Source organism: Collinsella sp. LCP19S3_C9, assembly GCF_052121575.1.
In the GTDB taxonomy this organism is placed as follows: Bacteria; Actinomycetota; Coriobacteriia; order Coriobacteriales; family Coriobacteriaceae; genus Collinsella.
In genome coordinates, this window is record NZ_JBQKDZ010000016.1 from 1 (window position 1) to 53,068 (window position 53,068).

The following is a 53,068-nucleotide window of genomic DNA, read 5'->3' on the forward strand; positions in this document are numbered from 1 at the left end:
GCGTAAAGAAAACGCGTAAGCGTTTTTAGCCCGCGGGCGAGGACGCCGGCAGGCGGCCGAAGCCGGTGCGGATTTGCGAAGCAAATACGCGGATTCTCCGCGCAAAGCCTCGACCCTATATAGATGCGATGCCGATCGGATGACAGCCGGCAACGCCCTGCACCAGCGTCATCCCCGCACCGCGGAGAATCGAACTCTATGCAGGGCGCGGGCGTAAAGAAAACGCGTAAGCGTTTTTAGCCCGCGGGCGAGGACGCCGGCAGGCGGCCGAAGCCGGTGCGGATTTGCGAAGCAAATACGCGGATTCTCCGCGCAAAGCCTCTACAAGGTGGAGTAGTCAATTTGGGACGGGGCTATTTTAGCTACCCCTATAAGCCAGTCGATATTAGTTCCGACCCCCAATAATTCGTCGACAGTCAAAGGGCAGCTAAAATAGCCCCGTCCCAAATTGACTACTCACGTTGACGCCTCAAGCGGAAGTTGCATCCCAGAATCTACGCTCAGAATGGGATGCATTTTCCGGATGGGTTGTTGGCGGAAAGTCCATCCCGGAATCGCCCCCCAGAGCGGGACGTGCTTTCCGCCAGCCGCCCCGTCCTACTCAACTCCAAAACCCATGCGCTCTCCATCTCAAAACTGGGTAGAAGAAGGCCAAAACGAAACAGTAGGAGGTCAACATGACGGCAGAAGATAAGGCAAAGAACGCCGGCAAGGTCGCGCTCGTTTTGGAGGGCGGCAGCTTCCGCGGGCAATTTACCGCGGGCGTGCTCGACGTCCTCATGGAGGCTGGCGTCGAGATTCCGGCAGTATATGGCGTATCGGCCGGCGCCCTCAACGGCGTGAACTACAAGTCGCACCAGATCGGCCGTGCCAACCGCATCAACCTGGCTTTCTGCAACGACAACCGCTTCATGGGTGCCGCATCGTTTGCGTCCACGGGCTCCATCGTGGGTTACGACTTCATCTTCAACGATGTCCAGGACCGCTTGGATCCCTTTGATAACGAGGCATTCGACGCGAGCCCCATCGAGATGTACGCCGTCGCGACGGACATGCTCTTTGGAACCGCTGCATACCTGCCGGTCAAAAGCGCCGTGCTCGACCTCGATGCCGTGCGCGCCTCGACGTCGCTGCCGCTGGTGACGCCGTCGGTCGAGATCGACGGGCACAAATACGTCGACGGCGGCGTAGCCGATTCGGTCCCCATCGAGCACGTGCTGAAGGAGGCCGGCTTCGATCGCGCGGTTGTCATTGTCACGCAGGACCGCTCGTACGAGAAAAAGCCCTACGAGTTTATGCCTGCCGCACGCGCCCGCTATGCCGACTACCCCTATCTGCTCGAGGCTATCGAGACGCGCCACGACCGCTATAACATCCAGCGCATGCATCTGTGGAAGTATGAGCGCGAGGGCCGCGCGCTGGTCGTTGCCCCGCAAAAGCCTGTCGAGGTCGGTCACGTCGAGCACGATCCGGCAAAGCTTCTCGACCTGTATATTCAGGGTCGTCAGGAGGCAAAGCGTCTGCTGAGTGATATCAAGGCATTTGTCGAGCGCTAGCGTCGCGACATCATTACCGATGGACGACATGTGCAGAAAGTCTGGTCAGAGCCAAAATACCTGTTGACTCGGGCGACGGGCGGGGTAATATGGACGGGTTACTTGCAGAGCCCCGTGAATCTCTGTAACAACACGTACTGTACATGGAGGAGTCTAAGTGATTTCGAAATCGACTCACTACGCCAAGCAGGGCGAGGTCCAGCGCAACTGGGTTCTCGTCGACGCCGATGGTGCTGTCCTGGGCCGTCTTGCCACCCAGATCGCAATGATCCTGCGCGGTAAGAACAAGCCCCAGTTCACGCCCAACAGCGACTGCGGCGACTTCGTTGTCGTCATCAACGCCGATAAGGTCCAGCTTACCGGTAACAAGGCCGACACGAAGACCTATTATCGCCACAGCGGCTACAACGGCGGCCTCAAGGCTGAGAGCTTCCACCAGGCTATGGAGAAGCACCCGGAGAAGGTCATCGAGCGCGCCGTTCGCGGCATGCTGCCCAAGACCACCCTCGGCCGTGCCCAGATGACCAAGCTTAAGGTCTACGCTGGTGCCGAGCATCCGCATGCTGCCCAGAACCCCACGAAGATTGAGCTGGAGGCTTAAAGATGGCTGAGAACACCGTTGTCTACCAGGGTACCGGCCGTCGTAAGAACGCCGTCGCCCGCGTCCGTCTCGTCCCCGGCACCGGCAAGGTGACCATCAACAAGCGTGACGCCGAGCAGTATTTCGGCCGTCATCAGCTCGTTGAGAACGCCCTTGCTCCCTTCAAGGTGACCGATACCGCCGGTCAGTTCGACGTTATCGCTCTGTGCGATGGCGGCGGCATCTCCGGTCAGTCCGGCGCTCTGCGCCTGGGCATCGCTCGCGCTCTTCTGAACGCTGGCGACTACCGTGCTGACCTCAAGAAGGCCGGTTTCCTTACGCGCGATGCTCGCGTGGTCGAGCGCAAGAAGTACGGCCTCAAGAAGGCCCGCCGCGCTCCCCAGTTCTCCAAGCGCTAAGGTTTTATCTCCTTACGAGATACAATGTACAAGCGGGGCCTGCCGATTGCTCGGCGGGTCCCGCTTTTCTTTTTCGACTAGGGTGGGCGAGTGCGTTTTGCCCACTTGGGAAGGAGCGATCCTATGCCCCAGAACATCTTCGGTACCGACGGCGTCCGTGGCGTCGCCAACGCCGACCTCTCGTGCGACCTCGCGTTTCGCCTTGGCCGTGCGGCGACCAAGTTCCTTGGTCCGGACATTTGCGTTGGCCGCGACACGCGTCTTTCGGGCACCATGCTCGAGAGCGCTCTGACCGCTGGCATTATGGCCGAGGGCGGTCGCCCGCACTGCTGCGGCGTTATCCCTACGCCGGCCGTGGCGCTGCTCACCGTCCAAAACGACCTCGACGGCGGCATCGTCATCTCCGCTTCGCACAATCCGCCGGAGTTTAACGGCATCAAGTTCTTTAGTCGCAAGGGCATGAAGCTTCCCGATGCCGTTGAAGAAGAGATCAGCGCCTGGGTCATGTCCGAGGAGGCCATGGCTGCCGACACGCTGCCGACCGGCGCCGGTGTGGGCCACATCATCAAGATGAAGGACGCTCGCAAGGCATACGTCGACCACGCTATCAGCACCCTCGGCGGCCTTAAGCTCGACGGCCTGGTCGTTGCCGTTGACTGCGGTCACGGTGCTTCCTGCCAGACCACGCCTGCCGCGCTTCAGCGTCTGGGCGCCACGGTACACGCCATCAATACCGACTACTGTGGCACCGACATCAATGTTGAGTGCGGCTCCACTCATCTTGAGCCCCTGCGCGAGCTCGTGCTGCGCACCCACGCCGACATCGGCCTGGCCCACGACGGTGACGCCGATCGCGTGCTGTTCGTGGACAGCGAGGGCAACGAGATCGATGGTGATTACATCCTGGCCATCTGCGGCTCTGACCTCGCCGCTCGCGGCAAGCTCGCCAACTCCGAGATCGTCTCGACCGTTATGTGCAACTTGGGCTTTTCCATCGCTATGAAGGAACAGGGCTTTGAGATGGTGCAGACCGCCGTGGGCGACCGCTACGTGCTGGAGCGCATGCTCGCGGACGGCGCCGTTATCGGCGGAGAGCAGTCCGGCCACATCATCTTCCTGGAGCACAACACCACCGGCGATGGCCTGGTGACGGCGCTGCAGCTGCTGGCCGTGCTCAAGCGCACTGGCCGCACCCTCACCGACCTTGCCGGCATCATGAAGAAGTACCCGCAGGTGCTCGTCAACGTGCATTCCGACAACAAGGCCGGTCTGGACGATTGCCAGCCCATTTGGGACGCTGTCGCTGCCGCCGAGAAGGAGCTTAACGGTCGCGGCCGCATTCTGGTGCGCCCGAGCGGTACCGAGCCGCTGGTTCGCGTGATGGCCGAGGCCGAGACGCACGAGCTGACTCAGCGCGTCGTTGACGACATCGTCGAGGTTGTCAAGCGCGAACTTCCCTAATGGTCAAAAACCAATGCCAAGTGGTAAACTACTAAAACTGGTTTTGATTATTGGTATGTCCAAGGGGGAGCATGTTCACTAAAGTCCTAAGGTCTTTTGGTATGCGTGGTCGAGTCCTTACGCTGGATGCTCCCATCTCGGGCGATGTCATTCCGCTTTCCGAGGTTAACGACCAGACGTTTGCCACTGGCCTTTTGGGCCAAGGCGTTGCCATTCGGCCTACGGGCACGCGCGTGATTGCACCAGCGAATGCCAAGATCGAGGCGATTTTTCCAACGGGACACGCCGTTGCGCTCAACACGGTCGATGGCTTGGATGTTTTAATCCACGTTGGACTCGATACCGTTCAGCTCGAGGGCAAACACTTTACCGTGCATGCACAGGTGGGCGATATCGTCCATAAGGGCGATGTGCTTATCGAGTTTGAACGCGAGGCAATCGAGGCCGAGGGCTACGATGTGACGGTTCCCATCTTGGTGTGCAACTCTGTTGAGTTCTCGAGCATCAAGGGCTCCGTCGGCGAGCATGTCGAGGAGATGGATCAGCTCATCGTCGCTCGCGAGCGCTAACTCGTTCGCTTGCCCTTTGGCCTACAATTCAAACACGTTTACGGAGGGCGCCCTTGAAAGAGGGCGCCCTTCGTGGCAAGATGAAAAATGTCCGAGGCTAAAAGGCTTCGGGTCACCGTGGACGGGCAGGGGCCTCGACGCGGCTAGACACGAGATACATACATTACGCGACCTCGCCCTGGTGGCCGCACACGTTGGTTGCGGCCGACGCAGGCCGCGGGCAAGTGCTTGTAAGGGGAGCCTTGCCTCTCTTCTACGAGAAAGGATGCGTAATGAAGATCATTAAAGCTAAAGACTACGAGGATATGAGCCGCAAGGCCGCCAATATCATCTCGGCGCAGGTTATCCTTAAGCCCGATTGCGTGCTCGGTCTTGCCACCGGCTCCACTCCGATTGGCGCCTACAAGCAGCTCGCCGATTGGTACAAGAAGGGCGATATTGACTTCTCCGAGGTCAGCACCTATAACCTGGACGAGTATCGCGGCCTTTCGCACGATGATCCCCAGAGCTATCACTACTTCATGCGCGAGAACTTCTTCGATCACATCAACGTCGATCTGAATAACACGCACGTGCCCGATGGCTCCAACCCCGATGCCGCCGCTGCCTGCTCCGAGTACGATAAGCTCGTCGCTGCCGCCGGTTACCCGGATCTGCAGCTGCTCGGCATTGGTAATAACGGTCATATTGGCTTCAACGAGCCCGATGACCACTTCTCCAAGGGTACGCACTGCGTCGACCTCACCGAGAGCACCATTCAGGCCAACAGCCGCCTGTTCGATAGCATCGACGACGTTCCCCGCCAGGCTTACACCATGGGTACCCAGACCATCATGTATGCCCGCATGATCCTGGTCGTCGCCAACGGCGAGGCCAAGGCTCAGGCTGTGCACGATATGTGCTATGGCCCGGTTACGCCCGAGTGCCCGGCTTCGATCCTGCAGCTGCACACCAACTGCGTCGTCGTTGCCGACGAGGCTGCCCTTTCGCTCTGCGAGTAGTACAATCCGAGCGATTTGTTATTACTTTGTTACAGGCTCCCGTTCTGCGGGGGCCTTTTTTATTATGCATATGCGGGATGGCGGCTAGCTTATAGACTCATGGGCCCCTATGCTGCGTCCGTCCGCAATATCTGCCAGCGGAATCAGAATGAGCGCGGGCTTTATGGTGTGCATAACATTAGCTTGCCAAAAGCTTGACGGTGGTGCCTCGTATAGTGTGATGCATTCTCTAGCATATTCTATTCAAATATGCTACTAATGAGTCGCAAACGGTAGCAGCGCGTAGGCGAGTTGCGCAACAAAATATTACAAGCCCCATTGCGTTACACTGCCAAATGAGTGGGACATGCTGGCAAGCGCATTGACCTGCGCAAAGACCGGTTGGTTGGGGGAAAAGTTTCAATCGGCGCTCGCTGAACAAAAACTTGCCAAATGCGAACCGAAAGACAACCTAAAACTCTGCGTCGTTCGATTTACGGGATGGCTTGGGCTGTCTTGCGATTACGGTGTCCATGTGGCCGAGGTAAGGAGCGAGCATGATGAACGGGCTGAACGATACGGATGATCTCGAATTGGCGCCATTGGGCACAGGTTATATGGTCCGACGTGATCGCCTGATGAGCGAGTTGATTGTCAAGGGCCGCAAGGCGGGCATTGTGTTGCTCTATGCACCAGATGGGTTTGGAAAAACATCGATATTGCTTCAGTACACTCAGGAAGTCAAAAGCGACCCGACGCGCGGTCTGGTGCGAATCATCGAGGCTGACCGCGCGATTGCCCGCGAGGTGTTTATGCAGCTCGAAGTGGTCACAGATGAACTTGAGGACAAACCGCGATCGTTGATTGCGATTGATAACGTCCCCAACCTCGATCAGCAAGATACCGAGGAGCTTATCGATCGAATTCGAGGCCTGCGCACTATGGGGATCGGGGTCTTTGTCACCTGCCGCCCCTCAAATCGCCAGTTGATTCGCGGGCTGGGTGACTCGGTCAAGATCAATGCGCAGATGCTCAAGGTGCATGCCTATGAGTATTCGGCTTGGGCATCGGCGTTCTCGATTAGCACGTCGCTCGATTTTTACCAGCTCACACAGGGTGTTCCCGAGTTGGTTTCGGCTATGCAGACGGGGCTGTACGGAGAGGGCGACGTTGCCAGCTTGCTCGAAAACGAGATTGTCAACGTATACGGTGCGGCACTTGCCGATATGGCATCAATCGATAACGGCGCCCTATTTAACGTGGCGTGCGTGATGGCCCTGATGGGCGAGGGCAAGATTGCGGAACTTGAGGCATGCGGTGTCAGGCTCTCCATGATCGATCAGTCCTATCTTGTTCGTGATTATCCGATTTTTGGTGTCGATCCGGTCGACCGAAGCTTTACGTGTATGGGCACCGAGGATAACGCGCGCCTGAGATTACGAAAAATGGTTGCGGAAATTCGTCCAGAGCTCGTTATGCGCGCGGCACGCATTCTGCTCAAGGCGGGCCGATGCGATGCTGCGATGGATTTGGCAGATGCCTTTTTGGATCGCGACGCCGTCCTTGAGCTTGCTGGACAGTATGGTGTCGATTTGGCTCTGACTGGGCATGGAGGGGATGTCTGTCGCGCGGTACTGAGGACGACGGATGCCGACAAGCCCGCGTTGGAGCCGACGCCCACCGAGGCACTTGGTGTCTATTTGGCGGCGGTAAGCGTTTCGAATACTAAACTGGCCCGGTATATGGCCTCGATTGTCGAACATGCGAGCGCACAGTCGGTCCGCGAGATTGATTTGGTTTCTTGGAAAGTCGCCCAGGTGCTTACGGTCGTCTGTTATGGAGATTGCGAGCTTGGGCTTCCAGCCAATCCTGCTCTTCCAAAAAATGAGGCATCTTGTGCTGCGCTCGATATGCTGTCGGCGCATATCGAGGTTAAGAGCCGGCTGACCGAACAGGCGAAAGACGGCGCAGCACTTTCGGGACTCAAGGCGAACAAGGTATATGATTGCGAACTCGATATTGCAGAGATTCTCATACGGGCAGATCGGATGTTGGCGGAGCTCTTTGATGGGTCCTTTATGGGAATCGATGAGCGTGACGACGAGATGTCTCGGACACGGGAGGCACTCGATGCTCGTGGGCTTAAGGCGCCGGCTGTCTGGGTGCGTATGGTGCTGGCGGCACGGCGTCTGCTTGCAGGCCTGCCAATGACTGACGATACGGCGTTTAATGAGCTCGATCGCTTTGCCGTGCGCGTGCGTGACAATCAAATCCAGCTGTTTGGCCTGCTACTTGAAGGCTGGCAGGCGCTCGCCGAGGGGCGCCCGGTCAACGCGAAGTTCCGCGCGGTCCAGGTACTCAAGCTTGCTGACGAGTCGATCGCATACATGCGCGACAACGCGTTGCTGTTGGAGCGTGCATCAAGCCTTCGCAATACGTCGATGGTGTCGGTACGAGAAGAGGCAGAGCTGCTCGACCTAAGTCGGACACAAGTCGGCGGCGCGGAGGCTTGGGTCGTAGCGCTGCATTTGGCGTCTGCGGGCCGTGACAGCGATCTTGCCGCCTGGATGTCTATGAATCGTTCTGGGATTCTGGAGCCAGCGTATCGGCTGTTTGCACGCCTTGCGATGCATTGCCTGGGCGAGCCTGCTGCCAAGATTCGAAAGAAGCTCCCGGTGCATGAGCTATCGCGATATTCGCTGCGCGACGATTTGGAGGGAGAGAGCGAGCGGCTGTTCCAGGTCGGCGAGGTCGAACCCGTCGACGCTATCGATCATATCGAGATTCGCATGTTTGGCGCGTTTCGTGCCGAGCGCGACGGATTTCCCATCACAGACAAGATGTGGCGTCGTAAGAAAGCGGCAACGCTTGCCGAGCGGCTAGCGTTGGGTATCGATTCGTTTGTCGATCGCGAGACCTTGGCTATGGAACTGTGGCCACATGCCGAGTACAGTAGCGCCCGTAACAACTTGTATTCGACTGTGTCACGCTTACGATCCGCTTTGGGACCCACGCCAGATGGCAAGTCGTGCGTCCTGATTCAAAACGACTGCCTTGGCCTCAACAGGGATTACGTTAAGACCGATGTGAAGCTATTTGAGCAGATAAGCCGCGAGATTTTGGGTAATCGCACAAGAGTGCGTGGGCCTCACCTGGTCGAGCTGTGTCTTAAGATCGAACAGCTCTATACCGGACCGCTGTATATCCCCAACGGTTGCAATCCGACGTACTTTTTGCGCATGCGCCGCATCATGCAGTCGAAGTTTATCGACTGCATGATTGTGGGAGCAAGCGCTGCCTTGGAAGAAAACGACCTGCAGTCGGCAATCTGGCTGGTAGAAGCGGGGCTACGTCAGGAGACCGCACGCGAGGACATGGTGCGATGCGCCATGCGCGTGTACGGTGCGGCGGGGAGACGCCGCGATATCGTCGAGCTCTATAGCGGGCATATCCATCATCTTAAGGAACAGGTCGCAGGCGTTCCCGAGCCCGAGACCAAGCGTCTCTACGAGCGTCTGGTCGAAAGCAGGGTCAACCGACCGTTCATTGAGCGATAAAAAACGGGCGCCCGCATCATTCGGACGCCCGCAGGCTTGCTCTGTGTGAACCGATCGGCCCTTAGACGAGCTTGATCTTCTCGATATCCTTGCGCGAGGACTCTCGATACAGCGAGAACTTGCGACCGATAACCTGAACGACGTCGGCGTGGCAGCGCTCGGCGAGTTCCTCGGCGGCCTCGCGGGCAGAAAGGCTGGAGCCGTCCAGCACGGAGCACTTAACGAGCTCGTGCTTTTCCAGGTAGGCGGCCGTCTGCTCGACGGTACCCTCGTTGACATCGGACTTACCGATGATGATGGCGGGGTTGAGGTGATGGGCCATGCTGCGAAGCTGCTTGACCTGGGCTCCTGTCAGTGCCATGGGATCTCGCTTTCTATGTATGGGGCGCCCCGCGATGGGGCCTTAATCTACGTGAGCTGTCCCACGATAGCGCAGGAACGGCGCGGTGTGGAGCGCGTTTGCCAGTTCGCAAAGAATGCGGATGCCGGGCGGGTAGACGATGCATACTTTAGATGGGCTACGGTCGGGGCGCAGAGACCGGCTCCCAGGCGATGAACGCCCATCGGACCTTGCGGATGTGGTCGAGCATGTAACGTCCCTGCGGCACGCCCTTGGATCCCGGCTCGCCGGCATGGGGGTTCTCAATCATATGTTGGGCGATATAGTCGCGCAGACGATCGATCTTATCCTCGTTGCCATGCTCGAGCATACGGGAGAAGTCCGCCACGCCGGCCTCGAGACTATCGAAGGTGTCACGACGGGGCGATTCAAAATACGCGACCTGCGGTAGTGCACCCATCTGAATAAGGATGTTAAAGGCGTACACAAAACCATTGCTACGGGTAACCGAGGCGCCGATGGCATTCATCACGTGCAGGTCATAGCGCGGGCTGGAGTTGGCGACCATCGTGACAGCACAACGCCGCCGAGCCGTACGGTCGAGCTTGACAAGCGCGCCTTTTAGGTCGTTCGTAGTAACCGAGCGACTCGCAAAGGCAACATCTACCGCTTTCGCGACCGGTCCAACCAAATCCCAGTCATCATCCCAAGCAAGCTCAAGCGGTGTAATGCGATCCTCGAGCCCATAGTACTCAATGCCAGCATCAAGGGTGCCCAACATAGCAGGGGAAAAATCAGCGGCAATCACGGGATGTCCAGCCTGAGCAAGCGGAATAGCAATCGACCCAGCCCCACACCCCATATCCAGCACGGATTCACCAGGCTTTAACGCCAACAGCTTCATAAAGTCCCGGGCATACGGAGCAGTCTCAAGCGGCCGAAAATGCCGAGCCCGCTTATCCCATTCAAAAGAATCATCAGCCCGCCGCCGACCAGCCTGCAAGCGCATCCATTCGCCATTCCAATCCGCAGAAAGAAGCTCAGAACGAGCATCCCCATCAACCACGGGCCATCCCTCCTCACAACAAAAAAGCGACTCCTCCCAAAAGAAGAGCCGCAACCAGCATATATCAGAAAAAGAACCGTTCCAACGCCAAACCGCCGCACCAGCCAAGTGGTGCAGGAGCGAAGCAACTGCAACCGGGATAGAACCCAACTGAGGTCCCGTTGTGCGGGAGCCCCGGTGAGGGCAAATATATAAGGTCGATCGCGAGTTCCGCACGAGCCGGAGAGCACGTAATGTGCTCTCCGTGCGAGTCAGGACTGTCCGAGCAGGCGACCTTATATATTTGTCCTCACCGGGGCTCCTCGCCAGTCCCCCTCAGCTAGTTCTTGAGCGAGTTCAGCGGCGCCGGGAAGCGTCCACCGCGGTGGGCAAGCACGGTGCCGGCGTTGGGGTTCACCGGCATGATGGGCGCACGGCCAAACAGGCCGCCATACTCGACGCAGTCGCCCACGCCCTTGCCGATGGCGGGGATCACGCGCACGGCCGTGGTCTTATTGTTGATGACGCCGATGGCCATCTCGTCGGCGATAATGCCGGCGATAGTCTCGACCGGGGTGTCGCCGGGAATGGCGATCATGTCCAGGCCAACGGAGCACACGCAGGTCATGGCCTCGAGCTTCTCGAGCGAAAGCGCGCCGGCCTCGACGGCGGCGATCATGCCGGCGTCCTCGGACACGGGGATAAAGGCGCCCGAGAGGCCGCCCACGCTGGAGCTGGCCATGACGCCGCCTTTCTTGACGGCATCGTTGAGCATGGCGAGCGCGCAGGTCGTGCCGGGGCCACCGCAGGTGCCCACGCCGATGATCTCGAGGATGCGCGCGACGGAGTCGCCGACGGCAGGCGTAGGCGCTAGCGACAGGTCGACAATGCCCTTCTCGACACCTAGGCGACGGGCGGCCTCGCGACTCATGAGCTCGCCGGCACGGGTGATCTTAAAGGCGGTCTGCTTAATCTTTTCGGCGACTTCCATCATCGATGCGGAATCGGGCAGCTTCTCCAGGGCTGCGGCCATAACGCCGGGGCCCGAGACGCCTACGTTGATGACGGCGTCGGCCTCGCCACCGCCGTGAACGGCGCCCGCCATAAACGGGGAGTCCTCGACCATGTTGGCAAAGCAGACAAACTTGGAAGCACCGACGGAATCCTCATCTGCCGTAAGCTTGGCGGCATCGATGATGGTCTGAGCCGCCATGAGCACGGCGTCCATGTTGATGCCGGCGCGCAGGCTGGCGACGTTGACGCTGGAGCAGACGCGGCTGGTGGTAGCGAGCGCCTGGGGGATGGACTGGATGACGCGGCGGTCGGCGTCGCCGATGCCCTTCTGGACGAGTGCGGAGAAGCCGCCCAGGTAATCGATGCCGAGCGTCTCGGCCGCGCGGTCGAGGGCATGCGCGATGGGGGTGAGGTCCTCATCCTTGCAGCACGCGGCGATCTGCGCCACCGGGGTGACGGAAACGCGCTTGTTGACAATGGGGATACCGTACTCGCGCTCGAGGTTCTCGGCGGTCTCGACCAGATGCTCAGCCGTGTGCGTCACGTGGTCGTAGATCTTCGTGCACATGCGGTCGAGGTTCTCGTCGCCGCAACCCATGAGCGAAACACCCATGGTGATGGTCCTGATGTCGAGGTTCTGCTCCTCAACCATGCCGCGGGTTTCCGCGATTTCTGCGGGCGTGATCGCCATCCTTGCACTCCTATCTGCCAAAACGAGCATAGTCTTGTCTATTCTAACGTGCCGCACGTGCCAAGTGGCGCATGCGGCACGTTTTGGTGCTCGGTTGTTTCCGTTGTGTTACTGCCCAAAGACCTCTTCGGCGATACGAGCGCTTTCGGCGGCGTCCTTGGCGTAGTAGTCCGCGCCGATCTGCTTGGCGTATTCGGGGGTGAGTACGGCGCCGCCTACGATGATCTTGACGCCCGGCATCTCGGCATGAAGCAGTTTGATGGTCTCCTCCATAGCGACGACCGTGGTGGTCATAAGCGCCGAGAGGCCGACGAGCTTGATGTCGCGCTCCCGTACGGTCTTGAGCACCTCCTGCGGGTCGACGTCGCGGCCTAGGTCAAAGACGGTATAGCCGTAGTTATCGAGCAGCATCTTGACGATGTTCTTACCGATGTCGTGGATGTCGCCTTTGACGGTGGCCACGCAGATTTTGCCCTTGTCGGCAATCTCGCCGGCGGGCATTAGGCGCTTGATGGTGTCAAAACCCACGCGCGCGGCCTCGGCCGAGGCCATGAGCTGCGGCAAGAAGAACTTTCCCTGGTCAAAGAGGACACCAACCTCGTCGAGGGCGGGGATAAAGTGGTTGTTGATGAGGTCCATGGCGTCGTGGTCTGCCAGCAGACGCTCGGTCTCGGCCGCAATCTCGCCTTTGCGGCCCGAGACGACCATGCGACGAATCGGGTCGTCGTTGCCGTCGGTGCCGGCGGTGCCAGCGGCGGGCACAGTGTCGGTCGATACTGTCTGAGCCGCCGCCGGGTTCGCGGCGATCTTGTACGGATCGGTCCAGCCGGCGTAGCGCTCGATGTATCCGGTCGAGCCCTCGTCCTCAACGCTCAAGACGCGATAGCTGTAGACGGTATCCATAAAGCGCTTGGAGCCCGGGTTCATGATGGGGGCGTCCAGACCCGCGCCGAAGGCGGCGGCCAAAAAGACCGAGCCCAGCAGCGGGCGGGCGGGCAGACCAAAGCTGATGTTCGACACGCCGAGCGCGCATTTGACGCCCAGACGCTCCTTACACAGGGACATGGCGCGCAGAATCTGTTCGGCTTGGCGTTGATTGGTCGAGGCGGTCATGACCAGACAGTCGATGAGGATGCGGTCCGGTCCGATGCCGTAGCGGGCGGCCTCGGCCACGATGCGCTCGGCGATGGCGAAGCGAGCCTCGGCGGTATCGGGAATGCCGCCTTCGTCGAGCGTGAGGCCGACGACGTTGGCACCGTAGTGGGCGACCAGCGGAAAGATCTCATCCATGATCTGCTGCTTGCCATTGACCGAGTTGATGATGGGCTTGCCGGCGTAGCGGCGCACGGCGGCCTCGACGGCTGCGGGGTCGGTGGAGTCGATCTGCAACGGCAGCAGCGTGGAACCCTGGAGCTGCTCGGTGGCCTGTTGGATGATCTTGACCTCGTCGATCTCGGGCAGGCCCACGTTGACGTCCAGGATGTCGGCGCCTTGCTCCTGCTGGCTGATGCCCTGGCTTACGACGTAGTCCAGGTCGCCGTCGCGCAGGGCCTGCTGCAGGCGCTTTTTTCCGGTGGGATTGATGCGCTCGCCGATGACGGCGATCTTGTGGCCGTCACAGGGAAGGTCAACCACGGTCTGGGCGCTTGTGACCGACATGCTGGGCTTGCGGCGGCGCGGACTGGGCGTGTGGTTGTCGATAAGCGTGCGCAGCGCTGCCATGTGCGCCGGCGTGGTGCCGCAGCAACCGCCCACGACGCTCACGCCGTCGGCGATCATGCCGGCGACGGCCTTGGCGTATTCGGGGGCCTGGATGTCAAAGACGGTGTTACCGTCGTCGTCCACGTGGGGGAGTCCTGCGTTGGCCTGCACCATAACGGGCTTGTCGGTAACGGTGAGCATGCGTGCGGCGAGCCCTCGGAGCTCGGCCGGTCCCTGGCTGCAGTTGATGCCCAGGACGTCGGCGCCGATGGCGTCGAGCGTGATAGCGGCAACCTCGGGACTCGTGCCCAGGAAGGTACGGCCGTCCTCCTCAAAGGTCATGGTGGCAAAGACGGGCAGCTCGGAGTTCTCGCGGCAGGCAAGGACCGCCGCCTTGATCTCGGCAAGGTCGGTCATGGTCTCGATAATAAAGAGGTCCACACCCGCGTCGACGCCAGCGCGCACTTCCTCGGCAAAGAGGTCATAGGCCTCGTCGAAGCTGAGGGTACCCAAGGGGCGAAGCAGCGCACCGATGGGGCCGATGTCGCCGGCGACGTAGTGGGCACCGGCCGCGCGGGCGCAGGCGACAGCGGCGGCAAAGACATCTGCCACGGTGGCGGCACCGTCGAGCTTGTGGGCGTTGGCGCCAAAGGTGTTGGCGGTGATCACATCGCAGCCGGCCTCGACATACTGACGCTGAATATCGGTAATGACCTGGGGCTCCTCAAAGTTGAGCAGCTCGGGCAGGGCGCCGGCCTTCATGCCGGCCGCCTGCAGCATGGTGCCCATGCCGCCGTCGAACAGCAGGTGCCCCGTGCCCTCGATGGCGGCGCGCAGGCGATCGTCCTTAATGTAAAGGTCGTCGATCGTGCGCGTCTTGTACGTGGCGCCCTTGCGGCGCGCAGCATCAACGGGCGCCGCCAGCGCGGCGCCGTCCAGATCATGAGTGATAAGCGGAGTAAACATCGGGGGCTCCTAATGGCTGGAATAGCAGGTGGTGTGGGCGGCGCGGAAGCGGCAGTGCTCGCGCATGCGGCAGATATTGCAGGTGGGGCGACTCTGGGCGTCGTGGACCTCGCCGTCAAACAGACCGATCACCGCGGTCACGCTCTTGGTGGGCATGAGCAGGCTGGTAGGTGTGACGGTAAGCCCGATGAGCCGCGTGGCGTTGAGTGCAGCCACGATTGAACGCTGAGCCGTAAGCGGGCAGTCGCCGTAGCCGGGACTGAAGCGCCAGTTACCGGCGAGTCCGTGTGCGGCGGCCGCAGCCTTGACCTGCTGGTCCATCTGCTCGACGGCAGCTTCCACATAGGCGGAGCACGCGGCATCGAGCACGGCTCCCTCTAGGGGCTGCTGGGCTCCCGTGGTGCGCAGACGACGCTCGGCGTCCATGCCGAGGGTGCATGCCATGAGCGCGGCAAAGCGGGCGTCTTTGAGATGTCGATAGATATCGCGACCGCGCAGCTCAACGCTGGTTCCAACCAGACGGATGCTGGGCTCTCCCTGCTCGTCCACGCCCATGGCATCGACGGCAAATACGCGGCGCACGCCACGGGGCTCAATGTCCAGTTCCAAACGTTCAACGACAAGCTCAATACGCTGCGACAGCTCGGGCTCAATCTGCTGGCCGCCGTAACCCAGATACCGCAGCATCTCGGCACGATCGGCGCGGGGATGGTGGGTATCATCGATACGGTAGAGCGCCGGCGACGCAAGGTCGGCCGGCACTTCACCAAAAGCTGTATCGATGTGCGGTTTTTCCATTACCCCAGGCGCTCCATAATGGTTGCGGCGATCGCAGGACGATTCATAGTGTACAGGTGCAGGCCGTCGGCGCCGTGCTCCTTAAGGTCGCAAAGCTGGCGGGCGGCATAATCTACACCGGCTGCCTGCAGGCTCTCGGGGTCGTTCTCGTATTTGGCGAGAATCTTGATGACGGGGGAGGGCAGCGACGCGCCGCACATAAAGACCATGCGGCTGATCTGTGACTTGCCCATAAACGGCATGATGCCTGCGGTAATGGGCACAGTGATACCGGCCTTGTCGGCAAGCTCGCGAAAACGGTAGAAGCACTCGTTATCAAAAAAGAGCTGCGTCACAAAGAAGCTCGCGCCGGCGTCCTGCTTTTGCTTGAGATATTCGACCGAGAGGTTGAGATTCTCACAGGCAATGTGGCCTTCGGGGTAGGCTGCGGCGCCCACGCAAAAGCCGGCGTCGACGAGCTCGGGGATGAGGTCGCGGGCGTAGGCGTAGTCCGAGGCGGGCTTGTCATCCTCGCTCGCGCCGGCGGGGAGATCGCCACGCAGGGCCAGCACATTTTCTACGCCGGCGGAGCGGTATTCGTCGATCTTGGCGGCGATATCGGCATGCGTGCGGCCAACGCAGGTGAGGTGCGCCACCGAGGGCGTATCGAATTCGCTCGTAATCATATGCGCGATGGGGGCGGTGGTGGCGCCGTTGCCCGAGCCGCCGGCCGAGCAGGTGACCGAGACAAAGCTCGGCGAAAGCTTGCACAGATTGCCAGCCACCTCGCGAGCCGTGTCGAGGGTAAGCTCGCCCTTGGGCGGGAACATCTCAAACGAAATGGGCGTGGTGCCCTGGGATGCTGCCTGCTTAAAAACCTCGTCGACGCGCATATCGTGCTCCTTTAGATACATTAGCGTGATGTGTTGTAAGGATTCTACAGTACCGCTGCGCTACGGTGGAGTTTTACTCGCTATTTGGAAATATCAATCGAAGATGTTTCGCTATCGGCATTCCCTATAACAGCGTAGCTAATTTGGAGCTTTTTACCCCATCAACCAGGTACGCAGGGTAGTCTTTTTGGGACGGGGCTTTTTTAGCTACCCAATCCGGCGCCTCCAAAGCTTGAGACCATATTTAAATAGGGCAGCTAAAAAAGCCCCGTCCCAAAAAGACTACCCGTAAACCATGCGGAGAGGTCTGCAATTTATACAGTTGATTGACTGTTGAGGGTGGCAACATCGCCGCGATGCGGTAACCTCATTGATTAGTTTCGCGACGGCAACATAACGGTAATGTCGCGGAAACACGGCGAGTCTAAGCTATGACTCGTTCGTTAGTAATCAACACCGCTTCTCACGCGGTGCCGATACGAAGGGAGTTCCGTATGGCCGAACTTACTGACCGCTTCGGGACCATGGTGTTCTCTGAGGAAGTCATGAAGGACTACCTCCCCAAGGACATTTGGAAGCGCCTTGCTGCAACCCTCGAGGACGGTGAGCCGCTCGACCTGGATGTGGCCAACGCCGTTGCCCATGCCATGAAGGTTTGGGCCATCTCCAAGGGCGCGACGCACTACGCGCACTGGTTCCAGCCGCTTTCGGGCATTACTTCCGAGAAGCACGACAGCTTCCTCGAACCCAACCACGACGGCACCGCTATTACCAAGTTTACGGGAAAGAACCTCATCCAGGGCGAGCCGGACGCCTCCAGCTTCCCCAACGGCGGCCTGCGTGCCACCTTCGAGGCCCGCGGCTATACCGCTTGGGATCCCACCAGCCCCGCCTTTATCAAGGACGATGTCCTGTGCATCCCCACGGCTTTCTGCTCCTACACGGGCGAGGCCCTGGACAAGAAGACCCCGCTGCTGCGCTCCATGACCGCGCTCTCGCGTGAGTCCAAGCGCGTATTGGCGCTGTTTGGTAAGACCCCCAAGAAGGTCGTTCCTTCCGTGGGCGATGAGCAGGAATACTTCCTGATCAAGAAGGACGCTTACCGCAAGCGCAGGGACCTGGTCATCACCGGCCGCACCCTCTTTGGTGCTGCTCCCTGCAAGGGCCAGGAGCTCGAGGAGCACTACTTTGGCGCTATCCGCCCCACCGTCTCGGCCTATATGAAGGACCTGGACGATGAGCTGTGGGCGCTTGGCATTCCCGCCAAGACCAAACACAACGAGGTCGCTCCCTGCCAGCATGAGCTCGCCCCCGTCTATGGCGAGGTCAACGAGGCCATCGACCAGAATCTGGTCATGATGGAGAAGATGAAGCTCATCGCCTCCCGCCACGATTTGGTCTGCCTGCTGCACGAGAAGCCCTTCGAGGGCATCAACGGTTCGGGCAAGCACAATAACTGGTCGCTTGGCACCGAGTCCGAGAATCTGCTCGATCCGGGCGACACCCCGCTCGACAACCTGCAGTTCATCGTCTTCCTCACCGCGGTGATCGAGGCCGTCGATAACTACCAGGAGCTCCTGCGTGCCTCCGTTGCCTCGGCCGGCAACGACCATCGTCTGGGCGCCAACGAGGCTCCTCCGGCGATTATGTCCATCTTCCTGGGCGACCAGCTTACCGAGGTCGTCGAGAAGATCATCGATGGCAAGGCTTCCGTCCATGCCACGCGCGGCGTGCTCGACCTGGGCGCCGATACCCTGCCCAAGCTGATGCAGGACAACACCGACCGCAACCGCACCTCTCCGTTCGCCTTCACCGGCAACAAGTTCGAGTTCCGTGCCTGCGGCTCCGAGCAGAACGTCTCCGACTCCAACCTGGTGCTCGATGCCGCCGTGGCCAAGTCGCTCAAGTCCTTCGCCGACGCACTCGAGGGTACGCCCGAGGATAAGTTCCAGGACGCCGCGCTCGAGTACTGTAAGAAGGTGCTGACCGATCACCAGCGCATCCTGTTCTCCGGCGACGGTTACTCCGACGAGTGGCCCATCGAGGCCGAGAAGCGCGGCCTTGCCAACAACAAGACCACGGCCGACGCTCTTCCCGCCTTTGTTTCCGATAAGGCTATCGCGCTCTTTGAGGAGACGGGCGTTCTGACCAAGGCCGAGGCCCAGTGCCGCTACGACTGCAAGCTCGAGAAGTACAACAAGCTCATGAACATCGAGGCTACCACGATGATTCGCGAGGCACGTCGTACCTATCGTCCGGTCATTACCGCCTATGCCACCAAGGTCGCTAAGGGCCTTGAGACAATTCGTGCCGCCGGTGCTGAGGCCGCCATGCAGTGCGAGCAGAACACGCTCAACAAGCTCTGCAACGGTATCACCGCCATCAACGACTCCATCAAGGCGCTCGATGCCGTGCATCAGAAGGCCGAGGCTCTCGATGGCCAGGAGCAGGCCAATGTGTATGCACACGAGGTCGTTCCCGCTATGGATACGCTGCGTGCCTCCGTGGATGCCATGGAGGAGATCGTGGCCGCCGACTACTGGCCGGTCCCGACCTACGATGACATCCTGTTCTACGTGTAGGGCATAGCCAGCATATCGTCACGGTATTAAGCCGGGGTCCGCATCGCGCGGGCCCCGGCTTTTTGATTGCGAAGGACGCTTTGGAGCCCGTTTTGCCGCCGATTTGCCGGGGTCCGCACCCTGTTGGGCTCGAATTCCGGCACGTGGGTAGCAAAAAGCCCGTCACCATGGGGGTGACGGGCTTTTTAGATGCTGTGGTGCCCCCAGCGGGATGTCCGCGGGCGGCTGGCGCCGCCCGCCTTCGCTGCGTTGCTTCGCTCCTTGCGTGCTGCGCTGGAAAACGCTCACGCGTTTCCTCAGCTCCGTACCCTGTCGGGTTCGAATCCCGGCGTTGGGGTAGAAAAAAGCCCGTCACCGCGGGGGTAACGGGCTTCTCGTTTCAAATGGTGCCCCCAGCGGGATATCCGCGTGCGGCTGGCGCCGCCCGCCTTCGCTGCGTCGCTTCGCTCCTTGCGTGCTGCGCTGGAAAACGCTCACGCGTTTCCTCAGCTCCGCACCCTGCCGGGTTCGAATCCCGGCGTTGGGGTAGAAAAAAGCCCGCCACCGCGAGGGTAACGGGCTTCTCGTTTCAAATGGTGCCCCCAGCGGGATTCGAACCCGCGATATCCACCTTGAAAGGGTGGCGTCCTTGGCCGCTAGACGATGGGGACAGCGGGAAAGAGTATAGCAGACTTTTTTGTCGGCGCGTATATCGTTGGCAAACTGGAAAACCACCACACAGGAGCTGGCCCTCTCCCCCCGATCTTCAAAAATCTCAATCTATAACATCTGGGCGGGTAAATCGGCCTTATCTGTTACAGATTGAGACAAAATGCAGGCGTCGGGACGAACGTCTCAATCTGTAACAGTAAGACGACCTTTGGTGGTCTAGATGTTACAGATTGAGACAAACCGCTGGGACGGGTCAAAACCACCACAAAGATGCCTGTCCCTTTGTGGTGGCGGGGCGTTAGGGGAGGAGCTTCATCGCGGCGTCGTGGGCGGCGTGCTCGTAGGTGTCGTCGAGGGGCTTGAGCGGCAGCAGGGCGGCGGCCTGTGCATCGCCACGGCGCTCAAGGGCATGGGCGATGAGCCAGTCGGCGAGCTCGGGGTTCTTGGGCAGTGCCGGTCCGTGTAGGTACGTGCCGATGACGCCCTTGTAGATGAGGCCCTCAAAGCCGTCGTCGCCGTTGTTGCCGGTGCCCGTGACGACAGATGTTCCGAGCGGCGTGGCCTCTGCATCGAGCAGGGTGCGGCCGCCGTGGTTCTCGAACCCCACAAAGGGCTCGGGTGCCAGGTCGGTCTTGACGGCGACGTTGCCTATCAGGCGGTCGGAGCCGCGCACGGTCTCGGCGGCGATGACACCTAGACCCTCGATGCGATTCTCGCCCATATAGTACGAACGACCGAGCAGCTGATAGCTGCCGCAGATAGCGAGCAACGAGCCGCCGTCCTCAACATATGTCGCAACCTTGTCCTTTTGAGCGAGCAGCTCGTGTGCCACAGCCAACTGATCGCGGTCGGCACCGCCGCCCATCATGACGATGTCGGCGTCGGTAAGATCGAGCGTCTCGCCCATGCGGACCTCGTCCACGCGCGCGGGAATGCCGCGCCAGGCGCAGCGGCGCTCGAGGGCGATGACGTTGCCGCCGTCGCCATAGAGGTTGAGGGCATCGGGATACAGATAGACGATGCGCAGCGGGCGCGGAAGCTCGACCGGCGCAATATCGGTGGGGACGGCGCTGCCATCGGTGCGTGTTACGGCGCAGGAGGCAACCGAGCTCGCATCGGCGTCTTTAAGTCCGTCGAGCTCTTTGACCAGCGGCGGGAATGCCGTGTAATTGGCGACGGCGTAGAAGGTGTCATCGGCGGCCTCATCTGCCACGGCGCCGATCGCCTGCTCGATATTCGAGATGATGGCGGCGTCGATGCCGGCATACTTCAGGCGCACCTGCATGTCGTGCGCGCGCGTACCCCCGGCAAAGGCGACAAGCCCTGGGGTATCGGCGATGCGCTCGAAGTCGACGTCGTAGATCCACGAGACATCGTGGCCGTCGGCGTCGTTGTCGTTCAGGAAGAAGGCGCAGAGCCTGCCGCCTGCCGTTTTAATGGACTGGATCTGGCGATCGAAGCCTACGGGATTTTTGGCCAGGTTTGCCTCGACGGTACGGCCGGCAATCTCCCAGCGGCCCATGCGTCCGCCGGCGGGGACGTAGGCATCGAGCGTGGGCTGCAGATGCGCTGCGTCCACGCCCAACTCGCGCGCCGCAAAGAAGGCGGCGGCAACGTTGTAGACCATGTACAGGCCGTTGTAGCGTGTGGCGATGTGCGTGGCGGGCGCTTTTGCCTCGGGTCCAAAGGCCAGGTCAAAGCCGTAGCCGTCGCAGCCGAGCTCAACGCCTGTCACGCGACGGACCAGCGCGGGGCGACTCCAACCGCACGAAGGACAATGATAGGCGCCGAGCTGGCCGTACTGCACATAGTCGTACTCCAGCGGCGCGTTGCATTGCGAGCAAAAACGCGAGTCGCTAATGCGATCGGACTCGGTGCCCGTGGCGCCGTCGATGCCAAAGGCGATGCTCATATTGGGGACGCGTGCGGCGATCGAGGCGCAGAGCGGGTCGTCGGCGTTATAGATGAGCGTCGTTGCCGGCGAAAGCTCCAACGCGTGGGCGATGACGTCCTGGGTGTGGTCGATCTCGCCGTAGCGGTCCAGCTGGTCGCGGAACAGGTTGAGCAGCACAAAGTACGTTGGCTTGAGCTTGGGCAAGACGCGCACCGTGTAGAGCTCGTCGCACTCAAAGACGCCCACGCGCTTGCCGCTGCCGGCACGCTTAAGATCGCTGCGGCCCTCGAGCAGGGCACCCACCACGCCTGGCTCCATGTTGTTGCCGGCGCGGTTGCATACCACGGTGGCGCCGCTGGCGGCAACGGCGTCGGCGATGAGGTTGGAGGTGGTGGTCTTACCGTTGGTGCCGGTGACCACCACGCTGCGGTCGACAAGGCTCGCGAGGTCGCTTAGCAGCTCGGGGTCGATCTTCATGGCGATGCGGCCGGGGAGTACGCCGCCCTGGCGCTTAAGGATGGAGCGCAGCCCCCAGCGGGCGATATCGCTCGAGGTGCAGGCGAGAGATGAGCGGAAGTTCATGGAGCCGTTCCTAACGTGAATGACATGGTCGTGGCGATCGTGCCGTTAAAAGCCATAACGGCGCGCAAATTCCTGGGCAAGCTGTGATACGTCTTCGCAAGCGTTGGCCCAGGGGGCAAAGTCGGGAGTATCCGAGATGATACCGTCGGCCTCCCAAACTGCCTGGTGCGAAAGGTCCCAGGGGTCGTGCGGCTCGGGCCGGCAGGGAAGGTACGGCGTCTGATACATGGGGTTCAGCAAAAAGAACGCGCCGCCCTCGCAGCGGTTGGCAAACTCACGCAGGGCGCGTGTCGCCGGGCGCATCTTGTTTGTTTTGAATAGCAGGATCGTGCGGGCGAGTAGGTACCAGGGGGAGTTCTCGAGGGCATCGGCCCCCATCTGCTCCTCGAGCTGGTGGGCCAGGGCAAAAAAGCCGTCCTCGTCTTCCAGACGAGCGAGGGCGAGTAGCACGGTGCCGGCAGCTCGGGTGGGATAGCCTTCCGCCTTAAGAACACGGCGAGAATAGTTGACGGCAGCACGGTAGCGAGCGCTCGCCATGCACAGCTGCGAGATGGCCTCGAGCGTGTGGAGCCACCCGATAAGCGCCGGCTCGCTCACGGTGAGATCGGCCGCCGTCACGCCGTCTGCCAGCACCTTGTTGGTCCAGTAGTGCGGGGCCTCCATATCGAATCCGGGCACGCTTTGCCGTAAGTAATCGGCTGTGGTCGCCTCGAGCTTCATCAGGTCGCCCAGGCAGGCGTCGACGGGCGTGTCCGCCAAAATGATGGCAAGCAGCTGGGCATCGAAGACATACGCATCGACGCGGACGATCTTGAGCAGCTCATCGCGCATATCGTCGAACAGGCGGTTGCGCGTCTGCTCAAACTCCTCATCGCTGCCCATATCCTCGATACGATGGAGCTCGTCGAGCAGGTGGCGGTGAACACCGGCATAGGAAAGCAGTGCCTGGGCATGCTCGGTCTGCGCATACTTATGAGGGTTGACGCTTACGTCGTTATGGACAAGATCGCGTGCTGCATCGGTGAGTTCGGGGTGCGACGCAACGTAGGCGCGCTCCAGGTAGGCGGGGATGTAGACGCTCGGATCCATTAGAGGTCTCCTCCCTTAAACGGCAAGCCCTGCTCGGCCGCCCGCAGGATGCGCTCGTCAATCTGGGAACGCACGATATCGTTGGTGGCGACCCAGGCGGCAAAGCTGGCGTTGTCGGGGGCGCCCAAGCCCTCCTGCAGTACCGGCGTCGCTTCGGACAGCGCAAGGACAAGCTCATCGGTGGAGCCCACGCCCACGTTGACGCGGGCATAGACGCCATCGGGAAACTCGGTTTGAAAGTAAAGCGCCTCGGCTGCGTGCGGGCACGAGCGCGCAAGGATGCGCAAGTAGTGTTCGGCGCCCTCGTAGTCCAGCTCGCGCCAGGCAGCGCTCATCAGCGCGATGAGCGTCCACGGGTCTAAGTCGCGCTCCGCGTCCTTGGGACGACGGCGCAGCGGCGTGTTGGCGAGATAGGGGACGGAGTGGGCAGAGCGAAAGCGTTTGAGCTCCTCGGCGGGGTATTCGAGTTTTGCCATGGCGAGCATCGCAGTGTGGCGGACACCGGCCGGATCGTTGGGGGCAAAGTCCAGGCTGCGGTTTGCGGTTTCGAGCGACAGGCGGTAACGGCCGCTAATGAGGGCGCGCGACGCAAGGGCGGCAAGCCAGCGCAGGTAGGGGCGGCGTGTAAGGTCGCCTGCGGCCTCGCGCTCGTAGGGGTCCTGCGCCGAGGCGATCTTGAGTGCCAGGTCGTGCTCGACTTCATCGCGCTTGGATACCAAGTACTGTACGTACTCCTCGTTGGAGTTAGCGGTGAGGGCGGTCAACATGCGCTGAGCGTCCCAGTTGGTCGGGTCGAGTGCGGCTGCCTCGCGAAGCATGTTTTCGGCAGCGGTCTCTTCTTGCTCTGCCTGGGTATCGTCAGGGATAAAGGGAATGCGGTAGTCGACAGCCTCGACTACCTTGGCAATCAGATGTCCGGCGCGGTCGCGGTCGTGCACGATGAGCGGCGCGGGGTTGCGGGTAAATTGTTCCATCAGACGCTCTACGGCAGGGCCGTCGGTGAGCGGGATATTGTCGCGGCGCAAGGCCTCAAGAACGAGGCGATGGCAATCTTCTTGAATGGGATCGAATGCCATGGGGCCTCCTTTGCTGCGGTTAGGGTTCAAATGTCTCTATATAAGGTTCTAGTTTACCCGCATGAGGCACATTGGGAGTGCCGCACTTGGACATGCACCTTTGCACCACGAAGACGGATGTCGCACAAATGTCGGCACCTTGGACGACCGAGTGGTATCACGGTGCCGCAAACGGTCGATTTTTGGCGGCGAACGGTGTGTCTTTTGGAGGGGCACAGTCCTGCCCTGGATATGTGGTCAACCTTGATAAAACGTTTGCCCAGCTTGGGAGTATGAATGCCGCATAAGGGTCTTCAGGGATAGAAAAAACGTTTCATCATTGTCGACTTTCGGTAAATAACTGACCAACCAGAACGGTAAAATACTATTTGTCTGAGCGTTGAGACGTTTAGACATCGCGCATTGTCATCGCCGGCAACGCGCAAAACGGTCCTAACGGAGCCAATCGGGTGCTCCGTTATATACGCAAGTCTAAGAGGGGCTTGTTTAGGAGGCACAGTATGGGACGTTTTACCAATCCTCGTGATCTGTACTTTGGTGAGGGCGCTCGCCACGAGGTGAAGAACCTCAAGGGCAGCAAGGCCATCATCGTGACCGGCGGCGGCTCCATGCGCCGCGGCGGTTTTTTGCAGGACGTCGAGGCCGACCTCAAGGAGGCCGGTTTCGAGGTCAAGCTGTTCGAGGGCGTCGAGTCCGATCCGTCCGTCGAGACGGTCATGAAGGGCGCCGAGGCCATGACCGAGTTCCAGCCCGACTGGATTATCGCCATTGGCGGTGGCTCGCCCATCGATGCCGCTAAGGCTATGTGGCTGTTCTACGAGTATCCCGAGGAGACCTTCGAGGAGGCGGTCGTCCCGTTCTCCTTCCCGGAGCTCCGTCAGAAGGCTCACTTCTGCGCCATCTCCTCTACCTCCGGCACCGCTACCGAGGTCACCGCGTTCTCCGTCATCACCGACTACGCCAAGGGCATCAAGTACCCGCTGGCCGACTTCAACATCACCCCTGATGTCGCCATCGTCGACCCCGAGCTCACCTACACCATGCCCGCCAAGCTGTGCGCTCACACCGGTATGGACGCTCTGACTCACGCCATCGAGGCCTACGTCTCCACCGCTGGCTCCATGTACACCGACGCCAACGCCCTGCATGCTATCCGCGAGATCGTCGAGTGGCTGCCCAAGTCCTATCAGGGCGATCATGAGGCCCGCCAGCACATGCACGACGCCCAGTGCATCGCCGGCATCGCCTTCTCCTCGGGTCTGCTGGGCATTGTCCACTCCATGGCTCACAAGACCGGTGCCGCCTTTGAGGGCGACCACATCATCCACGGTTGCGCCAACGCCATGTACCTGGGCAAGGTCATCCAGTTCAACGCCAAGGACGCTCGCGCCAAGAGCCGCTACGCCTTCATCGCCAAGGAGATCCTGCACCTCGCCGGCGAGACCGAGGACGAGCTGGTCGAGGCTCTGGTCCAGGAGATTCGCGACCTCAACGACAAGCTCGACATCCCGCAGGGCATCAAGAACTACGGTGCCAAGGGCGTGAAGGCCGACGAGTCCATCATCGATTACGATGAGTTCGAGGCTAAGAAGCACGACGTTGCCGCCAACGCCATCCTCGACGCCTGCACGGGCTCCAACCCGCGCCAGCCGTCTCAGGAGGAGATGGAGCAGCTGCTCGAGTGCGTCTACACCGACACCCCGGTCACGTTCTAATCGGCACACATTGTTCTGATAAGGGTCTCGCGCTCTGTGCGCGGGACCCTTTTTCTATGGTGCAATCTAACCTGTCCTCAATGCGCCAAGTTGCCACAAGGGGACAGGTGGCTTTGCACCAATCGTTGTTTGATGAAGGGCGGATTCTCGTATGGCGCTTCCTATGGTTTATGGCGGTCCCGGCCGGTATGTTCAGGGGTCGGGCGAACTTTCGCGTCAGGGCAGATATTTGTCATGGTTGGGCTGCGCTGCCTATGTCTTGTTTGACCAGGGCACCGAGGATCGGCTGTGCAGGCAGATCGTCGATGGATTTCTGGACGAAGATCTAAGCGAGCCGTTCTTTAAGATTTATGACGGTCCGTGTACGGAAGAGGCCGTTGTCGAAATGGCCAAGGAAGCCCAGGCTGAGTGTTGCGACATGGTGGTCGGCATCGGTGGTGGCAAGATGCTCGACATCGCCAAGGCCGTTGCGTTTTATGCTGAACTGCCGTTGTGCGTATGCCCCACGGCGGCTTCGATGGACGGCCCGTGCAGCGCGATTTCGGTGCTGTATCACGAGGATGGGTCGTTCGACCGCTATCTGATGCTCGAAAAGAATCCAGATTTGGTTGTGGTCGATACCGGCGTGGTCGCGGCAGCCCCGCTGCGTATGACGGTCGCTGGCATGGGCGACGCACTGGCAACGTACTTCGAGGCGCGTTCGTGCGCCGCGGCGTACGGCGCCAACGAGCACGGTGGCGCGCCGGGACACTTGGCCTTGGTTGCGGCTCGTGCCTGCTATGACACACTCATGGAGTGCGGCGTCGCTGCCAAGCGCGATCTTAAAAAGGGTCGTATATCGCCGGCGGTTGAGCGCCTGATCGAGTGCAATATCCTACTCTCGGGCGTCGGCTTTGAGAGCGGTGGCTTGGCGTTGGCGCATGCCATCGCCAACGGCCTGACGATTCTGCCCGAGTGCAAGGCCATGCATGGTGAGGCCGTGGCATTTGGCCTGGTGGTGCAGCTTCGTTTGGAGCGCGCGCCCGAGCTTGATCAGGTGCTCGAGTTTTGCCAGCGCGTTGGTCTGCCGACGACACTCGAGGAGCTGGGCCTTGGCGAGATTTCCGATGCCGACCTGCTGAGCGTTGCGGACGCAACTTTTAAGAACGAGCGCAATATGGCTAACGAACAGGCCAAGGTGACCAAACAAAAGCTCGTGCAGCTCATGTGCGAGGCATAGCTTGGCGCTTGATTGACCTTGTGCAATCGAGGCGGCGATAGGCCATAGGCTATTTGTCTCAATGATGCGCCGCATGTAATTTGCCCGAGGCGTGGGCCGATAGCGTATCATTATCTCTTGCTTGTTTGCACTGCTCAGGGAGGGGCCGCGCATGGCGCAGGAACACGATCTGTTTGATGACATTATCGAGATCAGCAAGGGTTTCGACTTTCTTAAAAACCCGCTTGGCGGTGTGACCGATGCGCTCGATCCGTCGGCGCCGCAGTGGAATCCTGCCGACTATAAGGAGCGTCCGCGCGGCAACACCATTCCGTGCCTGACCTGCAAAAACGAAAAGAGTGGCTGCTCCGCGTGCATGGATGTGTGCCCGGTCAACGCTATCGAGGTCGAGGAAGACTCCATCGAGATTCTCGACTCCTGCCGCAAGTGCGGCCTGTGCGCCGCTGCCTGTCCGACCGAGGCAATCATCTCGCCGCGCCTGGCGCCCAAAAACCTGTATGACGACATTGTCTCGGCGGCAACGAGCCACGAGACCGCCTACGTCACCTGCACGCGCGCCCTCAAGCGCATGCCGCGCGAGAACGAGGTCGTCGTTGCCTGCGTGGGCGATATTACGGCCGAGACCTGGTTCTCGGTACTGGCGGACTATCCCAACGTGAGCGTGTACCTTCCGCTGGGCGTGTGCGATAAATGCCGCAACACCGGTGGCGAGGATATCCTGGGCGAGGCGATTGCGAAGGCTGAGGAGTGGTCTGGCACGGGTATGGGCCTGGAGGTCGACCCCAAGAGCCTCAAGTGCCATAAGCTCCGCGAGTACGAGCGCAAGGAATACATGGAAAAGATTGCCCGCACGACGGGTCTGACGGTGACCAAGCTCAACCCGGCGACGGCGGCGCTGGCCTCGGTGACGCAGAAGTTGAAGGCCCATCGCCATCAGATTACCCAGCTGGAGCGCACGCTCAACACCATGTGCGGCACCACGACGGCAAAGCGTCGCCGTTCGCTCACGCACGGGCGGCAGCTGGTGCTTTCGACGCTGCAGAACCATCCCGAGCTTGCCCAGAACATGCAGGTGAGCACGCCGGAGTGCGATTTTGACAAGTGCACGTCGTGTGGCGAGTGCGTCAATGTATGCCCCACGTTCGCCTGCGATTTGGTGGGAAGCGGCCGCTTCGCGTTGGAGTCCACGTATTGCTTGGGCTGCGGCGCCTGTGTCAAGGTTTGTCCCGAACATGCGCTCAAGCTGGTCGAACACGATGCGTCCAACTTGGTTGTCGTCGACCCCGAAGCCGAGGAAAAGGCCGCTCAGAAGGCCAAAGCCCACGAAGAGGCCCAAAAGGTAAAAGCCGAGGCGAAGGCCAAGCTCGACAAGATGCTCGACCAGGTGGAGAAGCTCGCGGACTAGCTAAAAGAGCGTAAATGATGGCCGGTGGGACAGGTACTGCCCCGCCGGCAAAAAAAGTTGCGGTGGAATAGTTCCCGTTTTGCCCTTAAGCGGGCCATTCTAGGAACTATCCCACCGCAACTAATAGATGGTTAGTTCATGCTGCTTTGGTGGCCGGTTCGACCGGTACCGTTGCGCGTCACGGTTTCATGGAGCAAAAAGAACCCGGGGACCTGTTTGGTCTCGGTGTATTCCATAAGGATGCCGTCGGCGTTGTAGGTCTGCCCGCGTACAACGGCGAGTGCGTTAAAGTCGTCGAGATCGAGCACGCGTGCATCCTCGGGCGTGGGATGCTCAATCGTTACATCGCGTTTGCCCGTGGCAATCTTAATGCCAAGGCCTTCTTCGAGGTAACGATAGATCGAGTCGTTGACAATCTCGGGTGTCAGCCCCGGTACCTGTGAGCTTAGGTAATAGGAGTCGTCGGAGCATACGGCTCGTCCGTCTGCATAACGGATGCGTTTGGCACGCGTGAGCTCACAGCCTTCAGGAAACCCGGTAATCTTGGAGAGCGCCTTGTTACAGACGAGGAGCTCAAAGACAGTGGTAACCGTTTTGAGCTCAAAGCCTCGGCTGGCTGCGATTTCCTTAAAGGTCTCGAGTCCGCCGCCGCCACGACTCGTCTCGTCACTGATGTTGCGAATGACGCGCATGCCTTTGCCTTGCTGGGGGAGCACGTAGCCATCTGCCGCAAGCATCGAGATGGCGCGACGGACCGTCATACGCGAACAGCCAAACAGCTGCGTGAGTTCAGTCTCCGAAGGCAGATAGCTTAGATAGGCGTATGTGCCGTCGTCAATCGACTGCTTCACGTTGTCATAAATGGTTTGGAAGATGGCTCGCGCCATGACGGTCTCCTAGAGCTGAGTGCGCGAGCGGTGGACGAGGACTGCTCGTGCAAGTGTCGATCGATTTACTTGCTGGGGTCGATTATATATTTACCCATGGCACGCAGAGCTGGGTCTGACAGGATGGCGCCGAGTTCTTCGAGGGAAGCCACCTTTGCGACCATCGAAGAAACGTCGATCCTGCCCGAGTCGATGAGCTCGAGCGCGCGACGCTGCGTATAAGGATTGATGAAGGATGAGGTGAGCACGAGCTCCTTCTGGAAGACCTCGAAGGGCTTGACGGTGATTGTCTCATCGGGCTTGGTAAGTCCGAACATCATAACCGTGGCCTTATGGCCGGCGATTCTAATGGCCTGCTCAATGGTGACGGGCTTACCGACACATTCGATTACAACGTCGACGTTGCCGACGCCCTCCTGCTTCAGGCGGGCCGGGACGTCCTCATGGATGGAGTCAATCGCCAGATCGGCGCCGAGTTTGAGCGCAACTTCGCGCTTGCCTTCGACGGGTTCGAGCAAAACGACTTTGGTGGCACCAGCGTTTTTGGCAAGCTGCATCATGAGCAGACCGATCATGCCACCGCCGATAACGACAACTGTGCTGCCGGGCTTGATGTTGCACATATCGATGCCGTGCAGACAGCACGCCACGGGCTCGGTCATGGCACCCTGCTCGAAGCTGGTGTGTTCGCCCAACTTGTAGACTTGCTGCATATCGACGGAGCAGTACTCCGCAAAGCCGCCGTTGACGGTGGTGCCGTAGCCGGTCATATGCTCGCAGTAGTGGTTGATACCGTCGCGGCAGGGTTCGCAGCAACCGCAAGGGTGGTTGGGGTCTATGCACACGCGATCGCCCGGCTTAAAGCCGGTGACATCGCAGTCCACGGCCTCGATAACGCCAGCGAACTCATGGCCAAGGATCGTTGGCGGGGTAACATCCGCTGCACCCTTGTCGCCTTCATAGATATGCACGTCGGTGCCGCAGACGCCGCAAGCTTTGACGTTGATCAGCACGTCGCGCTTGCCCACGGCCGGTTTTGCCGAATCCTCGACCCTGAGATCGTGCTTTCCATAGAAGACCGCGCTTTTCATGGTGACTCCTTTACATGGCGGTGAATGTTGTATTGAAGTATAGGTATGTAAACATTCTTATACAAGCATATCTAGACAAGTTGATAAATATTTTGGTTTTGAATAATTAAGACAAACAGGCAATAACATGTAATAACAGGCAAAATACTAGAAATAAACCGTTCGCCGTCAATTATTGACCGCTGACCGAACACAGAAACAGTATTAACTTGTCTAGATAAGTGATATGATAAAAACAGAAGCGCAAGAAGTCGGGGACACGGGCCCACCCGTCCTATTGCACGAGGTACACGCAAACGGCGCGCCTGCGGTCTCGAGTGAAGCCAAAACCGCAGTCGCTCCGAATGAAGAGAGGGGGATTCCCCGTCATGATGCAAAAGATACAACGTTTCGGCGGTGCAATGTACGCGCCTGCAATTCTTTTCGCATTTTCCGGAATCATCGTCGGCCTGGGTACGTTGTTTACCACCGAGGCGATCTTTGGCGAGATGGCCACAGCGGGCCATCTTTGGTTTGATTGCTGGAATGTGCTGCTCCAGGGCGGTTGGACGCTCTTTAACCAGATGCCTTTGCTGTTTTGCGTAGCGTTGCCAATCTCGCTTGCGAACAAGCAGAACGCTCGCTGCTGCATGGAGACTTTGGCCATCTACCTTACCTTCAACTACTTTGTAAGCACAATCTTGGGGCAGTGGGGCCCTGTCTTTGGGGTCGACTACTCTGTCGAGGCGGGCAGCGGTACTGGTCTTGCCACTATCGCAAGCATCAAAACGCTTGATATGGGCATCATGGGCGCGCTCATTATCTCTGGTATCGCCACGATGCTGCATAACAAGTTCTTCGATACCGAGCTCCCCGAGTGGTTGGGCGTGTTCTCGGGCTCCGTGTTCATCTATATGATCGGTTTCTTCGTTATGGTTCCGGTCGCTATTATCGCCTGCCTGGTGTGGCCGCATGTTCAGGCTGCTATCGCCGCCTTCCAGGGATTCATCCTTTCCGCCGGTACGTTTGGCGTGGGCGTCTTTGCTTTCTTCGAGCGCCTGCTGATCCCTACAGGCCTGCACCACTTTATCTATACGCCATTCTATTACGACAATGCGGCGGTCAACGGCGGCATCTTTGCCGCTTGGGCCAACATCCTGCCCCAACTGGCTGCCGATCCGAGCATTGCTCTTAAGGATGCCGCACCCTGGGCTGCCTATACCTGCCCCGGATGGACTAAAGTCTTCGGCTCGCTTGGCGTCGCCATTGCGTTTTATATGACCGCCAAACCCGAGCGCAAACAGCGCGTCAAGACTCTGCTCATTCCCGTCACCCTTACCGCCATGCTCTGCGGTATCACCGAGCCGCTTGACTTCACCTTCCTGTTCGTCGCGCCCGGCCTGTTCGTCGTCCACTGCGTGCTCGGAGCGCTCGGCTGTATGGCTCAAAACCTCCTTGGCGTCGTAGGCATCTTTGACGGAGGCATCATCTCGATGCTCTCGTGGGACTGGCTGCCCCTTTGGGCCGCACACGGTCTGCAGTACGCCATCTCCATCCTTGTCGGTCTGTGCTTTACCGCTCTTTGGGTCGTGGTCTTCCGTTTCCTGATCGTCAAGTTCGACTTTAAGACCCCCGGTCGCGAGGATGACGATGTTGAGGTCGAGCTCAAGTCCAAGGCCGACTACAAGCAAAAGCAGGGCGGTGCTGCTGCTAGCAAATCGGTCGCCCAGAGTAAAGATGATGAGCGCTTGGTGCTTGCCGAGAACATCCTCGATCTACTCGGTGGCACGGATAACGTCATCGATGTAACTAACTGCGTTACCCGTCTGCGCGTTAACGTCAAGGACAAGGGCGTCGTTGCACCTGAGGCTTCCTTCAAGGCAATCGGTACGCATGGCTTGGTGGTCCAAGGCCAGTCGATCCAGGTCATCATCGGCCTTACCGTCCCGCAGGTTCGCGAGAAGTTCGAGAGTCTTCTGTAAACCATCGTCCATCGAAACAATCGGCCTTGCAGAGCCGGTATGCACCACAAGGCCGATTCTAGAGATAAAAAATCCACTTCTAGGTAACAATTCCAAACCGTGCAGGCCGCGTACGGGGATGGATTGAGCAAGCGGCCAGAATGAGGAGGACATCATGTCCAAGAAAAACTATGCCGTGACCATTGCCGGCGGTGGCTCTACCTTCACCCCGGGCATCGCTCTGATGCTGCTTGAGGAGCGCGACCGCTTCCCGGTCAACAAGGTGACCTTCTACGATAACAACGCCGAGCGCCAGGAGATCGTGGCAAAGGCCTGCGAGATCTACTTCCACGAGAACGCCCCCGAGGTTGAGTTCAACTACACCACCGACCCCGAGACCGCATTCACCGGGACCGACTTCGTGCTTGCTCACATCCGCGTCGGCCTGTACGCCATGCGTGAGCTCGACGAGAAGATTCCTCTCAAGTACGGTTGCGTTGGCCAAGAGACCTGCGGTGCCGGCGGTATCGCCTATGGCATGCGCTCCATCGGTGGTGTCATCGAGATCCTCGACTACATGGAGAAGTACAGCCCCAACGCTTGGATGCTCAACTACTCCAACCCCGCAGCTATCGTCGCCGAGGCCTGCCGCGTGCTGCGCCCCAACAGCCGCATCATCAACATCTGTGACATGCCGATCGACCTCATGGATAAGATGAGCCGTATGTGCGGCATCAAGGATCGCCGCGAGCTGCAGTATAGCTACTACGGCCTCAACCACTTTGGTTGGTGGAGCAAGATCTACGACAAGGACGGCAACGACCTCATGCCGCAGATTAAGGAGCACATGGCTAAGAACGGCTACCTGGACGGCATCGAGCACGAGGCCGGTAAGGAGCAGCATGTCGAGGAGAGCTGGATTCACACCTTCGGCAAGGCCAAGGATGTCTATGCTGTCGATCCCGAGACGATTCCCAATACCTACCTCAAGTATTACCTGTACCCGGACTATGTCGTCGAGACGTCTGACCCCAACTACACTCGTGCCAATGAGGTTATGGACGGCCGCGAGAAGAAGGTCTTTGGCGCTTGCCGCGACATCATCGCCAAGGGTACGGCTAAAGACGGCGGCTTTGAGCCAGATGTACATGCCAACTACATCGTCGACCTTGCCTGCGCGCTGGCCGAGAACACGCTCGAGCGCTTCCTGCTGATCGTCCCCAACGATGGCGCTGTGCCCAACTTCGACCCGACGGCCATGGTCGAGGTGCCTTGCATCGTCGGTTCCAACGGCTTTGAGAAGATTTGCCAGGGCCCGATCCCGCAGTTCCAGAAGGGCCTCATGGAGCAGCAGGTTTCCGTCGAGAAGCTCGTTGTCCAGGCTTGGGTCGAGGGCAGCTACCAGAAGCTCTGGCAGGCGCTCACGCTCTCCAAGACCATTCCTTCGGCGAGCGTTGCTAAGCAGATCCTGGACGAGCTCATCGAGGCCAACAAGGATTACTGGCCCGAGCTTAAGTAAGGACTGCTGTCTCGAACTCTCACGCATCTCTGCTTCATTTGCGCCGCCGCGGTGTCCGGATTCGCCCGGATGCTGCGGCGGCGCTATACTTATGCAGTTTGAAGTACCTGTACCAAAAGGAGCTGTCGTGTCCCTTTCCATCGGTATCGTGGGCCTGCCCAACGTGGGCAAGTCGACGCTGTTCACCGCGCTTACCAAAAAGACCGGCCTTGCCGCCAACTACCCGTTCGCCACGATCGACCCCAACGTGGGTATCGTCGATGTGCCCGATAGCCGCCTGCAAAAGCTCGCCGACATTGTCAACCCTGGCCGCATTGTGCCGGCTACGGTCGAGTTTGTCGACATCGCGGGCCTGGTGAAGGGTGCCAACGAGGGCGAGGGCCTGGGCAACCAGTTCTTGGCAAACATTCGCGAGACCGACGCTATCTGCGAGGTCGTGCGCTATTTTAAGGATCCCAACGTCATGCGTGAGGTGGGTCGTACGGGCGAGTTCGTCGATCCCGCCGGCGATGCCGACACCATCATGACCGAGCTTATCCTGGCCGACATGGGCACGCTCGAGAAGCAGCTGCCTAAGCTCGAGAAGGAGGCCAAGCGCGACAAGGAGCTCATGCCCAAGTTTGAGGTCGCCAAGCGCCTGCTCGCCTGGCTCAACGAGGGCAAGCGCGCCGCGTCCATGGAGATGACCGACGAGGAGCGCGCCGCTGCCAAGGGCCTGTTCCTACTCACCATGAAGCCCATCTTGTATGTGGCCAACGTGGACGAGGACATGCTCAACGAGGACCTGGCGCCCATCGATGGCGTCAAGCCGCTGCCGATCTGCGCCAAGATCGAGGCCGAGCTTTCCGAGCTCGATCCCGAGGATGCGGCCGACTACCTGGAGAGCCTGGGCCTGGAGCAGCCCGGCCTGGACGTGCTCGCGCAGGCAGCCTACAAGCTGCTCGGTCTGCAGTCGTTCTTTACGGCTGGCGAGATGGAGGTCAAGGCCTGGACGGTGCGTCAGGGCGCGACCGCCCCGCAGGCCGCCGGTGTCATCCATACCGACTTTGAGCGCGGCTTTATTAAGGCCGAGGTCATTGGCTATGACGACTACATCGAGCTCGGTGGCGAGCAAGGCGCCAAGGCTGCAGGCAAGCTGCGCATCGAGGGCAAAGAGTATGTCATGGCCGATGGCGACGTCGTGCACTTCCGCTTTAACGTGTAAGGACGGCGAGCATGTTTAAATATGGAAAAAAAGCTGGCTACATGGGCATCGCGCTGCTGGTGCTTGCAGTGCTTCCGCTGGTGGTCGCAGCGTTTGTAATCCCCAACATTGGTCCCGAGGTGGCAACAAAGTTTAATGCTGCCGGTGAGGTGACGCGCTGGGGCAAGAGCTACGAGCTGCTGGCATTGCCGGTGCTCAACCTGCTGCTGAGCGTGGCGACGTACTTTACGGCGGGACGCCAGGCAAAGAACAATGAGGACTCCGCCGCCATGGCGCGCATCGTGTGCGAGCGCTACCTGCGAAACGGCTGCATCACGGGCGTATTCCTCAACGTAATTAACGTCTACTTTATGTATTCGGCGATTACCGGCACAGGCTTTGGCCTGGGCTTTTAGCTTGCGCCTTTAGGCAACGAGCCTGCAAGCATATTCGATGGCTGCTGCGAGGCCGCCGCTCGATCGTGGTTGAAAGACCACATCGGCGGCGGCCTCGTTTTCGTATCCGGCACCGCGAAGGCAGAGCGCGATACCGGCTTCCAAGAGAAGGGGCAGGCCACACTGGCTGGTTGTGATTACGGCAGCCTGATTGAGTGAGCAGCCGTGCGCTTGGCATTGGATGGCAAGTTCACCTTGCGCCGGGCAAGGGACCAAAACGGCGGCGACGCGACTTGATAGCAATGCAAATGCTGTGCGCTCATCGGGCGAAAGGCATTCTGCTTCAACGACGACGAGCTTGGGCGGTGCGCTGTTTGTGCGAAGCGTGGCTCGGTACATGCGGACCGAAGAACCCGACATAGAAAACTCCTGTATATTGGGCAAAACGTAAACTATAGTTTACGTTTTTGTTTTGCTCCATTTCAAACTCGTCTGCATGAACGAACATGCGAAACAGATTCTTGGCGAGCGAGTCGAGCGGACGCGCAAGGCCCTTGGTATCTCCAAGGTCGATTTTTGCGTGGCGGTTGGAATCAGCCGACCTTATCTCGATCAAATCGAAAGCGGAACGGCAAACAGCACGCTCGAGATTTTATTTAAACTTGCGCCCGCGCTTGGCATGACGGTGTCAGAGCTTCTCGAGGGCATTGAGTAGGCGTTTTTGCTAGATTTGTCGTTTGCTGAACGGGTCCCCCCGATGGCGGCGTGCAAAAACCCGAGTATTCAGCATCCCTCAATAAATTGACAGCAACCGAAGGCGCAAATACGATGCTTGCTGTTTTTGATTATCCACAAAATTCATTATTATGAGGAATATTAGACGCATGGGACGAGCCTATCGAACCGAAAAGCGATTTACAGCTAGCGGTTTTAACGTTTCCGGAAGGGGCGGGTGCTGAAAACTCCGCTTTTTGCACGTTCCGAGAGGTACCACGTGCCCTACAAGGCCCAAAGAGGCAGATTTTGTTTTAGCTACACCATCGGGATGCGGTCATGGTTGACCTGGCTGTAGAACAGGCGCTGAATCTCGGCCGCATCACGTGACTGGCCGAGCGCCCACATGGTCTTGGCCACGAGCGTTTCGGTGGTCATATCGTCGCCGCGTAAAATACCCGGATGGTCGGCGTAGGCACGGCCGACCTCATAAACACCCAGATCGAGGCCCTCTTCGGGGACCTGTGTGGTCATAACGACGGTTCGACCCGAATCGACCCAGCGGAAAATCGCCTCCTGGAATGACTCGCCGGACTCGCCAAACTCGGGAATACCGCCAATGCCAAAGGTCTCCAGAATTACGGCGTCGTAGCTATCGGTCAGGGCGTCCAATATGCCTGGATTCACGCCGGGTGTGAGCTTAAGGACAAACACGCGCGGGTCGATACGGTCGTAGAAACGAACCGGGCTCTCATTCTGGTGGGTGCCGTGGAGCCCGTTGCGCACGATGCGGTCGTTGCGGATGTAGGCAATGGGCGGATAGTTGACGCTAATGAACGCGTTAAAGCTCATGGTGCGCTGCTTGCGGGCGCGCGTGCCGGCGATGGCCACGCCGCCAAACACGATTGAGACGTCGTGCGAATGCTCGTCAAGCGCATAGAGCAGGCTCTGGTACAGATTGAGCTTGGCATCGGTAAAGGGGTTGCCCATGGGCTTTTGCGAGCCGGTGAGCACGATGGGCTTGGGGCTGTCCTGAATCAGGTAAGAAAGCGCCGCCGCGGTGTAGCTCATGGTGTCGGTGCCGTGCAGAATCACGAAGCCGTCGTGGTCGGTATAGCCCTCGACGATGACGTCGCGGATACGCATCCAGTCACTGGGACGCATATTGGTGCTGTCGATGTTCATGGGCTGCACCACGTCGAGCTCGCAGAGGCCCGAGATCTCGGGGACGCTCTGGGCGAGCTCCTCACCGGTCAGGGCGGGGGAGAGGCCGTTGCCGTCCTCGGTCGATGCGATGGTGCCGCCCGTGGCGATGAGAAGGATGCGCTTCATGTTGGTGTTCCTATCGTATTTGCCGCCCCAGAGGCGGAGTCGTTCGGCAGTATTGTGGCACAGGGCGTCCAATGTTCAAACGTATTACATCATCTGTAACGTTTGGTAACACTTCAATTGCCGTCAAATAGGGGCCCAGGTCGTGCGTTTGCCGTGCGCTGATGGCTGCGAGGGACGAGAAACCCCATATAACGTGTACACTATGAAAGTTATTCTCGTTTATTCGCGCGGGTGGGCATCGGCTCCCCGCCAACAAGAGGGGGAAACCATGGATCAAAGGGCTTCCGCAAAGGTCCTCGTACTCGACTTTGGTGCGCAGTACGGTCAGCTCATTGCCCGTCGCGTCCGCGACCTCAACGTGTATTCCGAGATTGTTCCCTGCGACATCTCGGCCGATGAGATTCGCGAGATGAACGCCTCTGCGCTCATCCTTTCCGGCGGCCCGGCCTCTGTGTACGCCGAGGACGCTCCGTCCATCGATCCTGCCATCTTTGACCTGGGCCTTCCCGTCCTGGGCTTCTGCTACGGCCATCAGATCACGGCCGTGACGCTCGGCGGCAAGGTCGGTCACTCCGAGGTGGGCGAGTACGGCCGCGCCACTATTACGCGCACTGCCGGCGCCAAGCTCTTTAACTCCACGCCCATGCAGCAAACCGTGTGGATGAGCCACCGCGACGCCGTGTCCGAGGTGCCCGAGGGCTTTACCGTTACCGCCAGCACCGACGTGTGCCCGGTTGCTGCCATGGAGTGCCCCGAGCGCAAGATTTTCACCACGCAGTTCCACCCCGAGGTCAAGCACTCCGAGTACGGTCAGCAGCTGCTGAGCAACTTCCTGTTTGAGATCTGCGGTCTGGAGCCCAACTGGAGCATGGACAACCTGGTCGAGACCATGACGGCCGAGTTCCGCGAGAAGGTCGGTAACGACCGCGTGATTCTGGCCCTGTCCGGTGGCGTCGACTCCTCCGTCGTGGCTGCGCTGGGCGCTCGCGCCGTGGGCAAGCAGATGACCTGTGTGTTCATCAACCACGGCCTGCTGCGCAAGGGCGAGCCCGAGCAGGTGGAGGAGGTCTTCACCAAGCAGTTCGATGTCGACTTTATCCACGTTCACGCCGAGGACCGTTATGCCGAGCTTCTGGCCGGCGTGACCGAGCCCGAGGAGAAGCGCCGCATCATCGGTACTCAGTTCTGGAAAGAGTTCTTCGCCGTGGCGCAGCAGCTCGAGACCGATGGCAAGCCGGTCAAGTACCTGGCTCAGGGCACCATCTACCCCGACATCATCGAGTCCGGCGCTCGCAAGACGGGCGGCAAGACGGCCACCATCAAGAGCCATCACAACCTGATCCCGTTCCCCGAGGGCGTACACTTCGACCTCATTGAGCCGCTTGATCACTTCTTTAAGGACGAGGTCCGCGCTCTTGGTCTGGCACTGGGCCTGCCGGGTCATATCGTGTTCCGTCAGCCTTTCCCGGGCCCGGGTCTGGCCATCCGCATCATCGGTGCGGTCGACAAGGAGAAGCTCGAGATCCTCAAAAACGCCGATGCCATCGTGCGCGAGGAGCTGGATGCCTACAACCAGCGCCTGTTTGAGCAGACCGGCGAGCGCAACTCCGAGCACAGCTGCTGGCAGTATTTCGCGGTCCTGCCCGACATCAAGTCCGTTGGCGTTATGGGCGACGAGCGCACCTATCAGCGCCCGATCATCCTGCGTGCCGTCGAATCCAGTGATGCCATGACCGCCGACTGGGCCAAGCTGCCCTACGATGTGCTGGCCCGCATTTCCGGCCGCATCGTTGCCGAGGTCCCCGGCGCCAACCGCGTGTGCTACGACATTACGTCCAAGCCGCCCGCGACCATTGAGTGGGAGTAAGTTAAAATCCTACTTAAGGCACATTTTTTTGCAGTCTGTCGTTAATTAGTGCCTTAACTGCAGAACTTGAGCCCGACTCGCTTAGCGAGTCGGGCTTTTTTCGTGCACGAATCGAGAATCGGGTGCCTGACCGCATTCAATGAACGCCAAGTGAGCAACGTTGCAAATGCCCCTATATCGGCACAATTGCAACATGGGTCTGAATCAAAGGCCGTTCAGGCTCGAGCCCGGGAGGGTTCCAGCTCGCTCTCGTGCGGCAGCAGCAGATCGCAGAGGTTTACGTGCAGGCCCCGGTAGTCCGGGCATATGCGCTCGAGCACGGTGACACAGCTCTCGACGTCGAACCGCGCGATCCAGCGCGCCTCGACGAGGAGCTGCGCTAGGTACGCCTCCACGTAGTCGATCCCCAAAAGACCCGGGCCCACCGGCTCGCTCAGCTGGTAGTCGATGTCGCAGGGGACCTCGTGCGCGGCGAAGTGGACGTCGTAGCGCCTCTTTAACTCTCCCAGGCTCGCCAACGTGTCGCGCAGCGCCACGTTGCGGATGGGCGGCATGGTCGCAACCACGTCCCACCAGAGAGCGAGGGCCGCGTCCGTCCGCTTCTGGAGTGCGCGAACGCCCTCATGCCAGAGCACGATGGGATCGTCAACGTCGAGCACGATGGCGGCCTCCTCGGGCGTGGCGTCTGCGACGCCCAGCGCATAGGCGACCGACATGGCGAGTTCATGTATCTCGCAGGCCGACACGCTCGACGATCCGGCAGCACAGTACAGGTCGGCAACGTGCGCCAGAAGGCGCGTAAAATTATCCGACGCCCTACCTGCGTTGGGGACGCCAGCTCCTCCGCTAATCGCCCCAGCCATCGGACCACCCCTCTCCGTCCCAGCCATCCACATACTCGTCGAAGTCCCACTCGGCGGAATCGAATGTGTACGCGCGCCCCTCGTCGTCGACGATGCGGTACTCGCCGTCGTCCCCCGCCTCGGCCGCGCGCATGTATTCGGCGGAGAAGCGCATGACCTCCTTCGCCGGCATCGATGCGACCTCGGCAGCGTCTCCCCACGCGTCCAGGCAGTTTCGCAGGGCGTCGGCGATCTCCGCGTCAGGCACGTCGACGGACAGCTCGTCGCGGATGGCATAGAAGGCGTCCTGCAGCTCTGCAAGCACCTTCGCCACGCTGGTTTGCGAAAGATACGGCGAGCCTGACACAGCTCCGGCTACCTCGACGATAGCCGGCAGCCCGAACTCCACCCGCTCGGTGTCAGCCAGCGCCTCAACCCGGCGCTCGGCCAGCATCCGATAGTCCTCCCGCGTGATCGAGAGGCCACCTGAAGCAAGCCGCCCGTTCACCTCGGCCAACGTCGACCCCGCGACGCTCGTTGAAAACGCAAGCCACATGTCAAATCCCATGGACAACACCCCTTCCAAAATCGCGGTCAATGTCTAATATCGCGTGGGGGCGCCAAGTTCAAGACTGAAAATCTTGACCAGAGTATGGTAATGTGGCCACTGTCAGACGGCGCTTCTCCACGAAAGCTTACGCCACAGCGATGCGCCCTGGCGCACTTGCCGCACCTTCTGCAGGGTGCTGGCGATCGGATCTAACTCTGCTATCGAGGGAAGAGAAAACAGCTCTTCAGAGGGTCGCCCTCATCGGCATTTTCATCGTTTTACCATCCTTTTATCTTATGCTGAAATGAAAAGTAAAATGGGATGTCAGCGACACTGTCGGCTTTGTTCGCGTTGTTGGCGCCGAGTCAATAACGCCAATGTTTACATGCTGATTCCCGCTCCCGTAGGTCAACGATGGGAATCGACAGGGAAGCGGCTAGCGCACATTGTTCGATTTTTTTCAAGGATTCGCGGCGGTCCCGCCCCTCGCAGCAATCTACAATAGGCGTGTTGAGAACCAGCCGAAGCCTTCGGCAAGCACCGGCGAGAGAAAGGCTCAGGTGCATGAGGAACTAGCGATGCCCATACACAACACCCGTAACCAGACTTTCATGCTGGCGGCCATGCCCGAACGGGTGCAGCATCGTGCGTCCAAGCACCAACCTCAATCCAAGCAATCCCTACAAGATTCAGCAAGGCGCAATGCTGCATCCCATGGCCTCCTGCGGAAACCGAAGGCAAAATGCAGCTCAACCACTTTCGGATTCCATTCGACCAAGGAGAAGACTGATGTCGTCGAGCGCGGAGTATCTGAATTACATACTCGACCTGTTGCATGAGGTTCCCGCCCTGACCCATCGCAAGATGATGGGCGAATACATGCTGTACAGCGACGGTGTCCTGTTCGGCGGCGTCTACGACGACAGATTCCTTCTGAAAGACGTCCCTGCCGCACTGGAAGCCTTTCCAACGGAGCAAGTCCCCTATGACGGGGCGAAGCCGATGCTTCTCGTTGATGGCGATAATCCAACGCTAATCGCGGCAGTGGTCGATGCCATGACCCCTCAGCTCCCCCTTCCGAGAAAGAGGAAATGATCTTCTTGACCCTCCCCAAAGGGGAGGCCCCAAAGTAGGCGTCGTCAGAGGAAAGGAGGCATTCAGATGCTGAAAATCGGAGAGTTCTCCAAATTGTCCATGCTCACGGTGAAGACCCTGCGCTTCTACGAGAAGGAGGGCCTTCTGCAGCCCGCCCAGGTAGACCCGTGGACGGGCTATCGCCTGTATGAGACATCGCAGCTCAAGGACGCGGCGCACGTCAAGGCCCTTCGCCAGCTGGGCATTCCGGTTGCCCAGATCAAGGCAATAGTGGCCGGCGCAAACGAGCAGGAGATTCTCCTGGAGCAGGAGCGCACGCTCCACCAGCAAGAAGCAGAGATTGCCAGAAGCCTTTCCGTCATCCACCACCTACTGGAAGGAAACGGCATGAAGTACCAAGTAACCGAAAAGACCCTCCCCGCCTGCATCGTCTACTACTCCGAGGCCACGCTTTCTCGATGCTCCGACGCCATGAGCTGGATTCCCGCCCAGGGCGCCGAGGCGAGGGCCCTGAACCCCGGCCTGAAGTGCGCCGAGCCGCCCTACGAGTTCGTCGAGTACCTGGATTGCGAGTACCGCGAATCCTATGTGCGCGTGCGCCACTCCGAGGCCGTAGAAGCGTTCGGCTTGGAAAGCGACAACATCAAGTTCCGCACCATTCCCGAAACCAAGGTGCTAAGCATCTACCACCAGGACGCCTACGACAACATCGGGGAGGCTTATTCGTTCATCATGAAATACGCCGAGGACAACGGCTACACGGTAGCTGGCCTTTCGCGCGAAAGCTACATCGACGGCATCTGGAACAAGGAGTCCGTTGACGAATGGCTCACCGAGATCCAACTGCCCGTCGAGTAAGGCGGATTCCCCATCTGAAGGGTTGCAGCTAATCGCAAAAGCAAAAGTGGCTCGGCCGAACATCAGCCGAGCCACTAAACGTAAGGCAGAATCGAGAACTGCCTATGGTAATTAACTTTATTTTCAGACCTCTAAGCCATTGGTCCAAAACGAAGGCGTTTGTCACGCGAAAAACAGCCCGTGACAACATTTTGACAACATGGATTTTCGCGAATTTTGTTTAATCCAGCGTAAAACTCTTCAAAATGCCGCACTACGACAAAAACTGAAGAAAATACGGCACGATTTGATTATTGAGTGGGAATAGGAGAAAACTGGGAATAGAATTCCCAATTTTAGTAGGAACAGCGTAATTAGGTACGCGAATGGGAAGGGGAGTCCCGCGGGACTCCCCTCTGTTTAGATCGAGAATTAAAACGGTAACGTCACGTATGCTTTATACGTGCTTGCATTTGCGATACGCGGTTAACGCGATGCCGACTGCGATCAGGGCTGCTGCACTGAAGCAGAGGGATGCCAGGAGTGCCATCTGGTTGTCACCGGTCCGGGGGATTGTTGAGTTGGTGGGAGCGGAGTCGGCATTCTTCTTCCACTGGGCGTACAGGGTGGTGTCCTGGTCTGCGTTCTTCTTGGCGTCGAAGGCCTGCTTGCCTTCCTTGTCGTAGGTCCAGCCCTTGAAGGTATAGCCTTCGGCGGTGGGGTCATCGATAAGGGTGATGGGCTTGCCCTTCTCGGTCTGCTTGGTCACACTGTCGCCGTGGCCGTTCATGTCGAAGGTGACATCGACCATTTCGATGATGGGAGTGGAGGGAGCTTCCCAGACAGCCGTGAAGGTGATGTTTTCTTTAGCGGTGTATTCGCCGATAAAGGGATCGGTGCCTTCGGAGCCCTTCATGATCCAGCCAACGAATGTGTAGTCGCCGTCAGTGCCTAGATTGGGGAGTTCGACGATCTCACCCTTGTTCACGGTTTTGGCCTCAGGTGCGGTCCCGAATTCGGATTCGAAGGAAACGGTGACCTTTTCCTTTTTGGTCCATTTGGCGTAGACGGTCATGCTTGTAGCGGCGGTGCCGTTGAACGAGGTGGTGAGGCTCTCATCGGTGAACCAGCCGCCGAAGTCATAGTCGGTATCGGTGGGCTCGGGCAGGGTGACGGACGTCCCCTTCTTGACCGTAATGGGGTCGATCTGGGTTCCGTGGCCTTTCATATCGAAGGTCACGGTGACGGTTTTGTAAAGCGCTGCTTTAGTGAATCGGGTATTGGCATCCGAGCCTTCAATGGAAGATCCTGCTTGATGGGTAGGAGAAATAGGTGAATCAAAACGGGCGGTTAATACCGATCCCTCTTCCGTTATCAACTCAAGGACAGATGGGGGAATTGTATCTCCGTCCTTATTCATGAAATGGGCTTCCAGGTCATCGCTCGAGCTAGCTCGTTTTATTTCAAGCGTAAGGTTCTTTCCAGCTGTTGCTGGAACGCCGCCAACTCCCGGCTCTGGGACGCTATTCCAGGTGGCAATGGGCCCTTCGTCTTCAGCCCAGGCGTAATTCTGGGTGCCGGAGAAGGTGAAAGCGCAAACGCCGACTATGGCTGCGAGCGTGAGGACGAAAACCGGCAGGCGCCTGGCCAAGGTCTCTTTAACCTGTATCTTCATCGTATCCTCCAATTCAAGCGTGCGTTCCCTATTGCAACATTGCATTTCAAGTTAACAGAGAATTATTTTCGGGCATGTCCCTTGCTCGGCTCGGGCTTGCTCTGGACGGGGATGCTTCGTGGTCTTGATGGGGTGGGTGCCTAATTCGAAGGAGACAGAATCTGGTTTGGTGGTGCAGAAAAGTAACAAATATGATTTATTAGAGGGGTAATTACATTCAAACGACGCATAGCCAACAAAGATTCGGTTATTCTTTACCGGATGGAAAATACGCAGCAACACACTGTACGTCGTGTTGCGTTTTACGTTGGTTCAATTCGATACGATTGGAGCAGACATGAGCTTCATGGATGCCACATTCTCCAAATGGGGAGAGGTCGCAACTGCAGTTCTCTCCCAATCGCTTGCGAAAAGATTTGCGAGGGTGATGCTGGCGGCAGTGCTGGCAACATCTTTTCTGCCCGTTGTAGCTTTCGCTGATGAGGGCGGGGCGGTAAGCGATCCCGTTGGCAATGCAATCAGTGGCCCAAATCAGATTCAGTACGGCATGACTGCACAATATACCTATAACAATGGAAAACCAACGTCTGTATATGAATGGAGCTATGATCCTACCCAAGAAAACGGTGGAGCTATCAAAATCTCGAGTGTTGACAAATCGCCTAATGGGCAGATCGTTTCTGTAACGGGAACTCAAGTCGGCTACGTGATTTTGAGGGTTTCGGAAGATGGTCAGCCTATATGTAAAAGGAAGATCCTGATTTCACGGCGTGATATAACATTGACTTCCGGTAGCCTCGAGAAGATGTACGACGGCGAGGAACATAAGGGCGGATCAGTAAGCATCGATGGCGGAGATCTTGTTGGTACTGACGAATTAGATGTCACGTGGACCAAGTCTCTGACGGATGTTGGCGAGGTGGATAATGAGTTTTATGTAACTTTCACTTCAGGTACTGCCGCCAACTACAATATTACCTATAGATATGGCAAATTGAAGGTCACACCACGTGTGGTGACCCTGAAGTCCGCCGATTTGAGCAAGGAGTACGACGGCAAGCCCCTGACCAATCACAAGGTCACCGTTGGGGAGGCTGCCCGGGATACTGGTTGGGTCGATGGCCAAGGTGCCACCTATTCTTTCACCGGCTCGCAGAAGATCGTCGGCTCCTCCGAGAATGCGTTCGAATGCATCCCCAACGAGGGAACCAATCTGGACAACTATCAGATCAACAAGACGTACGGAACCCTGACCGTTGCCGACCGTAGCGAGAAGTACCGGATCACCCTCACTCCCAATTCCAAGTCCGTGACCTACGACGGCACCGAGAAGTCCGTATCCGGTTTCGAGACCCTGGAGTTCGAAGTCAACGGCTCCACCTACACCGTCGAGGGTCTGACCGCCGAGGCCAGAGGCACCGACGCAGGCGAGTACCCTGTCAAGGTTTCCGGCCAAGCTGTCGTCATCGATTCCGACGGCAACAATGTGACCGACCAGTTCACCGTGAACATCGACGATGCCAAGCTGACCATCGTCGGGGTCGACTCCGATAAGTCTGCATCCAATCTCCCTCACACCGGCGATAGCGCCGCCCTCTATGCAATGGGCATCTGCGGCGTGGCGATCGCTGCCGGTGCTGGGGCGCTCTTCACGTTCAGAAAGCGCAACAACTATAAATAAGCACGGATACCATTGGTGCAGCTCCATTGAAATGAAGCGCTAAGATAATCAGCAAAGGGGCCTTCCCGTCTGGGAAGGCCCCAACTTTGTGCGCGAGCATGGCATGTCAGAGAGCAAGCGATTTGTTGAGGGGGTAAATTGTTTGCTAGCAGCCTCTGACCATGCTAAATCTGTCTACTATTCAAACAGAAAAACGAGCAGCTCAACATATTTTCCTGCAGAAAAGAATACGGCAGTGCACGCTACGCGGCCGGCCCCTTCCCTTCCTGCCGAAATCCACACGCCTGCCATCCGCTTTTTCTATGCAAATATTCACAAACACGCAAAAAAGGAATACAAATACCTTATCGATTATTTGAACGAGAAAGGGAACACAATGGGTAGACTCGAAGGCAAAGTTGCTATCGTAACGGGTTCCACCAGCGGCATTGGCATCGGTATCGCAAAGGTATACGCAGCCGAGGGCGCAACGGTTGTTATTAGTGGTCGTCGTGCCGAAAAAGGCCAAGTTGTAGTTGATCAAATTGTTGAAGCAGGCGGCAAGGCAAGCTTCCACTATTTCGACATTACCGAACCAGCAAGCATCGAAGCGCTTATTGCAGACACTGTAGAGCAATACGGCAAGCTCGATATTTTGGTAAACAATGCAGCAAACGTTGCCCTCAAGGACGGTCGTGTTGACGAGCTCACCCTTGAAATGTGGGACGCTATTTTGGAAAGCGACCTGCGCGGCACCTTCTATGCAACGAAGTGCGCTATCCCCTACATGAAAGAAATTGGTGGCGGCGCAATCGTAAACATTGGCTCTATGGCATCATGTGCAGGCGACTTAGGTTCTACCGCTTATGCATGCGCCAAGGCGGGCGTAGACATCTTCACGCAATACGTTGCCTTGCAATACGGCAAAGACAACATCCGCTGCAATTGCATCCGTCCAGGCTTGATTGTTACGCCAGAAAACGAGGCGAAGGTTCCTCAGATGCTCAAAGATATCTTCTTGGGTAGCATCATGGTTAACCGCTACGGTTGCCCAGAAGACATTGCTCATGCAGCCGTATATTTTGGCTCCGATGAAAGCACCTACACCACGGGACAGATCATCAACGTTGACGGCGGCATGAATTCGCACGCTCCAACCGTTGCTCAGTTCCGCCAGATGAATTCCCGCACGTGGTAATTCGCACAGGCGAATAGACCAGTACGAAAGCGCGAACGCGAGAATGCGGAAAGCGTGAACGCATGAACGCATGAACGTGCTAGAGTGTGAAAGCGCGAAGGTGCGCATGACTGAATGCGCGAAAGCACACCACGCACGCAAAAGATTTCTTGCAGATAGAATCTACATGGCCACCCTTTGCGGGTGGCCATGTTTTTTGTGCAGGCAATCTGTTGGCTAAGACTTATAGGACAAAATGTGTGTCCACGTTGGGGGCTTATAGGACAAAATGTGTGTCCACGTTCGGGGCATCGGCGCAGGTCGATGCCCCTTTTTCAGCCGTTTAAATTCCGTGCCCGCTTTTAACCGCTCGGACAGAATGTGTGTCCGGTTGCCTATCGTTCCCGCAGGTAGATAACCCTTTTCCGGAACCGTCAAAAACCCTTTCGGAAGAGGTGCCCATGAAGGCCGTCTATTGCCCCTACTGCGGCGGTCGGGCCTTCAGGCGCAGGACGGCCGAGTTCCGGGAGGTCTGGCCCATGCCCGAGTGCGTCGACGAGGTCCACAGGGTCGTCTTCGTCGACGGCATATACCTCGCCAGGGACCTCGTCGTCCTCATCGCGCGGTTGCGGAGGTGTGGCCGCAAACCATGGTCCAGCGCTGCCTTTGGCATGCTTTCTCCCAGGTGAACAGGCACACGACTAACAGGCCGAGGCTGAGGGCGGGGATGCTTCGTGGTCTTGATGGGGTGGGTGCCTAATTCGAAGGAGGCAGAATCTGGTTTGATGGTGCTGAAAAGTAACATATTTGATTTATTAGAGAGGTAATTACATTCAAACGACGCATAGCCAACAAAGACTCGGTTATTATTCACCATATGGAAATAGAGTTTGTAGGTTCTCAGACCGATTGTGGCACATCGAAAAATGCGATTCGTGTAACGCTCGACCCGTCTATTGCCGAATACTACAACATCGTGAAGAACGAAGGTAAATTGACGGTCGAAAAGCGTCCGGTCACCCTGACCTCCGCGAGTGGTTCGAAGGAGTACGACGGCAAGCCCCTGACCAATCACAAGGTCACCGTTGGGGAGGCTGCCCGGGATACTGGTTGGGTCGATGGCCAAGGTGCCACCTATTCTTTCACCGGCTCGCAGAAGATCGTCGGCTCCTCCGAGAATGCATTCGAATGCATCCCCAACGAGGGAACCAATCTGGACAACTATCAGATCAACAAGACGTACGGAACCCTGACCGTTACCGACCGTAGCGAGAAGTACCAGATCACCCTCACTCCCAATTCCAAGTCCGTGATCTACGACGGCACCGAGAAGTCCGTATCCGGTTTCGAGACCCTGGAGTTCCAGATCAATGGTCAGACCTTCTACGTTTCCGGCGTTGAGGCTTCTGCAACGGGCACCGATACAGGCGAGTACCCTGTCAAGGTTTCCGGCCAAGCCGTCGTCATCGATTCCGACGGCAACGACGTGACCGACCAGTTCACCGTGAACATCGACGATGCCAAGCTGACCATCGTCGGGGTCGACTCCGATAAGTCTGCATCCAATCTCCCTCACACCGGCTGCGGCCGCCCCCTACGGGATCAGCCGTCTTCGGCCGTTCTTCATCCCTTCCAGAACAGCTGGCTGAGTTCTTGGCGGGTGGTGGTGCCGGTTTTCTTCAGAATGTTGTGCACATGGGCCTGCACGGTGCCCAGGGCCAGTTGCGGCGAACTGGCGATGTTCTGGTTGTCCTTGCCCTGCAGCACCTCTTTCAAGATGACGCGCTCGCGCGCGGTCAGGTGACAGTGCTCGCAGAGGGCGAGGAGCAGCTCGTCTACGTATTCTTGGGCGTCGGGCGCGTCGGTTCCTTAGAACGGAGGCGCAAGGTGTTGACAGCGGCGCACAGGGCGAAGAAACCAGTTCAATATCAATCCGTCTAGGCGTTAGGACTAGTTAGGATTAGTTAGGATTAGCTAGGATTAGCCAGGGTAAGGTGTGCGGTGAGCTAATGTAATCTGAAAATAATCCTGGTTATTTCTTCTCAAAACTACGGGTGCGTCCCATGCTGTGTGGCGCAAGGGAGCGTCTCGCTCATTTCGGGGCGCTTCATGGGAGCGCGGTCCGCAAGGGGCGGTCCGGCCAACGAATTTTGAAGGAGATTTCAATGGTCAAGGATTACATCGACACCAACGACTTCACAAAAGAAGAGCTGCTCGGCATGGTAGATCTGGCCATCGCCATGAAGGGGCTCATCAAGGAGGGCGGCGAGTACCCGCACCTGCTGAAGGACAAGACCCTCGGCATGATCTTCCAGCAGGTGTCCACCCGTACCCGCATCTCCTTCGAGACGGCCATGAGCGACCTCGGCGGTCACGCCCAGTTCTTCGGCCCCGGCTCCATCCAGCTGGGTGGCCATGAGTCCATCGAGGACTCCGGCCGCGTTATGGGAAGCCTCGTCGACATCCTCATGGCACGCGTCGATCGTCATAAGGATGTAGTGAGCTTGGCGAAGTACTCCGCGGCCCCCGTCATCAACGGCATGAGCGAGTACAACCATCCCACCCAGGAGCTCGGCGACCTCATGACCATGATCGAGAACTTGCCCGCCGGTAAGAAGATCGAGGACTGCAAGTTTGCCTGGATCGGCGATGCCACCCAGACCTGCGCGTCGCTCATGTTCATCTGCACGAAGATGGGCATGGACTTCGTGCAGTTCGGACCGAAGGGGCATCAGATTCCCGACGGCTGCCTGCATATTGGCACCGATGAGGAGCGCGCCGAGTTCGGCAAGCATCTCATGGCTATCGGCGAGGAGAACTGCAAGGTCTCCGGCGGCACCATCACCATTTCCGACGACATTTCCTGCATCGAGGGCGCCGACTTCGTGTACACCGATGTGTGGTACGGCCTCTACGACAGTGAAGTCTCCAGCTCCAGCTACATGGATGTGTTCTATCCGAAGTACCAGGTGACCTGGGATATGATGAACGTTGCCGGTCCGAACAGCATGTTCATGCACTGCCTGCCCGCCAACCGTGGCGAGGAAGTCGTCGACGAGGTCATGGACGATCCCGAGCGCTCCCTGTGCTGGGTCGAGGCCGAGAACCGCAAGCACTCCATTCGCGCCATCCTGGCCACTCTGTGCCCCCAGAGCGAGCCCGACGAGGAGAAGGCTGCGGCATACCGCGCCACCATCAATGAGCGCATGGCCGCTTTCGGTAAGCACGGTCTGTAAGACGTACCAGGTCGGGCGAGCTACGGCTCGCCCGCCTTCGCAGGAGATGGGCGACCTCATGGCCATCGGCGAGGAGAACTGCAAAGTCTCCGACGACAGCCGAGTGCATCAAGGGCGCCGACTTCATCTACACCGACGTGTGGTATGGCCTGTACGATGCTTTCTGATGGGCGGCAGCAGATGCTTGTCTCTTGCTGCCCATCATCTGCGCCACTGCGCGTAAGCACTGGCGCCCTGTCTGAAAACGACTGAGCAAAGGATTAAATATGAGTGACGGAAAGAAAAAGCTTTCCTTCCTGACGGTCATTTCGACCATCATCTGCGTCGTCTTCGTTTGCGAGGCCGCCGCTCCCGCTGCTGCCATTGGCAACCAGCAGTTCTTCTGGTGGATCTTCCTGATCCTGACCTTCCTGCTCCCTTACGGCATGGTCGTCGCCGAGCTCGGCACCACCTATGACGGCGAGGGCGGCATTTACGACTGGGTACGCGATGGCCTGGGCGACAAGTGGGGCGCCCGCATCTCGTACTACTACTGGGTCAACTACCCGCTGTGGATCGCCTCGCTGGCGACCATGTTCCCCGACATCCTGGGCATGGTCTTTGGCGTCGAGTTCAACCTGATCGCCAAGATGGGCATCGAGCTCGCCTTCGTGTGGATCGTCTACCTCATGGGCCGCTCCAAGGCGGCCGACTCCGAGTGGGTCCTCAACGGTGGCGCCCTGATCAAGGTCGCCGTAGCCGTCATCGTCGGCGCCCTGGGCATCTGGTATGCCATGGAGAACGGTTTCGCGAACGACATGTCCGCCGCCACCTTCCTGCCCGAGCTCACCAACACCAACGCCCTGGGCTACCTGTCCATCATCATCTTCAACTTCATGGGCTTCGAGGTTATCTGCACCATGACCGATGACATGGCCGATCCCGCTCGCGATATCCCCAAGGCTATCGTCGTCGGTGGCGTGGCTATTGCCGTCATCTACCTGTTCGCTGGCTTCGGCATCGGCGCCGCCATCCCGGCCGACTCCATCGACCCCGACTACGGCATGATCGTCGCAGTCCAGACCATGGTGGGCGATTCCGTGCTCTTCAAGGTCATCTGCATCGCCTTCCTGATCACCCTGTTCGCCAACATGGCCGCCTGGTCCTTCGGCGTCAACTCCGTCGCCCGCTACGCCGCCGAGCACGGCAACATGCCCAAGGTCTTCGCCTCGATGATCTCCGAGGACGACATGCCCAACGGCGCCAACCTGGTCAACGCCGTCGTCGCCTCCCTGGTCCTCTGCCTGCAGCTCGTTCCCGTCGACGCCATCTCCGACGGCGTCTTCTGGATGCTCTTCGGCACCTCCGTCGTCTTCCTGCTGCTCACCTACATCCCGATGTTCCCGGCGTTCCTCAACCTCCGCAAGAACGACCCGAACCGCGAGCGCATCTTCACGTTCCCGTTCAAGGGCGCGATGATGAAGGTCATGCTGGCCATCCCCTGCATCGAGCTGATCCTGGCCATCGTCGCGACGCTGGTGCCGTTCTCCGCCGCCGAGGTCGGCGAGAAGGTCCCGATGATCGTCATCTTCATCGTGCTCGTGCTCATCGGCGAGGTCGTCCGCGTCGTCAGCGCCAAGGGCCGCGAGACCGAGTACAAGGGCCTCACCCCCGAGCTGGCCGCCCAGCGCCTCGCCGAGGAGGCCGAGGAGAACTAGGGCACCCGGTTCCGGGCACCCCGGCCTCCTCGGAGGCGTGCCCGGGCGACGGGTCCGCCAACCATTCCCCGGGGCGGGTGCAGGCGATAGCTCCGGCAGCCGCCGACCGCCCCGACCCCTCTCCCGTATCCCTCGTGCGTCCCGTCTCCGCGCACCTGGCTACGTCGTCGCCCGCCGGTGCGACCCCGTGAAAACCGGCGCCGGGCGCCCCGACCTCTGCCGGGGGACGGGCGCCCGCCATCTCTTGGTCCTAGGCCGCGGGCAGCCCGCCCGCGGCAGACGATCGTCCGGTTTGGAGGAAATCTTATGCGTACGATCACCGAGTCCGAGTCCACCCCGAGGGCCGACGGCTTCTTCATGCCCGCCGAGTTCGCCCCCCAGGACCGCGTGTGGATAGGCTGGCCCCACCGCACCGACACCTGGGCCCACGGCGCCAAGCCCGCCCAGAAGCAGTATGCCGCCATCGCCCGCGCCATCTCCGAGTTCACCCCGGTCTATATGTGCGCCAACCAGGTCGACTACGCCAACTGCAAGGCCGTCTTCGAGAACGACGAGAACGTCACCGTCGTCGAGATGACCACCGACGACGCCTGGTTCCGCGACACCGGC

Annotated in this window: 41 protein-coding genes, 1 tRNA gene and 1 pseudogene; 25 read left to right on the top strand and 18 right to left on the bottom strand. The window is 59.1% G+C overall.

Translation table 11 applies throughout. The features are described 5' to 3' along the window. The first annotated feature begins 677 nt into the window (after positions 1–677). The 7 genes from ACTQXI_RS07750 to ACTQXI_RS07780 all read left to right on the top strand — a co-directional run bounded on the left by ACTQXI_RS07750 (position 678) and on the right by ACTQXI_RS07780 (position 9,122). Positions 678–1,556 (top strand): patatin-like phospholipase family protein, encoded by an 879-nt coding sequence (locus ACTQXI_RS07750; RefSeq protein WP_441049077.1) that lies wholly within the window; start codon positions 678–680, stop codon positions 1,554–1,556. A gap of 157 nt (positions 1,557–1,713) precedes the next feature. Continuing rightward, positions 1,714–2,157: a 50S ribosomal protein L13 gene (gene rplM, locus ACTQXI_RS07755; protein WP_370450665.1), complete on the top strand. Its 444-nt coding sequence runs from the start codon at positions 1,714–1,716 to the stop codon at positions 2,155–2,157. A 2-nt stretch (positions 2,158–2,159) separates the two neighbouring features. Continuing rightward, on the top strand, positions 2,160–2,555 hold the full coding sequence (rpsI, locus tag ACTQXI_RS07760) for a 30S ribosomal protein S9 (protein ID WP_022094634.1): 396 nt from the start codon (positions 2,160–2,162) through the stop codon (positions 2,553–2,555). A 123-nt stretch (positions 2,556–2,678) separates the two neighbouring features. Continuing rightward, positions 2,679–4,016, top strand: a complete 1,338-nt coding sequence (glmM, locus tag ACTQXI_RS07765) for a phosphoglucosamine mutase (RefSeq protein WP_441042375.1) — start codon at positions 2,679–2,681, stop codon at positions 4,014–4,016. A 101-nt stretch (positions 4,017–4,117) separates the two neighbouring features. Then, a complete protein-coding gene (locus ACTQXI_RS07770; RefSeq protein ID WP_441548486.1) occupies positions 4,118–4,585 on the top strand; it encodes a PTS sugar transporter subunit IIA in 468 nt (155 codons plus the stop codon). 272 nt (positions 4,586–4,857) lie between these two features. Further along, complete coding sequence (gene nagB, locus ACTQXI_RS07775; RefSeq protein ID WP_441016422.1) at positions 4,858–5,586, top strand: glucosamine-6-phosphate deaminase; 729 nt, start codon at positions 4,858–4,860, stop codon at positions 5,584–5,586. Between the two features lie 617 nt (positions 5,587–6,203). Further along, positions 6,204–9,122 (top strand): AfsR/SARP family transcriptional regulator, encoded by a 2,919-nt coding sequence (locus tag ACTQXI_RS07780; protein ID WP_441548487.1) that lies wholly within the window; start codon positions 6,204–6,206, stop codon positions 9,120–9,122. Positions 9,123–9,183: 61 nt separating this feature from the next. Here the strand turns inward: ACTQXI_RS07780 and ACTQXI_RS07785 are convergent, their stop codons facing one another. The 6 genes from ACTQXI_RS07785 to ACTQXI_RS07810 all read right to left on the bottom strand — a co-directional run bounded on the left by ACTQXI_RS07785 (position 9,184) and on the right by ACTQXI_RS07810 (position 16,549). Further along, positions 9,184–9,483 (bottom strand): YhbY family RNA-binding protein, encoded by a 300-nt coding sequence (locus ACTQXI_RS07785; protein WP_427795027.1) that lies wholly within the window; start codon positions 9,481–9,483, stop codon positions 9,184–9,186. A gap of 157 nt (positions 9,484–9,640) precedes the next feature. Next, positions 9,641–10,366: a methyltransferase domain-containing protein gene (locus ACTQXI_RS07790; RefSeq protein ID WP_441548488.1), complete on the bottom strand. Its 726-nt coding sequence runs from the start codon at positions 10,364–10,366 to the stop codon at positions 9,641–9,643. A gap of 481 nt (positions 10,367–10,847) precedes the next feature. Continuing rightward, a complete protein-coding gene (locus tag ACTQXI_RS07795; RefSeq protein WP_427719427.1) occupies positions 10,848–12,212 on the bottom strand; it encodes a PFL family protein in 1,365 nt (454 codons plus the stop codon). Positions 12,213–12,320: 108 nt separating this feature from the next. Next, positions 12,321–14,879: a homocysteine S-methyltransferase family protein gene (locus ACTQXI_RS07800; protein ID WP_441049084.1), complete on the bottom strand. Its 2,559-nt coding sequence runs from the start codon at positions 14,877–14,879 to the stop codon at positions 12,321–12,323. Positions 14,880–14,888: 9 nt separating this feature from the next. Next, positions 14,889–15,677 (bottom strand): hypothetical protein, encoded by a 789-nt coding sequence (locus ACTQXI_RS07805; protein WP_441548489.1) that lies wholly within the window; start codon positions 15,675–15,677, stop codon positions 14,889–14,891. Continuing rightward, entirely contained in the window at positions 15,677–16,549 is an 873-nt protein-coding gene (locus ACTQXI_RS07810; protein ID WP_441049087.1) for a methylenetetrahydrofolate reductase, read from the bottom strand. Before ACTQXI_RS07810 ends, ACTQXI_RS07805 begins: the two co-directional genes overlap by 1 nt. A gap of 494 nt (positions 16,550–17,043) precedes the next feature. On the opposite strand from ACTQXI_RS07810, the gene ACTQXI_RS07815 reads away from it, so the two are divergent. Then, complete coding sequence (locus ACTQXI_RS07815) at positions 17,044–19,131, top strand: glutamine synthetase III family protein (protein ID WP_154517961.1); 2,088 nt, start codon at positions 17,044–17,046, stop codon at positions 19,129–19,131. Between the two features lie 573 nt (positions 19,132–19,704). Here the strand turns inward: ACTQXI_RS07815 and ACTQXI_RS07820 are convergent. The 4 genes from ACTQXI_RS07820 to ACTQXI_RS07835 all read right to left on the bottom strand — a co-directional run bounded on the left by ACTQXI_RS07820 (position 19,705) and on the right by ACTQXI_RS07835 (position 24,423). Continuing rightward, positions 19,705–19,781 (bottom strand) — tRNA-Glu (locus tag ACTQXI_RS07820). A gap of 299 nt (positions 19,782–20,080) precedes the next feature. Beyond that, positions 20,081–22,258 (bottom strand): MurT ligase domain-containing protein, encoded by a 2,178-nt coding sequence (locus tag ACTQXI_RS07825; protein WP_441049089.1) that lies wholly within the window; start codon positions 22,256–22,258, stop codon positions 20,081–20,083. 45 nt (positions 22,259–22,303) lie between these two features. After that, complete coding sequence (locus tag ACTQXI_RS07830) at positions 22,304–23,347, bottom strand: hypothetical protein (RefSeq protein WP_441016443.1); 1,044 nt, start codon at positions 23,345–23,347, stop codon at positions 22,304–22,306. Further along, positions 23,347–24,423 carry a hypothetical protein gene (locus ACTQXI_RS07835; RefSeq protein ID WP_154517956.1) on the bottom strand — a complete coding sequence of 359 codons (1,077 nt, stop codon included), beginning with the start codon at positions 24,421–24,423 and terminating at the stop codon, positions 23,347–23,349. Before ACTQXI_RS07835 ends, ACTQXI_RS07830 begins: the two co-directional genes overlap by 1 nt. A 500-nt stretch (positions 24,424–24,923) precedes the next feature. On the opposite strand from ACTQXI_RS07835, the gene ACTQXI_RS07840 reads away from it, so the two are divergent. From ACTQXI_RS07840 to ACTQXI_RS07850, 3 genes are all read left to right on the top strand, one after another. Continuing rightward, complete coding sequence (locus ACTQXI_RS07840; RefSeq protein ID WP_117794788.1) at positions 24,924–26,138, top strand: iron-containing alcohol dehydrogenase; 1,215 nt, start codon at positions 24,924–24,926, stop codon at positions 26,136–26,138. A gap of 151 nt (positions 26,139–26,289) precedes the next feature. Beyond that, complete coding sequence (locus ACTQXI_RS07845) at positions 26,290–27,357, top strand: glycerol dehydrogenase (RefSeq protein WP_441049091.1); 1,068 nt, start codon at positions 26,290–26,292, stop codon at positions 27,355–27,357. Between the two features lie 151 nt (positions 27,358–27,508). Continuing rightward, positions 27,509–28,762, top strand: coding sequence for a 4Fe-4S binding protein (locus ACTQXI_RS07850; RefSeq protein ID WP_154517950.1), 1,254 nt, complete (start codon positions 27,509–27,511; stop codon positions 28,760–28,762). A 131-nt stretch (positions 28,763–28,893) separates the two neighbouring features. Here the strand turns inward: ACTQXI_RS07850 and ACTQXI_RS07855 are convergent, their stop codons facing one another. Then, the gene (locus tag ACTQXI_RS07855) at positions 28,894–29,649 is read right to left on the bottom strand and encodes a GntR family transcriptional regulator (RefSeq protein WP_441049093.1); all 756 of its coding nucleotides are present in this window, start codon (positions 29,647–29,649) and stop codon (positions 28,894–28,896) included. 65 nt (positions 29,650–29,714) lie between these two features. Then, entirely contained in the window at positions 29,715–30,740 is a 1,026-nt protein-coding gene (locus ACTQXI_RS07860) for a zinc-dependent alcohol dehydrogenase family protein (RefSeq protein ID WP_441049095.1), read from the bottom strand. 368 nt (positions 30,741–31,108) lie between these two features. Between ACTQXI_RS07860 and ACTQXI_RS07865 the strand changes: the two genes are divergently transcribed. From ACTQXI_RS07865 to ACTQXI_RS07880, 4 genes are all read left to right on the top strand, one after another. Beyond that, positions 31,109–32,701, top strand: a complete 1,593-nt coding sequence (locus tag ACTQXI_RS07865; RefSeq protein ID WP_441049097.1) for an alpha-glucoside-specific PTS transporter subunit IIBC — start codon at positions 31,109–31,111, stop codon at positions 32,699–32,701. Between the two features lie 154 nt (positions 32,702–32,855). Beyond that, positions 32,856–34,199: a 6-phospho-alpha-glucosidase gene (locus ACTQXI_RS07870; RefSeq protein WP_441049098.1), complete on the top strand. Its 1,344-nt coding sequence runs from the start codon at positions 32,856–32,858 to the stop codon at positions 34,197–34,199. A 127-nt stretch (positions 34,200–34,326) separates the two neighbouring features. Further along, positions 34,327–35,403: a redox-regulated ATPase YchF gene (gene ychF, locus ACTQXI_RS07875; protein WP_089572784.1), complete on the top strand. Its 1,077-nt coding sequence runs from the start codon at positions 34,327–34,329 to the stop codon at positions 35,401–35,403. An 11-nt stretch (positions 35,404–35,414) separates the two neighbouring features. Then, positions 35,415–35,798, top strand: a complete 384-nt coding sequence (locus ACTQXI_RS07880; protein WP_427719441.1) for a DUF1648 domain-containing protein — start codon at positions 35,415–35,417, stop codon at positions 35,796–35,798. Positions 35,799–35,807: 9 nt separating this feature from the next. On the opposite strand, the gene ACTQXI_RS07885 is transcribed toward ACTQXI_RS07880, so the two are convergent. Next, positions 35,808–36,197 carry a hypothetical protein gene (locus ACTQXI_RS07885; RefSeq protein ID WP_441042349.1) on the bottom strand — a complete coding sequence of 130 codons (390 nt, stop codon included), beginning with the start codon at positions 36,195–36,197 and terminating at the stop codon, positions 35,808–35,810. Between the two features lie 76 nt (positions 36,198–36,273). On the opposite strand from ACTQXI_RS07885, the gene ACTQXI_RS07890 reads away from it, so the two are divergent. Beyond that, entirely contained in the window at positions 36,274–36,492 is a 219-nt protein-coding gene (locus tag ACTQXI_RS07890) for a helix-turn-helix domain-containing protein (RefSeq protein ID WP_427719445.1), read from the top strand. Between the two features lie 317 nt (positions 36,493–36,809). Here ACTQXI_RS07890 and ACTQXI_RS07895 read toward each other — a convergent pair whose 3' ends face one another. Further along, positions 36,810–37,823, bottom strand: a complete 1,014-nt coding sequence (locus ACTQXI_RS07895) for an asparaginase (protein WP_441049100.1) — start codon at positions 37,821–37,823, stop codon at positions 36,810–36,812. 268 nt (positions 37,824–38,091) lie between these two features. Between ACTQXI_RS07895 and guaA the strand changes: the two genes are divergently transcribed. Then, positions 38,092–39,690: a glutamine-hydrolyzing GMP synthase gene (guaA, locus tag ACTQXI_RS07900; protein ID WP_441049101.1), complete on the top strand. Its 1,599-nt coding sequence runs from the start codon at positions 38,092–38,094 to the stop codon at positions 39,688–39,690. A 215-nt stretch (positions 39,691–39,905) separates the two neighbouring features. Here the strand turns inward: guaA and ACTQXI_RS07905 are convergent, their stop codons facing one another. Both ACTQXI_RS07905 and ACTQXI_RS07910 read right to left on the bottom strand, forming a co-directional pair. Continuing rightward, complete coding sequence (locus ACTQXI_RS07905; protein ID WP_441049103.1) at positions 39,906–40,553, bottom strand: DUF6179 domain-containing protein; 648 nt, start codon at positions 40,551–40,553, stop codon at positions 39,906–39,908. Continuing rightward, positions 40,537–41,100 (bottom strand): DUF6323 family protein, encoded by a 564-nt coding sequence (locus ACTQXI_RS07910; RefSeq protein ID WP_441049105.1) that lies wholly within the window; start codon positions 41,098–41,100, stop codon positions 40,537–40,539. Before ACTQXI_RS07910 ends, ACTQXI_RS07905 begins: the two co-directional genes overlap by 17 nt. A gap of 771 nt (positions 41,101–41,871) precedes the next feature. On the opposite strand from ACTQXI_RS07910, the gene ACTQXI_RS07915 reads away from it, so the two are divergent. Further along, a complete protein-coding gene (locus tag ACTQXI_RS07915; RefSeq protein ID WP_441049107.1) occupies positions 41,872–42,177 on the top strand; it encodes a TfoX/Sxy family protein in 306 nt (101 codons plus the stop codon). Positions 42,178–42,243: 66 nt separating this feature from the next. Next, complete coding sequence (locus ACTQXI_RS07920; protein WP_441049109.1) at positions 42,244–43,035, top strand: MerR family transcriptional regulator; 792 nt, start codon at positions 42,244–42,246, stop codon at positions 43,033–43,035. 436 nt (positions 43,036–43,471) lie between these two features. On the opposite strand, the gene ACTQXI_RS07925 is transcribed toward ACTQXI_RS07920, so the two are convergent. Beyond that, complete coding sequence (locus ACTQXI_RS07925) at positions 43,472–44,689, bottom strand: InlB B-repeat-containing protein (RefSeq protein ID WP_441049111.1); 1,218 nt, start codon at positions 44,687–44,689, stop codon at positions 43,472–43,474. A 337-nt stretch (positions 44,690–45,026) separates the two neighbouring features. Between ACTQXI_RS07925 and ACTQXI_RS07930 the strand changes: the two genes are divergently transcribed. From ACTQXI_RS07930 to ACTQXI_RS07940, 3 genes and pseudogenes are all read left to right on the top strand, one after another. Further along, positions 45,027–46,370 (top strand): LPXTG cell wall anchor domain-containing protein, encoded by a 1,344-nt coding sequence (locus tag ACTQXI_RS07930; protein WP_441049113.1) that lies wholly within the window; start codon positions 45,027–45,029, stop codon positions 46,368–46,370. Between the two features lie 103 nt (positions 46,371–46,473). After that, complete coding sequence (locus tag ACTQXI_RS07935) at positions 46,474–47,547, top strand: SDR family NAD(P)-dependent oxidoreductase (RefSeq protein ID WP_441049115.1); 1,074 nt, start codon at positions 46,474–46,476, stop codon at positions 47,545–47,547. A 473-nt stretch (positions 47,548–48,020) separates the two neighbouring features. Next, positions 48,021–48,256 (top strand): annotated as a pseudogene (locus ACTQXI_RS07940) (hypothetical protein); the annotation flags it as partial. Positions 48,257–49,149: 893 nt separating this feature from the next. Here the strand turns inward: ACTQXI_RS07940 and ACTQXI_RS07945 are convergent. Continuing rightward, positions 49,150–49,293: a LuxR C-terminal-related transcriptional regulator gene (locus ACTQXI_RS07945; protein ID WP_441049123.1), complete on the bottom strand. Its 144-nt coding sequence runs from the start codon at positions 49,291–49,293 to the stop codon at positions 49,150–49,152. 398 nt (positions 49,294–49,691) lie between these two features. Between ACTQXI_RS07945 and ptcA the strand changes: the two genes are divergently transcribed. The 3 genes from ptcA to ACTQXI_RS07960 all read left to right on the top strand — a co-directional run. Then, positions 49,692–50,762: a putrescine carbamoyltransferase gene (gene ptcA, locus ACTQXI_RS07950; RefSeq protein ID WP_441049117.1), complete on the top strand. Its 1,071-nt coding sequence runs from the start codon at positions 49,692–49,694 to the stop codon at positions 50,760–50,762. A 266-nt stretch (positions 50,763–51,028) separates the two neighbouring features. After that, a complete protein-coding gene (locus tag ACTQXI_RS07955; RefSeq protein WP_441548490.1) occupies positions 51,029–52,459 on the top strand; it encodes an APC family permease in 1,431 nt (476 codons plus the stop codon). Between the two features lie 306 nt (positions 52,460–52,765). After that, the coding region (locus ACTQXI_RS07960; protein ID WP_441548491.1) for an agmatine deiminase family protein at positions 52,766–53,068 on the top strand (303 nt) is incomplete at its 3' end.

Coding starts and splice junctions, on each gene's coding strand:
- ACTQXI_RS07750 (WP_441049077.1), top strand. CDS start 678: ATGACGGCAGAAGATAAGGCAAAGAACGCCGGCAAGGTCGCGCTCGTT.
- rpsI (WP_022094634.1), top strand. CDS start 2,160: ATGGCTGAGAACACCGTTGTCTACCAGGGTACCGGCCGTCGTAAGAAC.
- glmM (WP_441042375.1), top strand. CDS start 2,679: ATGCCCCAGAACATCTTCGGTACCGACGGCGTCCGTGGCGTCGCCAAC.
- ACTQXI_RS07770 (WP_441548486.1), top strand. CDS start 4,118: ATGCGTGGTCGAGTCCTTACGCTGGATGCTCCCATCTCGGGCGATGTC.
- nagB (WP_441016422.1), top strand. CDS start 4,858: ATGAAGATCATTAAAGCTAAAGACTACGAGGATATGAGCCGCAAGGCC.
- ACTQXI_RS07780 (WP_441548487.1), top strand. CDS start 6,204: ATGAGCGAGTTGATTGTCAAGGGCCGCAAGGCGGGCATTGTGTTGCTC.
- ACTQXI_RS07785 (WP_427795027.1), bottom strand. CDS start 9,483: ATGGCACTGACAGGAGCCCAGGTCAAGCAGCTTCGCAGCATGGCCCAT.
- ACTQXI_RS07790 (WP_441548488.1), bottom strand. CDS start 10,366: ATGAAGCTGTTGGCGTTAAAGCCTGGTGAATCCGTGCTGGATATGGGG.
- ACTQXI_RS07795 (WP_427719427.1), bottom strand. CDS start 12,212: ATGGCGATCACGCCCGCAGAAATCGCGGAAACCCGCGGCATGGTTGAG.
- ACTQXI_RS07800 (WP_441049084.1), bottom strand. CDS start 14,879: ATGTTTACTCCGCTTATCACTCATGATCTGGACGGCGCCGCGCTGGCG.
- ACTQXI_RS07805 (WP_441548489.1), bottom strand. CDS start 15,677: ATGGAAAAACCGCACATCGATACAGCTTTTGGTGAAGTGCCGGCCGAC.
- ACTQXI_RS07810 (WP_441049087.1), bottom strand. CDS start 16,549: ATGCGCGTCGACGAGGTTTTTAAGCAGGCAGCATCCCAGGGCACCACG.
- ACTQXI_RS07815 (WP_154517961.1), top strand. CDS start 17,044: ATGGCCGAACTTACTGACCGCTTCGGGACCATGGTGTTCTCTGAGGAA.
- ACTQXI_RS07825 (WP_441049089.1), bottom strand. CDS start 22,258: ATGAACTTCCGCTCATCTCTCGCCTGCACCTCGAGCGATATCGCCCGC.
- ACTQXI_RS07830 (WP_441016443.1), bottom strand. CDS start 23,347: ATGGATCCGAGCGTCTACATCCCCGCCTACCTGGAGCGCGCCTACGTT.
- ACTQXI_RS07835 (WP_154517956.1), bottom strand. CDS start 24,423: ATGGCATTCGATCCCATTCAAGAAGATTGCCATCGCCTCGTTCTTGAG.
- ACTQXI_RS07840 (WP_117794788.1), top strand. CDS start 24,924: ATGGGACGTTTTACCAATCCTCGTGATCTGTACTTTGGTGAGGGCGCT.
- ACTQXI_RS07845 (WP_441049091.1), top strand. CDS start 26,290: ATGGCGCTTCCTATGGTTTATGGCGGTCCCGGCCGGTATGTTCAGGGG.
- ACTQXI_RS07850 (WP_154517950.1), top strand. CDS start 27,509: ATGGCGCAGGAACACGATCTGTTTGATGACATTATCGAGATCAGCAAG.
- ACTQXI_RS07855 (WP_441049093.1), bottom strand. CDS start 29,649: ATGGCGCGAGCCATCTTCCAAACCATTTATGACAACGTGAAGCAGTCG.
- ACTQXI_RS07860 (WP_441049095.1), bottom strand. CDS start 30,740: ATGAAAAGCGCGGTCTTCTATGGAAAGCACGATCTCAGGGTCGAGGAT.
- ACTQXI_RS07865 (WP_441049097.1), top strand. CDS start 31,109: ATGATGCAAAAGATACAACGTTTCGGCGGTGCAATGTACGCGCCTGCA.
- ACTQXI_RS07870 (WP_441049098.1), top strand. CDS start 32,856: ATGTCCAAGAAAAACTATGCCGTGACCATTGCCGGCGGTGGCTCTACC.
- ACTQXI_RS07880 (WP_427719441.1), top strand. CDS start 35,415: ATGTTTAAATATGGAAAAAAAGCTGGCTACATGGGCATCGCGCTGCTG.
- ACTQXI_RS07885 (WP_441042349.1), bottom strand. CDS start 36,197: ATGTCGGGTTCTTCGGTCCGCATGTACCGAGCCACGCTTCGCACAAAC.
- ACTQXI_RS07890 (WP_427719445.1), top strand. CDS start 36,274: ATGAACGAACATGCGAAACAGATTCTTGGCGAGCGAGTCGAGCGGACG.
- ACTQXI_RS07895 (WP_441049100.1), bottom strand. CDS start 37,823: ATGAAGCGCATCCTTCTCATCGCCACGGGCGGCACCATCGCATCGACC.
- guaA (WP_441049101.1), top strand. CDS start 38,092: ATGGATCAAAGGGCTTCCGCAAAGGTCCTCGTACTCGACTTTGGTGCG.
- ACTQXI_RS07905 (WP_441049103.1), bottom strand. CDS start 40,553: ATGGCTGGGGCGATTAGCGGAGGAGCTGGCGTCCCCAACGCAGGTAGG.
- ACTQXI_RS07910 (WP_441049105.1), bottom strand. CDS start 41,100: ATGGGATTTGACATGTGGCTTGCGTTTTCAACGAGCGTCGCGGGGTCG.
- ACTQXI_RS07915 (WP_441049107.1), top strand. CDS start 41,872: ATGTCGTCGAGCGCGGAGTATCTGAATTACATACTCGACCTGTTGCAT.
- ACTQXI_RS07920 (WP_441049109.1), top strand. CDS start 42,244: ATGCTGAAAATCGGAGAGTTCTCCAAATTGTCCATGCTCACGGTGAAG.
- ACTQXI_RS07925 (WP_441049111.1), bottom strand. CDS start 44,689: ATGAAGATACAGGTTAAAGAGACCTTGGCCAGGCGCCTGCCGGTTTTC.
- ACTQXI_RS07930 (WP_441049113.1), top strand. CDS start 45,027: ATGAGCTTCATGGATGCCACATTCTCCAAATGGGGAGAGGTCGCAACT.
- ACTQXI_RS07935 (WP_441049115.1), top strand. CDS start 46,474: ATGTCAGAGAGCAAGCGATTTGTTGAGGGGGTAAATTGTTTGCTAGCA.
- ptcA (WP_441049117.1), top strand. CDS start 49,692: ATGGTCAAGGATTACATCGACACCAACGACTTCACAAAAGAAGAGCTG.
- ACTQXI_RS07955 (WP_441548490.1), top strand. CDS start 51,029: ATGAGTGACGGAAAGAAAAAGCTTTCCTTCCTGACGGTCATTTCGACC.